Consider the following 57,671-nt stretch of genomic DNA (forward strand, 5'->3'; position numbering starts at 1 on the left):
ACGTACGGTTGGCCATCAAGAGCAGCCGGCCAGCGGCCGGCACTACCGGTCGGTGCGACCGACACCGGGGGCGTAGCGACCAACGGTCGCTACCTACCCGTGGGTTGGCGACCCGCCGTTCGTTGTCACCCCAGCCAGACCTGGCCGTCGCGCACCTGCACGGGGACGGTGCGCAGGCGATCGCCGCGGCACGGGCCGGCCACGCAGTCGCCGTTGTCCAGCGAGAACGAGGCGCCATGCGCCGCGCAGACGAGGTGCCCTTCCCTGCTTTTCAGGAACTGCCCCGGCGCCCAGTCCAACCGACGGCCCGCGTGCGGGCAGATGTTCAGCCAGGCGCGCACCTGGTCACCCTCGCGGTACAGCACCACCGATTCGCTGTCGCCGTCGATACGCACGTCGGTTTCGGCAAATCCCCCGTCCGCCAAGGCGTCCAGGGCGATGAGGGCGGTGGTGGTGGTCTCGGGAACGGACATGGCATCCAGGTAACGGGCAGTGGAGGCACAGTGTCTCACGCACTCATGTCACTGGCTCCCGGATGAATACAAGTCATTGATTTGCAATGAACGCGCGGTACGTTTAACGACTTTTTCACTCAATGACAAAAGCCAGCACGGATACTCATCCACTGCTGACCTCAGCCAAAAAGAGTGCCATGTACAGCCGCTTCTTCCAGTTCAACCAATTCCGCACCCTGTTCGCGCCGCGCAAGCCGCGCCATCCGCTGGTGCGCGTCGCGGTCGGTCTGTTGGGCCTGGCGATTCTGGCCGCGCTGGTGTTCGTCGGTGTGTTCGTGGGCGCGGCGATGATCATCGCCGGCCTCGCATGGAAGCTGCTCGCCCAGCGCAAGAGTGCGCGCACCGCTCCGTCGCAGGTCGTGGACGGTGAATACCGCGTGGTCCGCAAGCAGGCCTTGCCGATGTCGCGTTGATCGACGCGCTTCCCTCCTGATGACGGCCGCGCCCTGCGCGGCCGTTTCTGTTTGTGGGACCGGAAAAACGCTCTAGACTGCGGCGAAACCTCTCCACAGGACGCACGCATGACCGATGTAATCCCCACGCCCGAGCAGCCCCGCATTCCGGTCGCCGGTGGCGGTACGTTTCCGGTGCGTCGCATCTACTGTGTCGGCCGCAACTTCGCCGATCACGCGCGCGAAATGGGTGCAGCGGTGCCGTCTGCCGATGATCGCGGCCGCCCGATGTTCTTCAGCAAGCCGGCCGATGCGATCGTGGTCGGCCATGACGATGTGATCCCCTACCCGCTCGCCACCCAGGACCTGCACCACGAGGTGGAGCTGGTGGTGGCGATCGGCAAGGACGCGCCCGCCGGCGAACTGCCGGTCGACCAGGCCGAGGCGCTGGTGTTCGGTTATGGCGTCGGCCTGGACCTGACCCGCCGCGACCTGCAGGCGCAGGCCAAAGCCAAGGGTCATCCGTGGGATCCGGCCAAGGGCTTCGATCAGTCCGCCCCGGTCAGCGAGCTGGTGCCGGCCGGCGAAGTCGGTGATCTGGCCGCGCTGAACCTGTCGCTGGAGATCAATGGCGAAGTGCGCCAACAGTCACTGCTGGACCAGATGATCTGGAACGTGCCGGAGATCCTGCACGAACTGTCGAAGCTGTGGGCGCTGCGCGCGGGCGATCTGGTGTTCATGGGCACGCCGTCGGGCGTGGCCGCGTTGAAGCCGGGCGACCGTTTCAGCGCGCGCCTGGAAAACGTGGCCGAGCGCCACGGCGTCATCGCCGGATGACAATGGCTGCGTTACGCTGCGGCGTCATTTGATTCCCCACTACGACAGGAGAGCCCGATGGGTGTACTGACTGAGTTCAAAGAATTCGCCATGCGTGGCAACGTCATCGACCTGGCGGTCGGTGTGGTCATCGGTGCGGCGTTCGGCAAGATCGTCACCGCGCTGGTGGACAAGATCATCATGCCGCCGCTGGGCTGGATGATCGGCCGCGTGGACTTCTCCGAGCTGGCCTGGACCCTGGCCCCGGCCCGGATCGCCGCAGATGGCAAGGAGATTCCGGCGGTGGTGATCGGCTACGGCGACTTCCTCAACACCGTGGTGCAGTTCGTGATCGTGGCCTTCGCGATCTTCATGGTCGTGAAGTTCATCAACCGCCTGGCCCGCAAGAAGCAGGCCGAGCCGGCCGCCCCGGCGGCGCCGAGCGAAGAAGTGCTGCTGCTGCGCGAGATCCGCGACAACCTGAAGCACTGAGGCAGCAACACCGGTAGTGCCGGCCGCTGGCCGGCAGCACGGAGACGGTAGTGCCGGCCGCTGGCCGGCTCCACGGATATCCTGCATCGCGCGGAGCCGGCCAGCGGCCGGCACTCCCCATCGAAAGCCCCGCTCCGGCGGGGTTTTCGCTTTTGGAAAACAGCATTCGCCGGTGCATGACCTACCGCCCATGTGCGCGCCGGACAGGCTGGTAAGCTCGGACGCTTCCGCCCCGTTTCCGGAGTTCGTCCATGCGTCGCCGCGTCCTTGCCATCGCATCTTCCCTCGCCCTGCTGGCCGCGCCCGCGTTCGCGGCGACCGGTATCACCACGCTGCCGCCGACGTCGCTGGCCACCGCCGCCGAGCTGCGTGAGCAGGCCCTCAAGGACGACACCGGCTGGAAGGTGGTCGAGTCGCTGACCACCGAAATCGGCCCGCGCATCGCCGGCAGCGAGGCCGACGCGCGCGCGGTGGCCTGGGCGGTCGCCAAGTTCAGATCGCTCGGCTTCGATAAGGTCTGGACCGAGCCGGTCACCTTCCCCAAATGGGAGCGCCGCAGTGAGCATGCCGCGGTGATTGGCAAGCATGCCCAGCCGCTGGCCATCACCGCCCTCGGCGGCAGCCCGGGCGGCACGGTCGAGGCCGAGGTGGTGCGTTTCGCCGATCTGGCTGCGCTGCAGGCCGCGCCGGAAGGTTCGCTGAAGGGCAAGATCGCCTTCGTCGATTACCAGATGACCGCCTACCGCGATGGCCGCGACTATGGCAACGGCGGCGCGGTGCGCAGCAAGGGCCCGTCCGAGGCGATCCGCAAGGGTGCGATCGGCTTCGTGATGCGCTCGGCCGGTACCGACTCACATCGCGTGCCGCACACCGGCATCACCCGCTTCGATGACGGCCTGACCCCCGTGCCGGCCGCCGCGCTGTCGGTGCCGGACGCCAACCAGCTGGCGCGCCTGGTCGCGCTGGGCAGCACCACACTCAAGCTCAGCCTGGATTGCGGCTGGGACGGCAAGGCGACCTCGTACAACGTGATCGGCGAGATCACCGGGCGCAGCCTGCCCAAGGAAGTGGTGGTGATCGGCGGCCATCTCGATTCCTGGGACCTGGGCACCGGCGCGGTCGATGACGGCGCCGGCGTGGGCATCACCATGGCCGCCGGCCATCTGATCGGCCAGCTCAAGCAGGCGCCGAAGCGCACCATCCGCGTGATCGCCTTCGCCAACGAGGAGCAGGGGCTGTATGGCGGCAAGGCGTACGCCGAAGCGCACGCCAAGGATGTGGTGCTGCACCAGCTCGCGGCCGAGAGCGATTTCGGCGCGGGCCGCATCTACGCCTTCAACACCGGCTCACCGAACCCGGCCAACTCGCGCGAAGCCACCCGCCAGATCGCCGAGGTGCTCAAGCCGCTTGGCATCGCGTACGCCGCCGACAAGGGTGGCCCGGGCCCGGACGTGGGTCCGCTGGCGGCCAAGGGTGGCGCGTGGGCGTGGCTGGCACAGGACGGCAGCGACTACTTCCACCTGCACCACACCGCCGACGACACGCTCGACAAGATCGACCCGGCCGCGCTGGCGCAGAACGTAGCGGCGTATACCGTGTTCGCCTATCTCGCCGCCGAGGCCGAGGGCAGTTTCGGCAGCGAAGCCAAGCCGACCACGCCGCCCAACGAATAATGAAAAAAAAGCCCGGTCGCACTGCGACCGGGCTACCGGGATAACGTCACACCCCACGCGGTGAGCGCCGCTAGACCTTCGCGGTCCGGACAAGCGGATCGCCGCGCTGCGGGGGTGTCTCTCCTCACCCACGCAGCACAGCGTCCACCCGGCACTGTGCGCAGTTTTCACTGCGTGCACTATGCGATTAATCCGAAAGCGATGTAGTCACGACGATTTCGGTGAAACCGATCACACCGTGGGTGGCGCGAATGACGCCGCGCTCTCCCCGAAAACGCACGCACGGGTCAGACGCGACTGCGTCCGAACCACTGCGCCAGCAACACTGCCGTCGCCGAGGCGACGTTGAGGCTTTCCACCGCACCTGTGCCCGGGATGGACACCTGGTGGTCGCACGCCTGCGCCAGCTCGCGATCCATGCCTTCGCCTTCGGCGCCCATCACGTAGACCAGACGCGCCGGCAGCGTGCTGGCAAACAGATCATCACCGCCCTCCACCAGCGTGGCGGCCAGGCTCAAGCCGGCGGCACGCAGCTGTTCCATCGCTTCGGGCAGTGCCGGCAGCCGTACCAGCGGTACCGATTCGGCGCCCCCTTCGGCCACGCGCGCGGCGGCACCGGACAACGCCAACGTCGCGCCCGGCGGCAGCAGCAGCCCGGCCACACCGAAATGCGCGGCCGAGCGCAGGATCGCGCCGAAGTTGTGCGGATTGCCCACGCCATCCAGCCACAGCGCCAGCACCGGCGCGTCGGCGGGCAGCGTGGCCAACCACTCCTCCAGCTCCAGCATCGGCGCACGCAGCACGTCGGCGACCAGGCCTTCGTGATGCGTGGTCGCGGCAAGCTTGTTCAGATCGCCGTCTTCCACCACGCGGTAACCGACGCGGTTGGCCACGCACCACTTCAGCACCGGCTGCATGCGCGGGATCAGCGCCTCGGTCAGGTACAGCTTGCGCAGCGCCTGCGGGCGATGCTCGAACAGGGCCTGCACGGCATTCCAGCCGTACAGGCGCAGCTCGTCGTTGCCACGGCCGGGCGGCGGCGGCGTGCCACCTTCGCGGGGCGGCAGCGGCGTGGCGCGCGGCGGCCGCGAGGACGGACGGCGCGCATTCTTCCAGGGATCATTCACTACGGGACAGCTCCAGCTTGCGGGTACGCCAGAAATCGGCGTTCTTGATGCCCAGGGCATCGGGGTCGAAGATCGGATCCAGGCCGAGCTTCTTTTGACGCTCATAGTCGCGCAGCGCCAGCAACGCCGGCTTCTGCACGATCAGGATCGCGATGATGTTCAACCAGGCCATCAGGCCCACGCCGATGTCGCCCAGCGCCCACGCCATGCCGGCATTGTGGAACGCACCGAAGATCACCATGCCGATGATGCCCAGGCGCAGCAGCAGCACGGTCAGCGGACGCTTGGCGTTGTTGTTGACGTAGGTCAGGTTGGTCTCGGCCATGTAGTAATAGGCCATGATCGTGGTGAAGGCGAAGAAGAAGATCGCGATCGCCACGAAGGCCGCGCCGAAGCCCGGAATGACGGTTTCCACCGCGGCCTGCGCATAGCCCGCGCCTTCGGCCACACCGGCCAGGCCGGCGAATACGGGCGCGCCGCCCGGCACCGGCGAATACACGTTGTAGGTGCCTGCGGCCAGGATCAGGAAGGCGGTGGAGGTGCACACCATCATGGTGTCGAAGTAGATCGCGAAAGCCTGCACGTAACCCTGCTTGGCCGGATGCGAGACCTCCGAAGCGGCCGCCGCGTGCGGGCCGGTACCCTGGCCGGCCTCGTTGGCGTAGATGCCGCGCTTGACGCCCCACTCCACCGCCAGGCCCATCATCGCGCCGAACGCAGCGTGCGCACCGAAGGCGCTGCTGAACACCGTGCGGAACATGTCCGGCACGCGGTCGTAGTTGATGATCATGATGGTGATGGCCATCAGGATGAAGGCCGCCGCCATGAACGGCACCACCACCTCGGCGAAGTTGGCGATGCGCTTGACGCCGCCGAAGATCACCACCGACAGCAGCAGCGCGACCACGATGCCGATGCCCAGCTTGAGCGCCTGCACCGATTCCAGGCCCATGAACTGGCCGTCCAGCGGCCCGCACAGGCTGCCGCCGCGGCAGGCGTTGATGATGCTGTCGGCGATGGCATTGGCCTGCACGCCCGGCATCAGGAAGCCGGCAGCGATGATGGTCGCCACGGCGAAGGCCAGCGCGTACCACTTCAGGCCCATGGCCTTTTCGATGTAATACGCCGGGCCACCGCGGTAGCGGCCTTCGGCATCCTTGGTCTTGTAGATCTGCGCCAGGGTGCATTCCACGTACGACGTGGAAGCACCGAGGAAGCCCATCACCCACATCCAGAAGATCGCACCGGGGCCGCCAAAGGCGATCGCGGTGGCCACGCCGGCGATGTTGCCGATGCCCATGCGCCCGGCCATGGACATGGCCAGCGCCTGGAACGAGGACACGCCCGCGTCGGATTTCTCACCCTGCACGGTCAGCCGGCACATCTCCACGAAACCGCGGATCTGCATGAAACGGGTGCGGGCGCTGAAGTACAGGCCTGCGGCAAGACACAGGAAGATCAGAGCTTTGCTCCAGATGATCCCATTGATGAAACTGACTACTTCTTCCACGCGCTCTCTCCAGTCGGCGGAAACAAAAGGAACGTCCCCGTCGGCTGGGACCCGGTCGATTCTCCACGATCCGCGCCGGGCTGCGTAGTGGCAATTCGATGAATGGGCGACAATGCCGCCCATTCCGCTCAGGCATGGCCGCCCACGGAGGGGGTTTCAGCTTCCTGGCGGGCCAGTTCGCGCGCCACCGCTTCCGGCGAACGCGTATACGGTGCCAGCAGCGAGTAGAACGCCGGCACCACGAACAGCGACAGGAAGGTGGACACGGTCACGCCGAAGATCACCACCACGCCGATCGTGCCGCGGCTGGCCGAGCCGGGGCCACCGGCCACCACCAGCGGGATCGCGCCGACCACGGTGGCGATGGAGGTCATCAGGATCGGGCGCAGGCGCACCATCGCCGATTCGACGATGGCCTGGTGCACGTTGCGGCCCTCGTCGCGCAGCTGGTTGGCGAACTCCACGATCAGGATGCCGTTCTTGGCCGCCAGGCCGACCAGCATTACGATGCCGATCTGGCTGAACAGGTTGATCGTACCGCCGCTGACATACAGCCCCAGCAGCGCCCCGAGCACGCCCAGCGGCACGGTGAGCATGATCACCAGCGGATGGATGAAGCTCTCGAACTGTGCGGCCAGCACCAGGAACACCACCAGCAGGGCCATCGCGAAGGTCAGCAGCACGGCGCTGCCGGCGTTCTGGTACTCGCGCGATTCGCCCTTCCAGCTGACCTGCGCATGCTGCGGCAGCTCCTCGCTGGCCACCTGCTGGGCCCAGGCGATCGCCTCGCCCAGCGGATAGCCCGGGGCCAGGCCGGCGTTGATGGTGATCGAGCGCAGGCGGTTGAACCGGTTGAGGCTGCCGGCTTCGGCAACTTCGCTGAGCGTGACCAGGTTGGACAGCGGCACCAGTTCGCCACCACTGGCGCGTACCCGGATCGCGGCCAGATCGGCCGGCGAGGCGCGTCCTTCGCGGCCGGCCTGGACCAGCACGTCGTACTCTTCGCCGTTGTCGACGAAGGTAGTGACGCGGCGCGAGCCCATCATGGTTTCCAGCGCGCTGCCGATCGCGGTGACCGACACGCCCAGATCGGCCGCACGCTGGCGGTCGATGTTCACGCGCATCTGCGGGCGGGTTTCCTTGTAATCCGAGTCCGCGCCGACCAGGCCGGGGTTGTCGGCCATGCGCAGCAGCATGCGGTCACGCCATTGCGCGATTTCCGCGTATTCCGGGCCACCGAGCACGATCTGGAAGGGCTGGCCCTGGCTGCGGACCAGGCCGCCACCGACCTGGGTGCGCACGCGCACGCCGCGGATGCCATCCAGATGTTTCTGCAGGTCGGCCGCCACCTGCGGTGTATCCACCTCGCGCTGCCGCCACGGCTGCAGGAACACGCTCATGCGGCCGGTGTGCATTTCCTCGCTGGCGCCGAAGCCACCCGGCACGCGCGGGTTGGCGCGCACGATCGGCTTGTCCTCGCCGACGAACGCCGACACGATCTGCTCGACCTGCTGGACCTGCCCGACGGTGTAATCGTAGCCTGCACCTTCAGGGCCATCGATCATGATCTGGAAGGAACCGCGGTCCTCGGCCGGTGCCAGCTCGGACGGCAGTACCTTCAGCAGCAGCGCGCTGGCCAGCAGCGACAGGATCATCACCACGATGTAGATCCAGGTGCGGGTCACGTGTGCTTCCAGGAAGCGCCCGTAGGCCGCCGACAGGCGATCCAGATTGCGGTTGATCACCCCGTGCAGGCCCTTGGGCGCCTGCCCGGTGTGCGGCTTGAGCAGCTTGGAGGCCATCATCGGGGTCAGCGTCAGCGACACGAACGCTGACAGCGCCACCGCTGCGGCCAGCGCCACGGCCAGCTCGCGGAACAGACGCCCGGTATTGCCTTCCAGGAAGCCGACCGGCAGGAACACCGCGACCAGCACCGCCGTGGTGGCGATCACCGCGAACGCCACCTGCGCGGTGCCGCGCTTGGAGGCGACCAGCGGCGGCTCGCCCAGATCGATGCGGCGCTGCACGTTCTCGACCACGACGATGGCGTCATCCACCACCAGGCCGATACACAGCACCAGCGCGAGCAGGGTCAGCAGGTTGATCGAGAAGCCGAACGCATACAGCGCGATGAAGGCGGCGATCAGACACACCGGCACCGTCACCGCGGGAATCAAGGCCGCGCGGAAACTGCCCAGGAACAGCCAGATCACCGCCAGCACCAGCAGCATCGCCTCCACCAGCGTGGCATAGACGCGATCGACGGCGGCTTCGATGAAGGTGGTGTTGTCGAAGGCCACAAAGATATGCGTGCCTTCCGGCAAGGTCTGCCCTATCCGCTCAGCCTCGGCGCGCGCGTTGCGGGTCACATCCAGCGCGTTGGCCGTGGAGGTTTTTACGATGCCCAGGCCGATGCCGGGCTCCCCGTTGCTGCGGTAATAGGCGCGGCGCTCCGAGGAGGCCAGCTCGATCTTCGCCACGTCGCCCATGCGCACCACGTAGCCGTCGCTGCCCTTGCCCAGCGGGATGGTCGCGAAGTCTTCGGGCTTCACGTAGTTGCGCTCAACGCGCAGGGTGAAATCGCGGTCGGCGGACTCGATGCGACCGGCCGGCAGTTCGACGTTCTCGTTGCGCAGCGCGCCTTCCACATCGCCGACGGTCAGGCCACGCGCGGCGAGCTGGTCACGGTCCAGCCAGATCCGCATGGCATAGCGCTGGCGCCCGCCGATGCGCACCTGGGCCACGCCGTCCAGGCTGGAAAAACGGTCCACTACGTAGCGGTCGGCGTAGTCGCTCAGCGCCAGCGTGTCCATGCTGGAGGAGGTCATGTTGAACCAGATGATGGCGTCCGCGTCGCTCTCGACCTTGGCGATTTCCGGCGGCCGCGCCTCTTCGGGCATGCGGTCGGCGACGCGGCTGACCGCATCGCGCACATCGTTGGCGGCCGCTTCGATATCGCGGTTGGAGGTGAACTCGATGCTGACCTGCGAGCGCCCGTTGGAGCTGCGCGCGTTGATGGTGTCGATGCCTTCGATGCCGGCCAGGGCATCCTCCAGCACCTGGGTGATGCGGCTCTCGATGACCGCCGCGGAGGCACCGGTGTAATCCACCGAGACCGACACGATCGGTGGATCGATGGCAGGCAGCTCACGCAGGGTCAGGCGGGTGAACGACATGAAGCCCAGCACGACCAGCAGCAGGCTCATCACCACGGCGAACACCGGCCGCTGGATGGAAACGTCGGAGAGTTTCATCCGGCGGTGTCCGGTTCGGCGGTCGTCGGCGCGGCCGGCCTGACCGGTGCAGCCGCCTCGGCCTGGATCTTGAGGCCCGGGCGCAGCTTGCCGGTGCCGTCCACCACGATGCGGTCACCGGCAGTGAGCCCGTCGCGGATTTCGACCACGCCACTGCGACGCGCGCCGGCGGTGATGTCCACGCGCTCCACGATGTCGTCCTTGGCAACCCGGAATACATAGGAATCGCGCCCGACCTGGACCACCGCGATCTCGGGGATCACCAGCGCCTGGCGCTCGGGGCGGAACATCCGCACATCCAGCAGCATGCCCGGGCGCAGGGCGTGATCGGCGTTGATGAAATCGGCGCGCACGGTGACCGCGCGCGTGCCCGGATCGACCCGGGTATCGATGGTGGCGACCTCGCCTTCGAAGTTGCGGCCCGGGTAGGCCACGCTGGTCGCGTTGACCTTGTCGCCGGTGCTCAGCGAGGCCAGCTCGGCTTCGGGCACCTGGAAGTCCACGTGCATGCGCTCGATGTCGTCCAGCGTGGTGATCGCGGTGCTCGGGGTGACCAGCGAACCGGCACTGACCTGGCGGATGCCGAGCACGCCGGCGAACGGCGCGCGCACACGGCGATCGCCGATATCCGACTGCATTTCACGCACGCGTGCATCGGCGGCATCGCGGATGGCGCGCTGCGTATCCAGGGTGGAGCTGGCCACCAGTTGCTGGGCGGCGAGTTCGCGCTGGCGCTTGTACAGCTGGTCCGCTTCCAGGAACGTCGCCTGGGCCTGCAGCAGGGCCGCTTCCTGGGCCTGGCCGCGCAGGGTCACCAGCGGCGTGCCGGCGCTGACCTGCTGGCCACTCTCGAAGTGGACCGTCTCGATGATTTCGCTGACCTTGGCGGTGACCGTCACCGACTCGCGCGCCTTGGCCGTGCCCAACGCCTGCAGGGTGTCGCTCCATGCCGAGGTCTGCACCACCTGGGTGGTGACCGGTACGGCGTCTGCCTGCCGGCGAGCGGCCTCGTCTTTACTGCCACACCCAGCCAATGCGACCAAGGCGATGCCAGCGGCGAAGCGCGCTGCGATGCGTCCCAACATGTAATGCAATCCCGGTTGTTTCTCGACCGCCGAGTGTATAGAGGCCCCGGGTGAAGGCATATGTGCCAAGCGTTTACCGGCCTCTTCACATCTGCCGGTGACGGGCGAAAGCCCTTTTGTGCTGGGCGGCAGCGGACGTGTATCGCCATGTATCGGCGCATGTCGAAATGCCCGCCACCGTGCTGCCCTGTCGTGGCTGGCGCAGCAGGCGCCGGGCGAGGCGTGAACGCCCCGCCCGGCCGTCTTGCTCAGTAACGATAGTTCACTTTGAGCCAGGCGGTGCGGCCGGGCTCGTTGATCCGCACCGGATCGGCCGGGAAGCCGAAATCGGCGCTGCCCGCCAGGTTCAGGTGCTCGCTGTAGGCGCGGTCGAACACATTGTCGACCCCTGCACTGAGCAGCAGCGCCTGGTTGACCCGATAGCTCGTGTTCAAGGCCACGGTGGCGAAGCCGGCGCTGGGCCCCAGATCGCGGGCGACCACGTTGCCCTGCCCCGCCGCGACCCGCCCCTGGCGGGAGACCGCACGCGCCAGCGCACCGACGGACCAGCGTTCGCCTTCCCACGCCGTGCTGAGCCGGGCTTCCAGCGGCGGCATCTGCGGCAGCGCGCGGCCGTCGCTGCGGTTCTCACCCCAGGCATAGGCCAGCGTGCCGCCGAGTTTCCACTGCTGCGCCAACTGCCACTCCGCGCCCGCCTCGGCGCCGGCAATGCGCGCATCGACATTGCTGGCCTGGCTGGTGCTGCCCATCATGCCGCCGTCGCGGTAGGTGAACAGGATGTAGTCCTGGATGCGCCCGGCATAGGCCGAGACCCAGGCATTGAGGCGATCGGTGCGGTACTGCAGGCCCAGATCGAGCTGGGTGGTCTGCTCCGGCTGCACGCCGGTGAACGCATTCACCGCGCCGGCCGGGCCGAGGTCCGGCGAGAACAACTCCCAGTAGTCGGGCATGCGCTCGCTGTGGCCGACACCCGCGTACCAGGTCAGGGCGGGCGCGATGTCACGCTCGAAGCGGGCGAAGCCGCTGCCCAGGTTCTCGCGGCGGGTCTGCCCGGCGGTGGGATTCGGCATCGCCATCATGCCGCTGGTGGCGCGCTCGTCCTTCACCTCGGCACGGTCCATGCGCAGGCCACCTACCCAGCGCTGTGCGGTGCCCTCGCTCAGGGTGATCTCGGTGAACGCGCCGAGGTTCTCGAAGCGCGCATCCGTGCGCCACGGCTGCTGCCGGTACACATCGCGCCCCATTCCATTGCGGCTGCGGTGACGGCTGTCCTGCGCGTCCACGCCGGCCACGATGGCAATGTCCTGCCAGCGCCATTCCGAGGCGATACGGCCACCGGTGGTGCGGCGATCGACGTTGGACGCCATCGGCATCGGCATGCTGCTGGCCGGGTTCGGCGTGCGCAGCGTGTAATTGTCCATCACGTGGTCGGCGTCGTTGTAGTACAGGTTCGCCTGCAGCTTGTCCCACGCACCCGGCAGGTTGTCCTTTTCGAAGCGAGCGGCGTAGCTGGTGCGTTTGAACGACGCGCCGTCCATGCCGCGACCGGCATAGCGCGCGATCGCATCGCCGGTGCCGGCCGAGAGTTCCAGCACGGTGTCTGCATCGGGCGTCCAGCCGACGGCCACGTCGCTGTTCCACTTTCGCCACTTGGAGGGGACCACGTCGCCGTTGCCGTCCTTGTAGTCATCCGATTCGGAGCGGTTGCCGTTGACGCGTACATAGCCCGGCGAGGCGCCGGCGGTGAGGTCGAGCACCTGGTCGTTGCGGTTGCGCGAGCCGACCAGCGCGCTGGCGTTGATGTCCATGCCCGGCTGGTCGAAGCGCGGCGTATCGCGCTCGAAGCGCACCGTGCCCGCGGAAGCACCGGCACCCCAGCGCACGCTCTGCGGCCCCTTGATGATGGTCAGCCGATCGAAGGTTTCCGGCGCGATGTAGGACAGCGGGTTGTCCATCCGCGAGGGGCACGCACCGATCAGATTGCCTTCGTTGCTGACGATGTTCAGGCGCGAGCCGAACATGCCGCGCAGCACCGGATCGCCGTTGGTGCCGCCATTGCGGATCGCGGAAAAGCCGGGAACCGTCTTCAGATAGTCCGCGCCATCGCTGGCCGGGACCGGCTGCCGCGGCAGGCGCGGATCGGTGACCCAGTGCAGTGGCGAGGACGGCGCGGTGGCGGTGACGACCAGCGTATCGAGGGTGCGGGCATCGTCGGCGGCGGCCTGCAGCGGCAACGCGACCAGGGCCAGCGACAGGGAAACAGACAGGCGCGTCAGTGCGCCCGCGCTGCGGGAAGAAACGTTCATGGTGGAACTCCAGAAAAGCACGCAGGCACGCGTCGCCATCACGGCGACACGGGCAGGAAGGGCGGTGGTCTCAGGAGATCGCGGGCGGGCCGCGGGCGGCGTGGGCCGGCCAGCGCAGGCTGCGGGGCGTGGGCACGGCGCGCGGGACGCGCGGTGCGATGACCGGCATCGCCGGCAACAACAGGATCAGGACCGCCAGCCACGGCATCAGGCGCGAGGCCATCATGCAGTATTCGCAGGCGTCACCATGCCCGGCGTGCTCGCTCATCGGTGTGTGCTGCATGTCGCCGTGCTGCATGACGTGATGTTGACCGTCGTGCTGCGGCATGCCGTGCCCGGCGTGGGCGTCCGGCGGCGCCGGCAGCGCCGGCAGCGCGTGGGTCATGCCGGCCGGCATCAGCATCACCGGCGCCTCGGCATGCGCCTGCTGCCAGCGGCTGACCAGCGGCGCCAGCGCCATCAGCAGCGTCGCCACGAAGGCAAGCTGCAGAAAGACGGCATACGGGCGACGGCGGACGTTCACTCCGTCATGGTAGCGCCCGACCGTTGGCAGGGCAGCCCGACGCCCTGCGACCAACCGTCGCAGCGGCTTCAACCGGCGCCATCGACGCGTCTGGGGGACTAGCCCCCTGAGTCAGGGGGCGGCCGCAAAGCGGCCGGGGTGTGGGTGCTGGTGAAGAGGGGCCCGCGGTTTGCGCAGCAAAGCGTGGGAGCGACAGCGCGAATGCGTTGACGCGTCCCGTTAGACGGTGATGGTCTGCGTCAGTGATTCCCAGGTCGGCGGCAGCGGCCAGTTGGCCTCCTGGTTGCCGTCGATCACGCGGCGCAGGTCGCGGGTGTCGATCTGCGGGGCCAGCACGTGCACCAGCTCAAGCGCGTAATCGCGCAGTACGCGGTCACGGGGCAGCACCGCCCAGGCGATGCACTCGTCGATCGGCGCCGGGGCCGGCCACGCGCGCAGGTCTTCATCACTGGCGTTGACCGCCATTTCCGCGAGCAGGCCGACGCCCAGGCCGGTGCGCACATAGGTCTTGATCAGGTCCGCATCGAGGGCGGTCAAGGCGATGTCCGGGCTCAGTCCGGCACTGGCGAAGGCGCGCTGCAGCGAAGAACTGCCGCGGGTGGAGGATTCGTAGCTGATCAGCGGATGGCTGGCCAGCGCCTGCAGGTCCGGCGCCGCACCCGGGCGATCCAGCGCGTGACCGCGCGGCACCAGCACCAGCCGGCGCCAGCGGTACAGTGGAATGGCCAGGCCAGCCGTGGGCTCGCCGCCGGCGGTGCTGATGATGGCGATGTCCGCATCGCCCTGGCTGAGCAGGTCCAGCGCATCGCTTTCAGCGGCCTGCTGCAGATGCACGCTGACCTGCGGGTAGGCCTGCTTGATCCGCGCCACCGCGGGCGGCAGCACGAAGCGCGCCTGGGTGTGCGTGGTGGTCAGCACCAGCTGGCCCTGGCTTTCGCGCCGCTGGTTGGCGGCATAGGTGCGGATGTTGTTGGCTTCGCCGAGGACGGCGCGGGCGCGGCCGATCACTTCCACGCCGGCCGGGGTCACCGCTTCCAGGCTGCGGCCCTTGCGCACGAACAGCAGGAAGCCCAGTTCATCCTCCAGCTGCTTGAGCTGCTTGGACAGGCCGGGCTGGGTGGCGTGCACGCGGGACGCCGCCAGCGTGATGTTGAGCTCGGCGTCGGCGATGGCGACCAGATAGCGAAGTTGGGTCAGCGTCATGGGCGGGCGATACGGCGCATGGAGAGGGGGCCATCCGACTGTAGGGCAAATGCCGTCACCAGCTTATAACCAAACGTTGTTTAAGAAGGTAATCAGGTCATTTCGCGCGGTCATATGCCAGCGGTACGGTCTGACCGACCCCGGGCCGGCCGCGACCAGGCGCCTGCCGCCGCCACCCGCCCGACCCTTCCCCGCCGCACGGCCCCCGGGCGGCAACGACTTCTCCGGAGCATCCCCATGGCCCTGTACGACTCCATTCTGGACACCATCGGCAACACCCCGGTGGTGCGCCTGCACCGCCTCGCCCCCGAGCACGTCACCCTCTATGCCAAGGTCGAGTCGTTCAACCCGGGTGGCTCGGTCAAGGACCGCCTGGCGCTGGCGATCATCCTCGACGCCGAAGCCAAGGGCCTGCTCAAGCCGGGCGACACCATCGTGGAGGCGACCTCCGGCAACACCGGCGTGGCCCTGGCGATGGTGGCGGCCGCGCGCGGCTACAAGTTCGTGGCCACGATGGTGGAGACCTTCTCGATCGAGCGCCGCAAGCTGATGCGCGCCTATGGTGCCAAGGTGATCCTGACCCCGGCCGCCGAGCGCGGCTCGGGCATGGTCCGCCGTGCGAAGGAACTGGCCGACGAACACGGCTGGTTCCTGGCCAGCCAGTTCGCCAACCCGGCCAACCCCGCCTATCACCGCAACACCACGGCGCCGGAAATCCTGCGCGACTTCGCCGGCAAGCGGCTGGACTACTTCGTGACCGGCTGGGGCACCGGCGGCACCCTGACCGGCGTCGGCGAAGTGCTCAAGGTTGCCCGGCCCGAGACCCGCATCGTCGCCACCGAGCCGGAAGGCGCCGCCCTGCTCAAGGGCGATGAGTGGAAGCCGCACAAGATCCAGGGCTGGACCCCGGACTTCGTGCCGGAAGTACTCAACCGCGGGGTCTACGATGAGCTGCTGACCATCGACGACGCGCGGGCGATCGAGACCTCGCGCCGGCTCGCTGCCGAGGAAGGCATCTTCGTGGGCATCTCGGCCGGCGCCACCGTCGCCAGCGCGCTGGACATCGCCGCCAAGGCCGCGCCGGGATCGGTGATCCTGGCGATGCTGCCCGACACCGGCGAGCGCTACTTCTCGACCCCGCTGTTCGCCGACATCAACGAAGGCTCCGACGACGACTGGCTGGCCGGTCTGCCCTGATCCCCGCGTTGGTCCGTATGAGCGGAACGCCCGCCCTGACCGGCGGGCGTTCTGCTTCCTGGCGCTTCATCTGCGGTGAAGCGATCCGGCGGCATCGTGTGAAGGTCAGCCAGCGCTCGCCGGGTCGCACTGCCTGAGACGACGATGACGCAGCCTAGATGTCCTGCAGGTTACGGTGCAGGTCAGGCACGTCATTTCGTTGTATGGACCCGGTATCAGTACGTAAGGAGCGGTACGCATGAAGATCGAAGTGTGGCAGGGCGACATCACGACCCTGGCGGTGGATGCGATCGTCAATGCGGCCAACGAATCCCTGCTGGGCGGCGGCGGCGTGGACGGCGCGATCCATCGCGCGGCCGGTCCGCAGCTGCTCGAAGCCTGCCGCGCCCTGCCGGAGATCCGCCCCGGCATGCGCTGCCCGACCGGTGAGGTGCGCGAGACGCCCGCGTTCGAGCTGCCGGCCAGACATGTGTTCCATACGGTCGGCCCGGTCTGGCAGGACGGCCTGCGCGACGAGCCGGCGCTGCTGGCCAACTGTTACTGGAAATCGCTGCAGCTGGCGGAGAAACTCGACCTGGAATCGATCGCGTTCCCGGCGATCAGCTGCGGGGTGTTCGGGTATCCGCTGCACCAGGCCGCCCACATCGCCGCCACCGAAACACTGACCTGGCAGCGCTCGCACCGCCAACCGCGCCGGATCATCCTGGTGGCCTACAACGCGGCGACGTACAAGGCCTACCAGTCGGCGCTGGCCGCGCTGGGTCAGCCGGTCGAACCGTCGACCTCGGCGATCTTCGCGCCCCTGGCGTTGGGATTGCCGCCGGCCGCCGCGCACTGACGCGTCAGCCCACGCCATAGACCCACTGCGCGAAGAACGGCTGCAATGAGCGGCCGGCCGCTGCTTCCATCGCACGCTGGAAATCGACGGTCACCACCGAGCGCCCATCGTTGGCCCGCGTGTAATCACGGAGGCCGCGCCAGAACGCGGCTTCGCCCATTTCGACGCGCAGCAGGTGCAGCACGTAGGCGCCCTTCTGGTACACCACCGCGCGGTCATCGCCGGTCGGCGCGTCCCAGTCCGCATACACCAGCGCGTGATCCGCCCCCTTGGCACGCAGCGCGTCCAGCCGCGTGCGCCAGATCGTCACCTGTGCCTGGTAGGCCGCCTCTCCCTGCGCCTGCTGGAGGTAGGCGGCGGTCATGAAGTTGGCCATGCCTTCGTTGAGCCAGAAGTGCTCCCAGCCGGCGCAGGTCACCCGGTTTCCCCACCACTGATGTGCGGCCTCGTGCGCCATCAACGCGGTCTGGCCGGGATCCTCCAGCAGTTGCTGGCCGTAGCGCTCGGACATCAGCGACAGCCCGGCCATTTCCTGCCCGATCGTGCGGGCCACCAGCGCCTGCTGATAGTCGCCGCGATATGGCAGGCCCGCGCGGTCGGCGAAGAAATCGAGCATCCCGCCGGTGGCGGTGAACACGCGCTGCAGCTGCGCGGGCGACCGCTCCCTGGACAGGAACCGCAGGCCGATGGCGCCATGCTGCTGCGTCGCTTCCTGATAGCGCCCCGCCGTGAAGCCATAGACATACCCCGGCATCGGCGTCTCCAGCTGCCAGCGATGTTCGATGCGTCCATCGGGAAGCGTGCGCAGCGGCAGCGCGCGACCGGTGCCCGCAGCCAGCAGGCCCGCCGGCAAGGTCACGGACAGGTCCAGCGTGGCGCGCTCGTCGGGGGCATCCACCGAGGGCATCCACTGACTGGTCGAGAAGATCGTGTAGACCTCGTCGCGCTCGGGGGCGAACTCCAGGCCGTACGGCGGTTCGCCGTGATAGCGGATCGTCACGCTGGCGGTGTCTCCCGTCGGAAGCGGTTCGGCCAGCGTGATCTGCACCTTCGCATCGTGCTGCGCGAAGGCCAGCGCGCGATCCCCCTGCATCACGGCCGTCACGGTGAGCGCGCCGCTGTCCAGCGTCACTGCGCGCAGCTCCCGCTCGGCCCGGAACCGCAGCGTCTGCTGGCCGGTGACGCGCTTGTGGGCGATGTCCGGCACCAGCGCGACATCGTAGTGCAGCACATCGAAGCCACGCGGCGTCGATGCGTGCGCCGCTGCGCTTCCCAGCAGCAATGACACCCCACACAGCGAGATACAGAGACGAACGAACATGGGATCCATCCACGCGAAGGTGGTTCGCATCGTGCCAGAGCACGCGTGCGTCTGCGCACCGCTGTCTCCCGCAAACAAAAACGCCGGCACGAGGCCGGCGTTTTCGTTGACTGCGGTCAGGCGTGAATCAGCCGTTCCACTTGCCCAGGGCGGCCTGGCCGTTTTCCTTGGCGCGATCGAAGATCGTCTGCTGCGCCTTGGCAACGTTGGCCTTGGTGTCCTTGGCCCACAGCTTCAGCGCGGCCTGCTGCATGGCGCGGCCGTAGGAGAAGCTCAGCGGCCACGGCAGGTTGCCCATCTGGTTCATGGCGTTCAGATGCGCGGTGGACTGCTCATCGCTCTGGCCACCGGACAGGAACACCACGCCCGGCAGGATCGCCGGCACGGTGCTCTTGAGGCACATCACGGTCGACTCGGCCACTTCCTCGACGTCGGCCTGCTCTTCGCAGCCCTTGCCGGAGATGACCATCGAGGCCTTCAGGATGGTGCCTTCCAGCAGCACGTTCTGCTGGTACAGCGCATCGAACAGCGAACGCAGGGTGGCTTCGGTGACTTCGTAGCAGGTCTCGATGTCGTGGTCGCCGTCCATGATCACTTCCGGCTCGACCATCGGCACCAGGCCGCATTCCTGGCACAGCGCCGCGTAACGGGCCAGCGCGTGGGCGTTGGACTCGATGCAGGTGCCCGACGGGATGCTTTCACCGATGTTGATGACCGCACGCCACTTGGCGAAGCGCGCACCCAGCTTGTAGTACTCCTGCAGGCGCTCGCGCAGGCCGTCCAGGCCTTCGGTGACCAGCTCGCCCGGGCAGCCGGCCAGGGCATGCGCGCCCTTGTCGACCTTGATGCCCGGAATGATGCCCTGGGCCGCCATGTACTTGGCGAACGGGACGCCGTCCTTGGTGGACTGGCGGATGGTCTCGTCGTACAGGATCGCGCCGGAGATGTGCTCGTTCAGCTTGGGCGTGGTGAGCAGCAGTTCGCGGTAGGCGCGACGGTTCTCCTCGGTGTTCTCCAGGCCGACGCTGGCGAAGCGCTTGCCGATGGTGCCGGTGGATTCGTCGATCGCGATGATGCCCTTGCCCGGGGCGACCATGGCCTGTGCGGTTTCAGCCAGCTGTTCGATGCTCATGTACTTCCTGTGGCGGGTGCGGGAAAACGCCAATTATAGACCCCGCCTCCCGTGAACTGGCCGTCCACGGAATCTGGAAACGATTCCATCTGAAACGACGAACCCGCGCGGCCGTGAAGCCACGCGGGTCCGGGTGTTGCGGGGCGGGTCGGTTAGAGTTCGCCCAGGCCGCTGGCACGGCCGTCTTCGCCCACTTCCAGCAGGCGCAGCGTGTTGGTGGCGCCATGGGTTTCCATGTGCTCACCGCTGGTGAAGACGACGCGGTCGCCGCTCTGCAGCTGGTTTGCTTCGAACAGCAGGCGGATGCTGCCGCGCGCGGCTTCGCGCGGGGTCAGGCCGCGGCTGTCGAAGTTGATCGGGAACACATCGCGCATCAGCGCCATCTGGCGGCGGGCGCCGTCATGGCGGGTCACCGCGAACACCGGGGCCGAGGCACGGAAGCGCGACAGGTAACGCGCGGTGCCACCGGATTCGGTCATCGCCACGATCGCGCGTACGCCCACGTGCTGGGACAGGAACATGGTGGCCATGGCGATCGCCTGGTCGGCACGCTCCAGGTTGCGCGGCGAGGCACCGAAATCGGTCTCGGTCTGGAACTGGCGTTCGGCACCGAGGCAGATGCGTGCCATCGCTTCGACCGCCTTGACCGGGTACATGCCGGCGGCGGTTTCGGCCGACAGCATCACTGCGTCGGTACCGTCGATGACCGAGTTGGCCACGTCCAGCACTTCGGCGCGGGTCGGGATCGGGCTTTCGACCATCGACTGCAGCATCTGGGTGGCGGTGATCACCACTTTGTTCTGCGCCAGCGAGGCCTTGATGATCTTCTTCTGCAGGCCCGGCAGTTCGGCATCGCCGATTTCCACGCCCAGGTCGCCACGCGCGACCATGACCACGTCACTGGCGTCGACGATCTCTTCGAGGTTGTCGATCGCTTCGGTGCGCTCGATCTTGGAGACCAGCGCGGCGTAGCAGCCGTGCGACTCGGCGATTTCGCGCGCGTCGTTCATGTCCTGCGCATTGCGGCAGAACGAGACGGCGATGAAGTCCACGCCGATCTTGGCCACGATGCCGATCAGTTCTTTGTCGCGCTCGGTCAGCGCGCCCAGCGACAGGCCACCGCCCTGCTTGTTCAGGCCCTTGCGGTCGGACAGCACGCCGTCGTTGAGCACGGTGTTGATGATGCGCTCGCCCTGCACTTCGGTGACCTGCAGCTGCATCAGGCCGTCGTCGAGCAGCAGGATGTCACCAGCCACCACGTCCTGCGGCAGGCCGAGGTAGCTCACGCCCACCTGGGTGGTGTCGCCAGCCGGTGCGTTCGGCGAGGCGACCAGGTCGAAGCGGTCACCCGCCTTGAGCTTGATCTTACCTTCGGCGAAACGCTCGATGCGGATCTTCGGGCCCGGCAGATCGGCCAGGATGCCCACTTCCACGCCCACGCGGGCAGCGGCGGCACGCACATCGGCGGCGCGCTTGGCCTGGCCGGACGGGTCACCGTGGCTGAAGTTGAGGCGAACCACGTTCACGCCGGCGCGGAAGAGATCCTCCAGCACGCCCGGCGGGTCGGTCGCCGGTCCGAGGGTGGCAAGGATCTTGGTGCGACGCTGACGCTCAATCATGGTTAATGGGCTCCCGTTAAAGGAGTGAAATTAGCACACCCATCACGTCCCATGAATACGATTACACCGCTGGCACGCTTGGGTTTCGCTGTTGTCCTGCAGACAGCCCGAGACGACCGGGCGGACAGTCGTTTGACCGCCCGGCGGCCAGCGCCAATCGCGGCGGGCCTTTGCGCGGGACATGCGGCGGCGTACGGATCGCCGCCGCGGCCCGCAATCGCTCAGCGGGAGCAGGTCGTGCCGGGGCCGCGCGGGGGGGGGGTCCCGCGCCCCCCCGCGGCCCTCAAGCTAGCTGCGTGCGTTGGGCGGCGGGGGCCGGCGGGTGGGGCGCGGCCCCGGCCGCCGTGAGCTCTTCGGCACCGCCGAAGCCCCACAACACGCCGATATTGCGCAGCCCGTGATGACGGGCGCCTTCGATATCCATGCGCCGGTCGCCGATCATCCAGCACTGCCCCGGGGTCAACGACAGCCGGTGCAGCGCCTCGGCGACCAGCTGCGGCTTCTCGCTGCGGCTGCCATCCGGGGTGGCCCCGATCACGTCCTCGAAGCAGTCGCCGAACGGCAGGTGCTCGACGATGCGTCGCGCGTGCGGCTCGTTCTTGGCGGTGACGATCGCCAGCCGATGGCCGCGATCCTTGAAGGCCTGCACGACCTGGCCGATCCGCGGGTAGACCTCATGCTCGCGCCAGCCGACCACGTCGAAGCGCTCGCGGTAATACGTCACCGCCTGCTCGACCTGGGCCGGATCGTTGAACAACGGCGCGAAGCTGGTGCGCAGCGACGGGCCGATCCAGCGCCGCAGTTCGGCCTGCGGCGGGACCGGCTGGCCCATCTGCGTGAGCGCATGCGCCACGCACTGGGTGATCCCGACGGCCGAATCGATCAGCGTGCCGTCAAGATCGAAGAACAGGACATCGCGGCTCACGCGCCGCGGGCCTCCAGCGCGGCGACGGCCGGCAGGGTCTTGCCTTCCAGGAACTCCAGGAATGCGCCGCCACCGGTGGAGATGTAGCTCACCTCGCCCGCGATGTCGTACTTGTCGACCGCGGCCAGGGTATCGCCGCCGCCGGCGATCGAGAACGCCGGCGAGGCGGCGATGGCACGGGCCAGGGCTTCGGTGCCATGGCTGAAGGCCTCGAATTCGAACACGCCGACCGGGCCGTTCCAGACCATGGTGCCGGCCTTGGCGATCAGGCCGGCGTAGTGCTGCGCGGTGTCCGGGCCGATGTCCAGGATCAGGTCATCCTCGGCCACGTCGGCGACGGCCTTCACCGTGGCTTCGGCGTCCGGCAGGAACTGCTTGGCCACGACCACGTCGGTCGGCAGCGGGATGTCGGCGCCGCGTGCCTTGGCATCGGCGACGATCTTCTTCGCGGTGTCCAGCAGGTCCGGCTCGTACAGCGACTTGCCGACCGAGTAACCGGCGGCCGCGATGAAGGTGTTGGCGATGCCACCGCCGACGATCAGCTGGTCGACCTTGCCGACCAGGCTGGAGAGCAGTTCGAGCTTGGTGCTGACCTTGCTGCCGGCCACGATCGCCAGCAGCGGCTGGGCGGGGGCGAGCAGCGCCTTGGCCAGCGCGTCCAGCTCGGCCATCAGCAGCGGGCCACCGGCAGCCACCGGGGCGAAGCGGATCACGCCGTGGGTGGAGGCCTGTGCACGGTGCGCGGTGCCGAAGGCATCCATCACGAACACATCGCAGAGCGCGGCGTACTTCTTCGCCAGCGCTTCATCGTCCTTGCCTTCGCCGACATTCATGCGGCAGTTTTCCAGCAGCACGATCGAACCCGGCGCGACGTCCACGCCGTCGACCCAATCGCGCACCAGCGGCACCTCGACACCCAGCAGCTGCGACAGACGCAGCGCCACCGGCGCCAGCGATTCCGCCTCGCTCCACACGCCTTCCTTCGGACGCCCGAGATGCGAGGTCACCATCACGGCGGCGCCCTTCTCCAGCGCCAGCTTCAGCGTCGGCAGCGACGCGGTGATGCGCTGCTCGGAGGTGATCTGGCCGTTGTCGATCGGCACGTTCAGATCCTGGCGGATCAGCACGCGCTTGCCGGAGAGATCGAGGTCGGTCATGCGAACGATGGACATAAGCAACTCTTTGGCTCTGAAGAAGGAAGGGCGCCGCACGGCGCAGACCGTCATTGTCCCGGCTGGCGCGGTGCATCGCAAATTCATGACAGGAACGGAGGTAGGCGGCGACCGTTGGTCGTCGCGCTTCTTAACGGGGACGGAGGTAGTTAAGCGCGCTTAACTACCTCCGTCCCTATTTGGTTGGCGCAGCAGGCTGACTGCGAAGCCGCCGACGATCAGCACGCCGATCACCAGCAGCGCCCACAGCAGCCATTGTTTCCAGTCGCGCTGCGGCGCTACCGCGGCATCGCCAGCGAGTACCTGCGGTTCGCCCTGCATGCTCGCCTGCGCGGGCTGCCACTGCGCGCCGTGCTGTTCGCGCAGCTGCGCGATCACCGTGGCAACCGGGGCATCCTGGCGCTCCGCGCGTACGCTGCCGGCGGCTACCGTGTAGGGCGGCTCGCCCTGGCTGAGGAACACCAGCGCTTCGGGCTGGTAACCGAGCTTCAGCGTCGGGGCCGGCATCGACTGCGGCTGGCCGGCCACCAGCTTCCAGTAGCGGTCGCGCGTGCTGCGCGCCAGCGGCTGGGTCTGCGATTGGCGGCGGTCGGCGGCGTCCTGCAGCTGATAGGCCACCCACGGGCCGGCCCGCACCTGCCACGGCTGGTCGGCATCGTCGCGGCTCAGCAGCGTCCACTGCACCACGCTGTTGTCGGCCGTCGCGATATCGGCCTGCGCGATCGGGAAGCGCCCATCAAGCTGATACTCGAACTCGCCGGGCTTGCCGGCGGTGCCGGTCAGCGACTGCCAGCGCCAGGCGATCGCCTGCGCGGTCGGCGCCAGCTCGGCCTGCACCGTGGACAGCGCCGGCAAGGCATCGGCACCGATCGGCAGGATGCGGAAATACCGGGCCTGGCGCGCGATCTCGATGCGGCGCTGCTGCAGGCGGCGGCCTTCGTGCTGCAGGTCGACCAGTGGCACGTCATCGGCAATGCGCAACCAGTCGCGCAGGTCGTTGCTCATCTCCACGCGCACGCGCGCCTGCAGGGGCGCCTGCGTCTGCCAGTCGAGGCGCAGCGCCTGCACGCCGGTCTCCAGCGCGCTGGCGTCGATCAGCCAGCCTGCGGGTTGTCCGGCCGCCCCGCCCCGCCCCAGCCGCGCCTCGACCCGGCGCACGCTGCCGTCGGTATTGCGCTCGGTGAGCAGCTGCAGGTCGTCGCCAGAGGTGCCGGCCATCGGCGGCAGCGGGAACCAGGACAGCGTCTGCCACTGCGGTGCCTGCGCCAACGGCTGGTCGGCGGCCAACAACGCCGACGGCAGTGCCTGGCCCTGCGCGTTGAACACCTGCACATCGGCCAGACGTGGCGACACCGCGGTGCGGTACACGCCCTCGTCGAGGGTCAACCGGTACGCACCCGCCTGCGGCTGCGCGAGCTGCAGCGGCCATTGCTGGCGATAGGCTTGGCGGCCATCGGCGCCCTGGGCCTGGGCCTGGGCCAGCGCCGGAAGCGCCAGCGCGGCAAGGAGGATCAGCGGGCGAAAGGTCTTCAAGACTGCGGCTCCACGGCGGGGTCCGGCGCGCGCGGCGGCGCCGGTGCCAGGTAGCCCACGACCGTGCACAGCAGGCCGTAGGCGATGAAAGAAGAAATCCCGAGCAGGTTGCCCAGATGCTGGCGATCGATCAGTACCAGCTTGGCCAGCACCACGCCCATCAGCACCGCACCCACGAGCCACAGGACGCGTTGCCCGCGGCGCGAGCCCCACACCCAGCTGATCACGCCGAGCACGCTCCACACCACGGTCAGGCTGGTCTGGGCGAGGGTCGAGGACCACAGGCGCTCGTTCCACGGCACCCCGCCCCAGTGATGCACGGCATGCAGGGTGATGCTGGTCAGCGCGACGAAACCGGCAATCGCCAGCACCGGGATACGGATCGCACGCAGGCCCTCCGGCGCCTGCCCGGACCACAGCCAGCGCGCGGCGAGCACCAGCACTGCCAGCTGCACCAGTTCCACCGGGTTGAGCAGCGGCAACCACGGCAGCGGCGCAGCGCCGGCCGGCACCAGCAGCAGGCCCGCCCAGCTCACGCCGAGCACGGCGAACAGCGTGCATTGCAACGCGCCGCGCATGCGATCGAAGCGTTCGCCCAGCGGCACCGTCAGCCACGGCCAGCGCAGCAGCGCCACTGCAGTAACCAGCAGCCACGGCAGCAGCATCAACGCCGGGCCCCAGCCCTGTGCCAGCGCGAAGCGGTCGGCCAGCCACAGGCAGGCCAGCGACACCACGGACGGCCACAGCAGCCACCACAGGAACTGCGCCGCCAGCGACGTGCGGTCATCACCCGCACGCAGGCACCACAGGCTGCGCACACCCAGCAGCGCGAACACCGCCCAGGCCAGTGCGCCATAGCCGGCGAACGGTTGATCGTGCACATCGGCCTGCCACAGCGCCAACGGGAACGCGGCCAGCACCATCGCCAGCGTGGTCAGCACCAGCGCGCGCGCCGGCCAGCGGCGATGCATCTCGGCGGCCAGCCAACCGGTCACCGCTCCGGCGATCAGCAGCGCATCGGGTTCGTTGCGGTGGGTGACGAAGCGCAGGATCTCGTGGCTGACGCTGCCCAGCCACCACAGCAGGCCCCAGAGGTAGTAGACGATGGCCGGCGCATCCTGCTGCGCACGGCGATAGCTGAAGGCCGCGGCGAAGCCGGCCAACGCCAGCAGCAGGCCGCTCATGAAGGTGGGGTTGGCGATCGCCGTGGCATCGAGATGCCAGTAATCCGCGCCGACCACGAAGCCGAACGCGGCGCCCAGGGTCAGCAGCGCACCGGCGATCTGCGGCAGCCAGCGCTGCTGGCGCAGGCCCAGCCAGGCCAGCGCCGCCCCTTCCAGCGCGAACACGCTGGCGGTGGCGCGTGCGGACAGCGCCAGCGGTACCGCCAACGTGGCGAAGCCCACCGCGAGTACCGCATGCGACTGGCCCAGCGCAGCATAGCGCTCGCGCTTGATCAGCACCCACGCCAGACCCGCATACAACGCAGCCAGTGCCAGCGAGCACAACGCCAGCAGCAGGCGGTCGTCATGCAGCAGGCCAGCCTGCAGCGAGAACGCGATCAGCGGCGTGCCGAACACCAGGCTGCCATCGATCAGGTCGCGCTTCTCCGCGCTCTGCCGACGCGCATAAAGGATCGGAATCAGCAGGTAGAAGGCGAAGAACAGCAGCAGGAACGGCTCAGTGCTGGCGAACTTGTCCGCGCTGTACTGGAGCACGCCCCAGGCGGTGCCGATGCCGAAGGTGAAGGCGAAACCGAGCAGGTTCAGCGCGCGCCACGGACGCCACCAGGCAATCGCCAGGATCGCCGCATTGAGCACGGCGTAATACGAGAACAGCGCGACATGGTTGCCGCTGCCGGTGGACAGCCAGATCGGCGCCATGAAGCCGGCCAGGATGCCGAGCACGGCCAGCGTGCGCGAGTTCTGCACCACCGCCAGCACGCCCATGCCGGCAATCAGCAGCACGCTGAGCGCGAAAGCCGGCACGGCGGGAATTAGGTCGTAGCGCTTGAACGCGGCGAAGATGGTCAGCAGCAGGACGCCGATCGCCCCGCCCTGCAGCGCCAGCGCGAACAGGCGCCGGGTATCGCGCTGCACCCAGCCGAACACCAGCCCGGCCAGCGCCGCCACCGCGATGGCGGCCAGGCGCAGCTCGATCGGGGCGTTCAACCAGCCCTGGTCGCTGGCGTACTTGAGCAGCGCGGCCACACCGGCCAGCAATACCAGCATGCCGATCTTGACCGGCACGTTGCCCTCGGTGAACCACTGCTTGATGGTGCCGACGATGCGTTCGCCGATGCCTGGGCCCTGCGGTTCAACCGGCAGCACCGGCGGTGCGGGCCTGGGTGGCATCGACGCCGAGGACGGCAGCGGTGGCGGCATGGCGGCCGCCGCTGCGGGTGCCGCCGCGGTATCCGCGGTCTCGACGGGCGTTTCGATCCCGGGCTGCATGGCGACGTCCAGCGGCGCGGCCACGGTGTCGACGGATTCGATATCCGTCCAGCGCAGCGGCCGTTCGGGTTCGGCTGGCGCCTGCGCGGCGTCCCAGGCAGACCCGGCCGCGCGGTGTTCCAGCGCGGCCACACGGCGGCGCAGGCCCGCGATCATCACCAGGGCCACGATCAGCAGCAGCGGGATCGCCAGCAGTACCAGCACCAGCAGGACAATCAGAGCTTCCATTCCAGGCCATCCTCAAGAGGGTTGCCACGGCTGCACCGGGCAGGCGCAGTGCCGGCGGCACGCGGGCCATGCTAATGGATCGGCGGTACGCGCGGGATCACGGGCGTGAATGGTCCGCCTGAAACGACAGACCCCGGCACGGGGCCGGGGTCTGTGGAATGACGCAGGGGCAGCGCTGGCTTACGCCGCGACGACCTTGACCATTTCCAGGCACTTGTTGGAGTAGCCCCATTCGTTGTCGTACCAGGACACCAGCTTGACGAAGGTGCTGTCCAACGCGATGCCGGCGTCGGCGTCGAATACCGAGGTGTGGGTTTCGCCACGGAAGTCGGTCGCCACGACCTTGTCTTCGGTGTAGCCCAGGATGCCCTTCAGCGCGCCTTCGCTCTGTGCCTTCACTTCAGCGCAGATCTCGGCGTAGGTGGCTTCCTTCTCCAGCTCGACGGTCAGATCGACCACCGACACGTCCGAGGTCGGCACGCGGAAGCTCATGCCGGTCAGCTTCTTGTTCAATTCCGGGATCACCACGCCGACGGCCTTGGCCGCACCGGTCGAGGACGGAATGATGTTTTCCAGGATGCCACGGCCACCGCGCCAGTCCTTGTTGGACGGGCCATCGACGGTCTTCTGGGTCGCGGTCGCCGCGTGCACGGTGGTCATCAGGCCTCGCTTGATGCCCCACTTGTCGTTGATGACCTTGGCCAGCGGGGCCAGGCAGTTGGTGGTGCACGAGGCGTTCGAGACGATCGCCTGGCCGGCGTAGGTCTTGTCGTTCACGCCGAACACGAACATCGGGGTGTCGTCCTTCGACGGCGCCGACAGGATCACCTTCTTGGCGCCCGCGTCGATGTGCTTCTGCGCGGTTTCCTTGGTCAGGAACAGGCCGGTGGATTCGATGACGACGTCCACGCCGACTTCGTCCCACTTCAGGTTGGCCGGATCGCGTTCCTGGGTCAGGCGGATCTTCTTGCCGTTGACCAGCAGGTCGTTGCCGGAGACTTCCACGTCGGCCTTGAAGCGGCCATGCACGGAGTCGTACTTCAGCATGTACGCCAGGTAGTCCGGCTCCAGCAGATCGTTGATGGCGACGATTTCGATGTCATTGCCGAAGTTCAGCACGGCCGAACGCAGCACGTTGCGCCCGATGCGACCGAAACCGTTGATGCCAACCTTGATTGCCATGTTCACAAGCTCCTGCAGCCGCGACGGTGCGGCGCCGATGGAAAGGGGTGTTCATTCTAGCAGGGCCGGAACCGGCCCGGCCCGGGGAAGACGAATGGGAACCGGTTACAACGGTAAATACCCGGATTGATCCGGATCAAGGCGCACTGCGGCGCGGGCGGGAAAACTGGCGCCATTCCAACCCGCCACGAGACCGTCTCATGCGCAAGACCTCCCCCCTCCTGCTCTCCAGCCTGGCCGCCGCCCTGGCGCTGGCCGCCGCCCCCGCCATGGCCCAGTCCAAGGGCGACTGGACGATCGGTGCCGGCGTGCACCAGGTCGCCCCGAAGTCCAACAACGGCTCGCTGGCCGGCGGCACGCTGAAGGTCGACGTCGACAACGACATCAAGCCGACCATCACCGGTGAGTACTTCATCGCCGACAACCTGGGCATCGAGCTCCTGGCCGCGTTGCCGTTCAAGCACGACATCAACATCGCCGGCCTCGGCAACGTGGGCAGCACCAAGCACCTGCCGCCGGTGGTGTCGCTGCAGTACCACTTCAACAGCAAGGGCAAGGTGTCCCCGTTCCTGGGCGCCGGCATCAACTACACCACCTTCTTCAGCGAGAAGACCGGCGGCGCGCTGGCCGGCAGCACGCTGAAGATGGAAGACTCCTGGGGCCTGGCCGCCCATGCCGGCGTGGACTTCGCGATCAACGACAAGGGCTCGTTGCGCGTGGACGTGCGCTGGATGGACATCGACAGCAAGGTCAAGCTCGACGGCGAAAAGATCGGCACCGTCAACATCGACCCGCTCGCCTACGGCGTGTCGTACGTGTTCAAGTTCTGATCGGCGGATCAGAACCCAACAAGGCAACACCCTCGCAGCAAGACAGTTTCCCCGGCTTCGGCCGGGGGTTTTTTTGGCTCATTCGGCCAACAGGTGCCGTGCTGCGGACCGCGCATGCAGCGTCGTCGTATCGAACACCGGCACCGTCGCATCCTGCGCGCCGACCAGCAGCATGATCTCCGTGCAGCCCAGGATGATGCCCTGCGCGCCACGCTCCACCAGCCGCTGCATCACCGCGCGGAACGCCTCGCGCGACGCCGGCAGCACCTGCCCCTGCACCAGCTCGTCATAGATGATCCGGTGCACCGCCGCGCGATCATCGGCCTCGGGAACCAGCACCTCCAGGCCATGCGCCTGGGTGAGCCGCCCCTTGTAGAAATCGTGCTCCATGGTGAACGCGGTGCCCAGCAAGCCGATCCGCTGCAGCCCGGCGGACTTGATCGCCTCGGCGGTCGGGTCGGCGATGTGCAGCAGGGGAATCGCGATCGCCGCCTGCACCGCGTCGGCCATGCGATGCATCGTGTTGGTGCAGATCACGATGGCCGTCGCACCCGCGCCCTGCAGGCGCTGGGCGGCATCGATCATGCGCTGCGTGGCGGTGTCCCAGTCGCCGGCACGCTGCAGTGCCTCGATCTCGGCGAAATCGAACGACCACAACAGGATCCGGCCCGAATGCAGGCCGCCCAGCGTGTCGCGCACCTGCTCGTTGATCAGCCGGTAATAGTGGGCCGAGCTTTCCCAGCTCATGCCGCCGATCAGGCCAACGATGTGGGCCATGGGTACCTCCGGTGTCCGCCCGATGCCAGGCACCCGACGAGCCTAGCCCAAGCTGACCGGCGCTGCAGCCGGCCAGATCCTGGCAAGCCGGCACGGCGGCCGGCCCGCTAGAATGCCGCGGATGAAAATGCCTTCCCTGCTTCCGGCCACCGCCCTCGCGCTGGCCCTCACCCTTGTCTCCACCGATGCCCTGGCCTGGGGCGCGCAAGGCCACCGGCTGGTGGCGCGGATCGCCGAAACCCGGCTGACCCCGCAGGCCCAGGCCGAGATCGACCGCCTGCTCGCCGCCGAACCGGACCCGACCCTGCACGCCATCGCCCCGTGGGCCGATCAGCTGCGGGCCAAGGACCCGGGGCTGGGCAAGCGCTCGGCCGGCTGGCACTACGTCAACATCGGCGAAGACGATTGCCACTATGAGGTGCAGAAGCACTGCAGGAACGGCAACTGCGTGGTCGAGGCGCTGAAGGCGCAGACCGCGATCCTCGGCGACCGCGGCAGGTCCGACGCCGAGCGCGCGCAGGCGCTGAAGTTCGTGGTGCATTTCGCCGGCGACATCCACCAGCCGATGCATGCCGGCTACGGCCACGACAAGGGCGGCAACGATTTCCAGGTGCAGTTCAACAACCGCGGTACCAACCTGCACTCGCTGTGGGACAGCGGCATGCTGAACGAGCAGCAGCTGGATGACGACCAGTACCTCAAGCGCCTGCTCGCCCTGCCCAAGCCCACGCTCGGCAAGCGTTCGAACATCGATGTCGATGCCGTGCAGTGGGCCGAAGCCAGCTGCCGGATCGCCATTGCACCTGGCGTTTACCCGGACAAGCGTACGCTGGCTCCGAGCTATGCGGCGACCTATCGCCCGGTCGCCGAGCGCGAGCTGCGCCTGGCCGGTGAACGCCTGGCGGTGCTGCTCAACGACACCCTGGGCAAGCGCTGAGGTCAGTACCATGTCATTGCACGTCGCCAGTTTCTTCCACCCGGACAGCCACACCTTCAGCTACGTGGTGCATGACCCGGCGACGTTGCAGGCGGCGGTGATCGACCCCGTGCTGGACTACGACCCGGACACCGATGCACTTGGCGCTGGGCCGCTGCAGCCGTTGCTTGCGCATGTACGCGGGCACGGCCTGCAGGTGCACTGGCTGCTGGACACCCATGCCCACGCCGACCATGTCAGTGCCGGGCGCTGGCTGAAATCCCAGTGGCCGGACGCGACGCTGGCGATGGGCCAGGGCATCGTGCAGGTCCAGCGCACCTTCGCACCGCGTTACGCGCTCGATGTTCCGACCGACGGCTCGCAGTTCGATCATCTGTTCGCCGATGGCGAGCGCTTCACGCTCGGAGGAATCGAGGCCGAGGTGATCGCGGTGCCGGGACACACGAGTGACAGCGTCGCGTATCGGATCGGCGACGCGCTGTTCACCGGCGACTCGTTGTTCATGCCGGACGGCGGCACCGCCCGCTGCGACTTCCCGGGCGGTGACGCGGCGCAGCTGTACCGCTCGATCCAGCGATTACTGGCATTGCCGGACGCGACGCGGGTGTTCATCTGCCACGACTACGGCCCGGGCGGCCGCGAAGTCGCCAACCAGACCACCATCGGCGCGCAGCGCACGCACAACATCCACCTGCATGGCGGCATCAGCGAGGCCGAGTTCGTTGCCACCCGCCAGGCGCGTGATGCCACCCTGCCCGAGCCGAAACTGATGGAGCCCTCGGTGAAGGCGAACATACAGGGCGGCCCGCCGAGGTAGTGCCGGCCGCTGGCGGGCTCCCCTGCAACGTGCGACCCGTCCGTCGTTTTCCTCAGCGCCCCTGCCGGCGCACCACGTGCTGCCCTTTCACGATCTCGAACGTGAAGCCATACAGCAGACTCACCGGCACCGGTTCAATGCGCTCGGCGCCCTCGCAGTTACCCCGATCCGTCGGCACGCGCTGCGGAGGGAAATGACAGACGGCCGCAGGAACAAAGCGCCACATCGCCACCGCCTCCTGGGCAGCCTGCATGAGGGGCGCGTTCTCAGGCGCATTGCCGGCGGCACAGTCGCTGCGATCGCTCACTGGCAGACTGCGTTCGACCTTGCCTTCCGCATCGATCACCAGCTGCAGGCACACCGTCGTCGGTGCCAGCGCGCGGCGCGGATCGCGATCACCGACAACCGGATCAGGTCCTGCATTGAGTTGCGGCATCCGGTAGCCCTCGGTCGGCCCCAGCTGATATGTCTCCACCTTCCCGCTCCCCTGAGCGCCGACGTCCGGATCCAGACGCTGGTGGCCCACGTTCTCGGCGCGGGTGTCAACCGTGGTGATCTGGTCGTGGCCGGCACAGCCTGCCAGGAGGGCCACCGACAGCACGGTCGCTGCCGCGCGCGTCACGCGCATCACGGCGCGGACTCCTCGTCATCCATCGCGAAGGTGACCGGAATCTTCAGCGCCGAGGCCACCGCCTTGCCGTTTCTGATCGCCGGTTCGAAGGTCCACTGCTTCGCGGCAGCGACCGTCGCGTCATCGAACACGCCCGCCGGAGTTGCGTCGAGGACGCGGACGTCGGTCGCCTTGCCGTCCGCATCGACGTCCACCCGGACGACGACCTTGCCGACGATACGCTGCTCGACGGCGATCTTCGGGTAGGACGGTGGCGGCATTCTGTGGGCAATGGCCGTGCGATCGGCCACCACGGCGCCCCCACCGATCCCGCTCGCGGCCGCGACCGCACTGCCCTGGCCAGCCCAGGCCACGGTCCCCATCCCAACGCACAGCCCGATCACCATCATCTGCCCCGTCAACCACGGCACCGTCCTGCGCTTGTGTTCCTTCAACATCGCAATACGCTCCTTCAACATCGGTTGGCTGCGCCAGTGGCAGGCCATCGGTGCAACCGGGTGGACCAACTGCGCCTTGAGCAGCGCGTTGGCATAGAGCCGGCGCAGGGCCGGATGCGGGTCGACCGTGCGGGCATCGCAGGCCAATTCCTGGTCACGCAGGAACCGGCGCGCGGCCCACGGCAGCAACGGGTGGAACCAGAACACGCAGCGCAGCAGGGCCAGCGCGGCGTTTGCCCAGGGATCGCCATGACGGCGATGGCTGTGTTCATGACGCAGGATCAGGTCCTGCTCGGCCGGGCTGAAATGCTGCTCGAAGTCGGGGCCGACCACGATCCGCGGGCGCCACAGGCCGACCAGCGCCGGCAGGCCCGGGTCGCCACTGGCCTGCCAACTGCCATCCATGCGCGGCTGGAGCTCGCCCAGTGCATGCTCGAAGCGGCGCTGCGCGCGCCAGCTGAAGCAGGCCACCGCTACCGCACCCAGCAACCACACCGTCAACAGCAGCAGCGGCCACTGCGAGGCGTCGGTGGGCACGGCCGGCGCGCGCAGGGCCGAGACCATGACCATGACCGGGTCCGTTTCAGTCATCGGCAGCCGCGGCAGTGGCAGGTACGGCGCGACCAGCATCAACGGCAGCAACCACCAGCTGCGGTACGCCAGCGCTGCGCCCCCCAGGCGCAGCAGCAGCGGCCTGGCCGCGGCCAGCACCAGCGTCGCCACCGACAGCCACACGCTGGCCTGCAGCAGTCCATCAAGCAGGTCAGTCATGGTCCAGCTCCCGGATCAGCTGCTTCAGCTCGGCGATGTCCTGCGCGCTGAGCTCCCCGCGCTGGCTGAAATGCGCCACCAGCGGCGCGACGCGGCCGGCGAAGACCCGGTCCAGGAAGCCCTCGCTCTGCTCGGCCACCCAGGCCTGGCGCTGCAGCACCGGCGAGTACAGATAGCGACGCCCGTCGCGGCTGGCGCTGATCGCGCCCTTGGTCAGCAGCCGGTTGAGCAGGGTCTTGATGGTGGGCTCGGCCCAGTCGCGGCTGGCCAGCGCGGTCACCACCTCGTCAGCGCCCAGCGGATGGTTGCGCCACAGCACCTCCATCACCACGGCTTCGGCCTCACTGATCTGGCTCATCATTTACATCCGTAATCGACAACTCGATTACGCCCGTAATCAACCCGGGTGTCAACCCTTCGACAGCCGGTTCATGCAGCCGCTGCCAGCATCGGCGCATGCCCCACGGAGCCCTTGATGAGACGCTACCGAACATTCGATGAAGTCTCGCGTCGCCGTCTGTTCAAACCGGAAATGCTGTAATGACCCGCATGATTTCGCAGGATAGCGCCGCATGACCGAACACCTGACCGACCTGGACGCCGCCGTCGACTGGCTGCTGCAGCGGGTCGATGGCCCCCTGCGCATAGGCGCGCCGCTCGCCTTGGGCAAGCCGCACCGGCTGCTCAACGCGCTGTATGCCCGTGTTGAAAACGATGCCTCGCGGCCGCTGCAGTTGTATACCGCACTGTCGCTGAATCCGCCGGGCGGCGGTGCGGGGCTGGAAGCACGCTTCATGAAGCCGTTCGCCGAGCGTCACTTCGGGGAGGATTTCCCGCGGCTGGCCTACGCCGATGCGATGGTGCGCGACCAGCTGCCGGCGCATGTGCAGGTGGAAGAGTTCTACATGCAGTCGGGCGCGCTGCTCGGCTCATCGCAGGCACAGCGCAGCTACACCAGCCTGAACTACACGCACGCCGCCGATGCGGTAGCACAGCGCGCGCCGCACGCGATCGTGCAGAAAGTGGCGATGCGCGCGAATGATCGGCGCCTGTCGCTGTCATGCAACAACGACATCACCCAGGACACGCTGGATGCGATGGTTGCGCGCGGGTTGCCCCGCCCGTTGATGATCGCCGAGATCGATCCGCAACTGCCCTACCTGGCGGGCTCGGCCACGGTCGACGTGTCGTTCTTCGATCTGGTGATCACGCCACCGGGGCCGTACCCGGCGCTGTTCGGCCTGCCGCGCCAACCGGTCAGCGATGCCGACTACGCGATCGGCCTGTACGCCAGCACGCTGGTGCGCGATGGCGGCACGCTGCAGATCGGCATCGGTACGCTGGCCGATGCGCTCAGCCATGCACTGGTACTGCGGCATACCGACAACGCCCGCTACCGGCAGATCCTGCAGGCGCTGGATCCCGGCCTGGCCAGCCACCCGACCGTGCTGGAATGCGGTGGCCTGGAGCCGTTCGAGATCGGCCTGTACGGCTGCAGCGAAATGCTCAACGAGGGCTTCCGCCGGCTGGTCCAGACCGGTGTGATCCGGCGCAAGGTGCACGACGATCTGGCGCTGCTGCAGCGGATCGAGAACGGCACCGCGTGGACCACCGATTACGCCACGCTCGAGGCCGAGGGCGAGTACCTGCACGGCGCGTTCTACCTGGGCTCGCCGGAGTTCTACCAGTGGCTGCGCGACCTGCCCGATGACGAGCGCAGCGCGATCGGCATGCGCCGGATCAGCGAAATCAACCAGCTCTACGGCGGCGATGAAACGTTGGAGCGGATGCAGCGCCGCGATGCGCGTTTCTTCAACTCCTGCATGATGGCCACCGCGCTTGGCGCCGCCGTCTCCGATGCGCTCGAAGACGGCCGCGTGGTCTCCGGCGTGGGCGGCCAGTACAACTTCGTGGCGATGGCGCATGCCCTGCCCGGCGCGCGCAGTGCGCTGATCTTCCGCGCCACCCGCGAGGACAAGGGCACGCTGCAGTCCAACGTGCGCTGGAACTACGGACACACCACGATCCCCCGGCACCTGCGCGATCTCTACATCAACGAGTACGGCATCGCCGACCTGCGCAACATGACCGACGAGGACTGCGTGATCGCGATGGCCGCGATCACCGATGCGCAGTTCCAGGCCGCGTTGCTGGACAAGGCGAAAGCCTCGAAGAAGCTGGCAACCGGTTTCACTCCGTCCGCCGATGGACAGCGCAACACGGCCGCGGCGGTCAGTGCGTCGCTGGCGCCGTTCCGCCAGTCCGGGCTGCTGCCGGACTATCCGCTGGGCAGCGACTTCACCGAGGTCGAGCAGCACCTGGTCAAGGCGCTGGGCTGGCTGAAGCAGAACACGCAGACGCCGATGGCGAAGCTGCGCACGGTGCTGGCCGCGGTGGCCCAACCTGCCGGCGATGGCGATCAGGCCTATCTGCAGCGGATGGGACTGGAAGCGCCGAAGACGTTCGGCGAACGCATCGAGGCGCGGTTGGTGCGGTTGGGATTGGCGCGCACGGCGGCAGTGTGATGTAGATCCACGCCATGCGTGGATCCACCCCTCAACAAACGAAAAGGCCGGGGATATCCCCGGCCTTTCGTGTTGCAGCGGCCGGGCTGAGCCCGGCGCCGCGATCAGTTCGCCAGCTGCGCCTTGGCCGCGGCCACGACGTGCTCGGCGGTGATGCCGAAGTGCTTGTACAGCGCCTCCGCCGGTGCCGAGGCACCGAAGGTGTCGATACCCACCACCGCACCGTCCAGGCCCACGTACTGGCGCCAGAAACCGGTGACGCCGGCTTCCACGGCCACGCGGTTGCGCACGGCGTTGGGCAGCACGGACTCGCGGTACGCCGCATCCTGGCGCTCGAACACGTCGGTCGACGGCATCGACACCACGCGGGTCTTGATGCCGGCGGCATCCAGTTCCGCCTTGGCGGTCACGGCCAGGCCCACTTCCGAACCGGTGCCGATCAGGATCACGTCCGGCACGCCGCCTTCGGCGTCGGCCAGCACGTAGCCACCGCGCGCGATCTGGGCGACCTGCTCGGTGCTGCGCGGCTGGTGCGGCAGGTTCTGGCGGCTGAACACCAGGCAGCTCGGACCGTCCTTGCGGGTGAGCGCCGACTTCCAGCTGACCGCCGATTCGACCGCATCGCACGGACGCCACACATCGTTGTTCGGGATGTAGCGCAGCGAGGCCAGGTGCTCCACCGGCTGGTGGGTCGGGCCGTCTTCACCGAGGCCGATCGAATCGTGGGTGTACACGTGGATCGCGTGGGCCGGGATCAGCGCGCTCATGCGCACGCCGTTGCGGGCGTAATCGCTGAACACCAGGAAGGTGGCATCGAACGGAATGAAGCCGCCATGCAGGGCCAGGCCATTGGCGATCGCGGTCATGCCGAACTCGCGCACGCCGTAATAGACGTAATTGGCGTTCGGGTCATCGGTGGCGACCGACTTGCTGGCCTTCCACAAGGTCAGGTTGGAGTGCGCCAGATCGGCCGAACCACCCACCAGTTCCGGCAGCAGCGTCGCGAACGCTTCGATCGCCAGCTGCGAGGCCTTGCGCGAGGCGATGGTCTGGCCGTCGGCCTGGACCTGGGCGATGTAGGCATCGGCCTTGGCGACGAAGTCGGCCGGCAGCTCGCCATGCGAACGACGGATCAGCTCATCGGCTTCGGCCGGATACTGCGCGGCGTACTTGTCGAACTGCTGCTCCCACTCGGCCTGGCGCAGGGTGCCGGTACCGCCGGCACGCCAGCCAGCGTAGATCTCTTCCGGAATCTCGAACGGGCCGTACGGCCAGCCCAGCTGCTTGCGGGTGGCTTCCAGCTCATCCTTGCCCAGCGGGGCGCCGTGGCTGGATTCCTTGCCGGACTTGTTCGGCGAACCGAAGCCGATCGTGGTGCGGCAGCAGATCAGGGTCGGCTTGTCGAACTGCGACAGCGCGCTGTCGATGGCGGACTTGATGCTCTCCGGATCGTGGCCATCGACGCCGCGCACCACGTTCCAGCCATAGGCCTCGAAACGCTCGGGGGTGTTGTCGGTGAACCAGCCATCGGTGTTGCCGTCGATGGAAATGTGGTTGTCGTCCCAGAAGCAGACCAGCTTGGACAGGCCCCAGGTGCCGGCCAGCGAGGCGGCTTCATGCGAGATGCCTTCCATCAGGCAGCCATCGCCCAGGAACACCCAGGTGCGGTGGTCGACGATCTCGTGTTCCGGGCGGTTGTAGCGCTGTGCCAGCAGCTTCTCGGCCAGGGCGAAGCCCACGGCGTTGGCCAGACCCTGACCCAGCGGACCGGTGGTCGTCTCCACGCCGGGGGTTTCATGGTGTTCCGGATGGCCGGCGGTCTTGCTGCCCAGCTGGCGGAACTGCTTGAGCTGCTCGATCGGCAGGTCGTAGCCGCTCAGGTGCAGCAGCGCGTACTGCAGCATCGAGCCGTGGCCGTTGGACAGCACGAAGCGGTCGCGGTTGAACCACTTGGGATTCTTCGGGTTGTGACGGAGGTAGTCGTTCCAGAGCACTTCGGCGATGTCGGCCATGCCCATCGGCATGCCGGGATGACCGGACTTGGCGGTTTCGACCGCATCAGCGGCGAGGAAGCGGATGGCATTGGCCAACTGGCGGCGGGTAGGCTGCGTCATGGTTCTGTCGGAGTCGGGAGGCTCCCGCGGAGCTGCGGGCAGCCCATTGTCCCACAGGTGATCGGCGGGGTCAGGCCGGAGACAGGCCAGGCCCTTAACGACAACGCCCCGCACAAGGCGGGGCGTCGGGAAACCGCAGACCTGCGCAGCCTTAGTCGCGCGGGGCGGGTGCGGGTGCGGGTGCGGGTGCTGGGGCCACCGCGGCCACGACCGGGCCTTCGTCCACCTCGCCCTTGGCCACCAGGGTGGTCAGGGCCAGATCGCCGGTCACGTTCAGCGCGGTGCGGCACATGTCCAGGAAGTGGTTGACGCCCAGGATCAGGCCGATGCCCAGCGGGTTCACGCCGACCATGGCGCAGATCATCGCCACCACCGGCAGCGAGCCGGAGGGCACGCCGGCGGTGCCGATGCCGCCCAGGATGCAGACCGCCATCACCATGATCTGCTGGCCGATGCTCAGGTCCACCCCGAAGAACTGCGCCAGGAAGATCACGGTCACGCCCTCGAACAGCGCGGTGCCGTTCTGGTTGGCGGTGGCACCCACGGTCAGCACGAAGCGCGACACCTTCTGCGGCAGGCCCATCTGGTCGGCCACGCGCAGCGCGGTCGGCAGGGTGGCGTTGCTGGAGGCGGTCGAGAAGGCCATCACGGTGGCCTCCTGGGTGTCACGGAAGAACACCAGCGGCGAACGACCGGACAGCCATACGGCCACGCCGTAGGTCACTACCATGTGCAGCCCGAGCGCCAGCACCACCACGCCCACGTAGGCGCCCAGGCGGATGATCAGCTCGAAGCCGAACAGGGCCGCCAGGTTGAACATGAAGCAGGCCACCGCGTACGGGGCGAGCCGGATGACCAGGTTGATCAGGGTCATCGAGATTTCGAAGATGCCCTCGATGGCGCGACGCAGCGGGGCGACCTTCGCCTCATCGGTCAGCACCATGCCGACGCCGAACATCAGCGCGAAGAACATCAGCGAGAGGATCGCGCCATTGCTGGACGCCGCCTCGACCACGTTGCTCGGCACGATCGACAGCAGCATGTCCATGCCCTTCGGCACGCCATGGATGCCGGCGACGATTTCCTTGCTGCGCTCGGCATTCTCGGTGAGCATCTGCGCGGCCACGACCGGGTCCACGCCCACGCCCGGCTTGAGCACGTTGACCAGCACCAGGCCGATGCCCACGGCGATGCCGGAGAGCAGGATCGTGTACGCCAGCGTCTTCCAGCCGATGCGGCCGAGGGCGCGGATGTCGCCCATCTCCGACACGCCCATGATCAGCGCCGAGAAGATCAGCGGCACGATCAGCATGAAGATCAGATTGAGGAACAGGCCCGAGGCCGGGGTGGTGATGTAATCCATCACCCACTTGGCACCGGTATGCAGGCCGTCGACGCTGCCACCGAGGGCATGGACGGTCAGCCCGAGGACCAGGCCGATGATGAAGCCGATGCCCATTTTCCAGTGCAAAGGCAGTTTCTGCCGGGTCGTTGCGGCCTCAGTCATGGAGCGGCGTTCCTCGAAAAAATGAAATCAGCTTAGCAAAGCCGGCCGCCCTGACCGACACGCCTTTTTATGAATGCGCAGACGGGTATAACGGCGCCAGCCCATTGTCCTTTGCGGCCGCAGACGCCCGCCAGTGCGGTCCGTCATGGAAGGCCCGCCGCAGCGCCTGCCGCGCCTCGCCGACATCGCCGCCCTGCCCGCCCCAGCGGACCTGCTGCATCCGGATCAGCGTGTCGCGCTGCTGAGCGTCGTCGAGGCGCTCCAGCACCTGCTCCAGGGTCTTTACGCCGCCCATCCCGGCCAGCACGACGATGATCTCGTCGAACCCACCGGCTTCCATGGCCCGGCGCAGGTCAGCGCGGGTGTACGTGCCCGCTGATGGGGCAGAGGGCGCAGTGCCCTCGCCACCCCGCACGACCCGCGGACGAGCGCGTCGGCGCCAGCCCCAGGCGAGGGTCAGCAGCCACAGCACCGCCAGGCCGGCCGACAGCGCGATCCAGCCCCACGGGCGCGATGCGGCCTGCATCGGCGCCAACTGCAGGTCGGGGGAGGCGGCCGCCGGTTCGCCCGGCAGGGCCGACGTGGTGTCCACCGGCAGGGTCGGCGTGGCGCCGCCAGCGACACCGGCGGTGATCGCCAGTTGCAGGTCCGGCAGGCGGGCCGTGCGCGCCTGGCCGGCCGCCACGTCCCACCACGCCATGCGCAGGCCCGGGACGGTCAGCGCCCCGGCCTGGCGCGGCACGATCGCGAAGCGACGGGTCAGCGTGAGCTGCGGCGTGCTGCCGTTGAAGGTTTCATCGAACTGCGGCGGCTCGGCGAAGACCTGGGCGCCCGGGCCCACGTCGGGCACCGGCAGCTCCGGGAACTGCGCCTTGGTCGCACCCTCGGCCACGGCCTCCACCACCACGGTGGCTGCCTCGCCGGCCCGGCCGGTGGTGGGCGCAGCGGTATAGCGCAGGCGCAGCCCATGCAGCGGCAGCCACGGTTGCGGTGCCGAGGCCGGTTGCGCCTGGACCTGCAGAGTGCGCGGGGCGGAGGCCGCGCGCAGGCGGCCATCGCCACCGAACATGTCATTGAAGAAACCGCCCGCGCTGCGCCCGTTGAACTGGGCCGCCGGCAGCGCCAGCGGACCGCTCCGCTCGGGGATCAGCAGGAAGCGCCGCTCCACCACGTTGTAGCGGCGGCCGTTGACCTCGCGCACCTCGGTGCGGTCTTCGCCGACGCGCTGCAGCGATGCACCGGCAGGCGTATCGAGCACCAGTTCACCACTGAGCAGCTGTGCGGCGTAGAACAGGCGCACCACCACGCCGACGCTCTGCTGCACATACGGCGAGGCATCGTCGACCTCGGTTTCCAGGAACACGGCGGCATTGCCCGTGGCCGCCGCCGGCGCGGACGCGGTGCTGGCGCCGACCTGCAGGGTCAGCGGCTGGGTACGGCTGCTGCCGACCTGCAGCGCCGGAATCTGCAGGGTGCCGGCGCGCTTCGGGGTGAGTGCGACGGCGTACAGCGCGCGCGAGGTGGTCGCGCCATTGCTCCACTGCATCTGGCGGCTGGTGGTCTGGCTGCTGAGGTCGAAATCGGCCCGCAGCGGCGCGTAGTCCGGTGCACCGCCGCCGGCATCGGATTCGATGTTGAGGGTGACCGTGTCGCCGTCGGTGATCTGCTCGCGGTCGAGCCACGCGCGGGTCTGCGCGTGCGCGGCCATGCTTGCGCACAGCAGCAGGGCGAGTCCGGCGCGCAACCAGCGCTGTATCGTGGAATGTGTCATCGCCCTTCCCGTTTCCTGCGTTCGTTTTCCAGCTGGAACTTGGCCCGCAGCAGACTGCCCGGGTCATCCGGCACGCGGCGCATCCAGGCTTCGACCGCCTGCTGCTGCTCGCGCTGCTGCGGCGTGCCGCTGACCTGGCCCTGCGCCTTGTCGTTGCCGTCTTCCTGCCCCTGGCGCTGCATGGCCTGCTGCATGCGTTCGCGCTGGGCCGCGTCGGCCTCGGCCTGCGCCTGGCTGTCGGCGGCCTGCGGCGGCGACTTCTCGCCCTTGGATTGGCCGTCCTTCGGCTCACCGGACGTGGGCGGCGGTGACTGGCCCTGCTGGCCCTTGTCCTGCGGTGGCGCAGCATCACCGTTCTGGCCCTGCCCCGGGTTCTTGCCGGGATCGGGCTTGTCGGAGGGCGGCTTCTTTCCGTCCTTCTGATCGTTTTTCCGGTCGTTGCTCTGCGGTGGCCTGCGCTTGCGGGCGGCATCGACTGCCGCGCGATTGGCGACCGCATCGGCCATGCCCGGATGCTTCTTCAGCGCGCGCTCGTAAGCCTCGATGGCGGCATCGTACTGTCCCTGGCGCGCCAGCGCGTTGCCGAGGTTGTACCAGCCGGCATCGGTATCGATGCCCTCGAACTGCTGCTGCGCGGCCTTGAAATCGCCCTTGCGGTACGCATCCACTCCGGTGGACAGGCGTTGCTGGTCGAGCTGGTCGGCGCGTTGCCACCACGTGCCTTCGGCGGCGTGCGCGGGCATCGGCATCGCCATCGGCAGTGCCGCGACCATCACCAGCACCGCCAGCGCGCCGCGTCGGCGGAACGCGAACAGCGCCAGCAGCATCAGCGGCGGCAGCAGCCAGAAGCCTTCATCGCGCCAGGTGCGGCCCTGCCCTTCACGGCTGTCATCGGCACTGACGCGCGGGGTCAACACGTCGAGCGCGGCCAGGTCCTTGTCATCGCTGGCCACGCGCGCATAGCGACCGCCACCGCGGCTGGCGACGCTGCGCAGCGAGCCCTCCTCCAGACGCGCCGGCACGATCTGCCCCTCGCCGTTGCGATAGGCCGCGCCCTGCGGCGTACCCAGCCCGAGCACGGAGACCACGAAGCCCTGCGCGCGTGCTGCGGCTGCCGCCTGTTCGGCATCGGCATCGGCGCGGTCGGTGAGCAGCAGGATGTCGCCGCCGCGTGCGCCGGACTGCTGCAGCAACTTGACCGCTGTTTCCAGCGCGCGGTCGGCACGCTGGCCATCGCGGGGCATCACATCGGGTGCCAGCGCATCCAGGTACAGCGCGACATTGGCCATGTCGTCGGTCAACGGCGCCACAGCATAGGCATCGTCGGCGTACACCAGCAGGGCGACTTCGCCGCCCTGGCGCTCGCGCAGCAGCGTGGCGAGCTTCGCGCGTGCCTGCAGCAGGCGCGACGGCGGCAGATCGGTCGCGGTCACCCGCGAGGACAGGTCCAGCGCGACCACCAGCGGCGACGGCGTCTGCCACAACGGCTGTGCGACCTGTCGCCATGAGGGGCCGGCCAGCGCCACGATCGCGATGGCCGTGCCCAGCAACAACAGGATCAGCCCACCCCAGGCGCGACGGTCGCGGCCTACCAGCAGATGGCGCAGCAGATGCGCATCCACGGTCTGGCGCCACACATTGGCGCGACGCCGGCGCAGCCACCAGATCGCCACCAGCAGCGGCAGCACGAGCAGCCCCCACAACGCATCGGGGCGGATGAAATGCAGGGCGTTCCAGCTTGCGGTCATGTCCAGCGCCTCGGCAACAGCCACGCCAGGCCGGCCAGCAGCAGTGCCAACGCCAGCGGCAGGGCGTAACGCTCGATCCGCGGCCGCACTGCCGGGCCGGCCGATTTTACCGGCTCCAGACGTTCCAGCTCGGCGTAGATGCCGGCCAGCTCATCGGTATTGCGCGCCCGGAAAGAGCGGCCGCCGGTGAGCTCGGCGATCTTGTTCAACGTGGCTTCGTCGACCGGATCTTCGCCGGGCGCGATCTGCACGCCGAACAGGCTGATGCCGCCGTCGCCGCCAAAGGCCACGGTGTAGACGCGGACCCCTTCGGCCTGGGCCAGTTCGGCCGCACGCAGCGGTTCGAGCACGCCGGCGTTGCTGACGCCATCGGTCAGCAGGATCAGCACGCGCTGGCCTTCGGGTTGTTCGCGCAGGCGCTTGACCGCCAGCGCGATCGCGTCGCCGATCGCGGTCTCGCGCCCGGCCAGGCCGACCACGCTGTCGCGCAGCTGATCGCGCACGCTGGTGAGGTCGGCGGTCAACGGGGTCAACGTGTAGGCGCGCTCGCCGAAGATCAGCAGGCCGACGCGATCACCGACGCGGCGATCCAGGAAGTCGGCAAGCACGGCCTTGGCCGCGGTCAGTCGCTCGACCACCTGGTTGCCGAGCATCATGTCCGCCTCGCTCATGCTGCCGGAGACGTCCACCGCGAGCATCATCTGGCGGCCCTGCTGCGGCGGTGTCACCGCGTCACCGAGCTGCTGCGGTCGCGCAGCCGCCACGCACAGGCAGGCCCACGCCAGCCACAGCAGCGCGCGGCCCAGGCGTGGGCCCGCACCGCCCGCGGCAGCGCCCAGCGACTGCAGTTGATCGGCCGCGTAGGGCACGCGCAGTGCGGCGCCCGCGCCGGGCCGTGACGGCCACCAGCGCATCAGGATCGGCAAGGGCAGCGCCAGCAGCATCCACGGCCAGGCCAGGCTGTCGAGCCAGCTCAACCACGTCGGCAGGGTGATCGCGATCATCGGCGCCGCTCCGTGAGCAGCGACAGATAACGGCGGCGCGCAAGGACGCGTAGACGCTGCACCGCTTCGGCGTCGGCACGTGGGCGGTAGCTGCCGTCGAGCAGCAGCGCGCCATCGCCATCGGAGAAAGCCCGGCTGTTCTTCTCATCCAGAAAGGCCAGCCATTCACTGCCCTGCAGCCGTTCGGCGCCGGGCTGATGCTGGCGCGCCGCGCGGCGCAGCAGGTCGGCGATCGCCGCGATCTCGGCGACCGGCGAGCCGGCCTGGGCCACCTGGGCATCGAACAGCGCCAGCCAGCGCTGGCGCGTACGCCGCCGACGCCACTGCCAGGCCCAGATCGCGGCCACCACCAGCGCCAGGGCCGCAAACACCAGCCACCAGCCGGGCGCCGGCGGCCACCACGGCGGTGAGGGCGGCAACTGCACATCGCGCAGCGGCAGCGAGGCGGCGGCGCTCATGCCACCACCGCGGTCGGCAGCGGACTCAACCAGCTGTCGCTGGCGTCGTCGGTGGCCACCACATGCACCTGGATGCGGCGCGCGGCCAGGCTGTTCTGCAGCGTTTCCAGCGGCGCCACGAACCGCTCGCGCCAATGCTCGCGCACCGCAGTGCTGCCCAGATCGAGCAGCACGCGACGGCCCTGCGAGAGAAACGGCAGCGCGTCGGCCGGGGGCGCCAGTTCAAGCGGATCGACCAGCAGCATCACCACCACTTCGTGGTGCATGGCCAGCGCGGCCCAGCGCGCACTGCCGATCGTGGCCGCACGCGCCGGGTCGGCCAGCACCACCACGCGCGCACCGGGGCGCAGCAGACGTGCGGCCTGCTCCAGCGCGCGGTCCAGCCCGGCATCCTCGGCGGGCGGTTCGGCGTACCAGCGGGTCAGCGCATCGAGCACGCGCAACACGCCGCGGGTGCCACCGGCCGGTGCGATCGGCGGCTCCTGGGTGCTGCCGCGCACGGCGGCAAGGCGGTCACCCTGGCGCTGCGCGAGCCACGCCGCGACCGCGCCGACCCGCGCGGCCTGTACGGATTTGAAGCGGACCCGGGTGCCGAAATACAGCACCGGGTCGGTATCGGCGACCAGCAGCGTCAACCGCTCGCGTTCGGCCTGGAACAGTTTGGTATGCGCGCGTCCGGTGCGGGCGGTCACACGCCAGTCGATATGCCGCGCGTCATCGCCGGGCACGTAGTCGCGGGACTCGGCGTACTCCATGCCGCGTCCGCGTGCGGGCGACGGCGCACTGCCGGCATGACCCAGCCGGCCACGCCGCGCCGGCGGCGCGCGGTGCGCACTGCGGCGCAACGCCACCAGCTCGGCCAGACTCGGCCGCAGGCCATCGCCCTCCAGCGGCGTGGCGCTCTGCGCGGGGGTGTCCATCGCGCTCAGGGCGCCGGCACGCGGGCCAGCAGCTCGGCGACCAGGCGTTCGCCATCCCAGCCTTCGGCGGTGGCTTCATAGCTGGGCAGCACGCGATGGCGCAGCACATCCGGCGCGACGTTGCGCACATCCTCCGGGGTGACGAAGTCGCGCCCGGCCAGCCAGGCGCGCGCCCGCGCACAGCGCTCCAGCGCGATCGAGCCACGCGGGCTGGCGCCCCAGGCGATGCGCCGCGCCAGCGCCGGGTCGTAGCGCGCGGCATCGCGCGAGGCCAGCACGATTTCGATGAGGTAGCGTTCCAGCGCCGGGGCGACATGCAGCGACAGGACCGCCTTGCGGGCGGCGAACACATCGCTCAGCGGCATGCGCACCGGCGCGGCGGCCGGGGTGGACAGCGCTTCACGGGCGCGCTCGCGGGCCAGTCGCAGGATTTCGGTTTCGGCTTCCGAATCGGGGTAGCCGATCCGCACATGCATCAGGAAACGGTCCAGCTGCGCTTCCGGCAGCGGGAAAGTGCCTTCCTGCTCGATCGGATTCTGCGTGGCCATCACCAGGAACAGCGAGGGCAGCGGATAGGTATGGCGGCCAACCGTCACCTGGCGCTCGCCCATCGCTTCGAGCAGGGCCGACTGCACCTTGGCCGGCGCACGATTGATTTCGTCGGCGAGCAGGATCGGATGGAAGATCGGACCGGGCACGAATTCGAACCGCCCTTCCTGCGGGCGCCAGATCTCGGTGCCGGTCAGGTCGGCCGGCAGCAGGTCCGGGGTGAACTGCACGCGCGAGAAATCCGCATCCAGCCGGGCGGCCAGCGCGCGGATCGCGGTGGTCTTGGCCAGGCCGGGGGCGCCCTCGACCAGCAGGTGGCCATCGGCCAGCAGCGCGGTCAGCAGGCGCTCGACGAGCGCACTCTGGCCGACGATCTCGGATGACAGGCCGTCGCGCAGCGCGCGGAAGGCATCGTGCAGGCGGTCGTGCTCCACCGGAGCGGGCGTCGGGGTATCGGGCATGGGGGGCGGCAGATTCATGGCATCCATGTGACCTCCACGGTGGGCAGAGGTTCCATCACCATGATGGCAGGACAGTGGCGGTTACGACATCAAGATTGGCTGAACGCAGAAAGGGCCGCACAGGGCGGCCCTTTCCTCATTGCAGCAGCGGTGCGGCTCAGTTGACGGCCGGATTGGCCTTGGCCACGCGCAGCACCTTCGGCGTCACGAACACCAGCAGTTCGGCCTTGTCCTTGTTGCGGCTGCGCTTCTTGAACAGATTGCCCAGGAACGGCACGTCGCCCAGGAACGGCACCTTGTTGATGCTGGTGCGGTCGGTGAATTCGTACACGCCACCGATCACCACGGTCTGGCCATCGTCCACCAGCACCGCGGTATTCACTTCGCGGCGGTTGATGGTCGGCACCTGGCCGTAGCCTTCCAGCAGGATGTACTGCTCCACTTCATCCTTCTTGACCGACATGTTGAGGAACACACGGTTGTCGTTGGTGATGGTCGGGGTGACCTTCAGCTCCAGCACCACCTCCTTGAACTGGACGTTGGGCTGGGCAGCGGCACCGGCCGCACCACCACCGCTGATGGTGACGTAGCCGATTTCCTTACCCTGCTTGATCACCGCTTCGCGCTGGTTGGTGGTCACCACGCGCGGGTTGGAGATCACTTCGCCGCGCGATTCGGCCTGCATGGCCGACAGTTCCACGTCCAGCAGGTAACCGGCATTGAGGATCGACAGCGCCAGCGAACCGGGGTTGTTGATCGCGGCCACCGGCAGGTTCCAGTTCAGGCCTTCGGCGAACTTGGTCCCACCGCGGACCGGGATCGCACCGGTGCGGCCACCGGCCACCCACTCATTGATCGCTTTCTGGTACTCGAGGTCCTTGGTGCCGCGATCGGTGATGTTGGCGTGGTTCTGATTGGTGTTGGCGCCGAAGAACACGTCCTGGCGGCTGCCGCTGATGCCGAACTTGGCACCGAGCTCACGCGCGAACGTATCGGTGGCGATCACGATCCGGCTTTCGATCAGCACCTGGTCGACCGGACGGTCGATCACGCTGATCAGCTCACGCATCCGCGCGATCTTCTTCGGGATGTCGCTGATCATCAGCGTATTGGTGCGCTCGTCGGCCACGATGCGACCGCGCGAGGACAGGAACCCGCTGTCTTCCTGCGAGCTGCCGCCGCCACCGCCACCGCTGCTGCCGCCTATGCCCTTGGCTTCGGTCAGCGCTTTGAAGATCGCCGCGGCGTTGTGGTAGTTGATCTGCACGTAATCGGTGACCAGATCCTCGCGGTTCTCGATCGCGATGCGTGCGTCTTCCTTGTCCTGCTCGAACTTGGCCAGCTCCGGCTGCGGCGCCACCCAGATCACGCCGCCATCGCGGCGCTTGTCCAGGCCCTTGGCGCGCAGCACGATGTCCAGCGCCTGGTCCCACGGCACGTTGATCAGGCGCAGGGTCACGTTGCCCTGCACGCTGTCGGAGGCGACCACGTTGAGGTTGGACTCCTCGGCGACCAGCTGCAGCACGGTACGGACCGGCACATCCTGGAAGTTGAAGGTCACCGGCTTGCCGCTGTAGCCGCGCTGGCCGAGTGCCGCCGCCGCCTGGCTCACACTGGTCGCGGTGATCGCACCGGCGGCCGGGGCCGCCTGGCGCGGGCTGATCTCGACCACGTATTCGTTGCCGCTCTGATACGCCAGCGACTCGAAGGCGGTATTGGTGTTGAGCACCAGCTGGGTGCCACCGCCATAGGGCTTGGGATCGATGCGCTGCACCGGCGTGGCGAAGTCGGTCACGTTGATCGACTTCTGCAGGCTTTCCGGCAGGCGCGCGTTGCCCACGTCGATGACGACGCTGTTGCCCTGGCTGCGCAGGTCCGGGCTGGCGCCCTGGCCGTCGAACTGCAGGATGAGCCGGCCGGCGCCATCGTCGCCGCGCTTGAAGTCGATCTTGGACACCGACAGCGAGGCCGGTGCGGTCGCCGGCGCGGTGGTGGCCGCCGGTTTGGGCACGGCGCCGCTGGGCGTGGCCGCCATCAGCGTGCCGTTGGCCACCATGAGCGCGACTCCCAGCGCGCACAGGTGGAACAACTTCTGGCGCCGGACGGAACGCAGCCGCAGGGCGTTGGAAAAGGTCATCGTGCTATCCCCATAATCATTCATTGATCTTCAAGCGCGAGCGTTGCCGGCCGTTCCAGCCAGCCACCCGCGCCATCCGGCACCAGTTCAATCAGCTCAATCCGGTCCTCGAAGACCCCGGTCACCCGCCCGTCGCTCTGCCCCAGATAGACGCCCGGACGCACCCGATAGGTGACCTTGTCCGGCGCCATCACCAGCGCGACGAGCCCGCCCCCACGGCCGATCGAACCCACCATGTCCAGGCTGTCCAGCGGGAAATCTTCCAGCGGCTCCTTGCGGCGGTTCGGATCCGGACGCAGCCCCGATCCCCCTTGCGGATTGGTCCAGGCGTCGGTGAACGGGTCGCGCATCCCCTGCGCGGAATATTCAAACGTCTCGAACTGCTGCATCACCGGCAGCGGTTCGAGCGGCGGTGCCGGGCGTGCACGCACGTCGGCCACCCACTTCTCCAGGTTCGGCGCATCGCCGGGCGTGCTGGTCACGCCGCGGGCGCAACCGGCCAGCAGCAGCACCATCAACAGGCCGCATACCCGTGCGGTCGAGGTCAGGCGGCTCATTTCCGGCCTCCCTTCTTCGCCGCTTTTTCCTTCTCGGCGGCAGCCTTCTCCTGGGCTTCCATCTCCACGTCATCCAGGTAACGGTAGGTCTTGACCGTTCCGGACAACTCCAGCGCACCGCTGCGGGCGGTGATGCCGGTCTTGGGATCCTTCGGCTTCAGGTTGATGTCGTGCATGGTCAGGATGACCACGCGCGGCAGCGAGGCCACGCCGCTGACGAACGCGCCGAACTGGTGGTAACTGCCCACCATGCGCAGGGCGATCGGCTTCTCGGCGTAGAACTCCTTGGGCTGCTCGGCACCGGGCTGGAACAGCTCGTTGGACAGGCCGCTGGACAACGCGGTCTGCGAGATGTCGATGATCAGGTCCGGCATCTCGGTCTTGCTGGGCAGCTGGCGCAGCATCTGCTGCAGCACCTGCTCCATCTGGGTCAGCTGCTGCTTGAGCGGCTCGAGGTTGACCGCGCGGCCCTGTTCCTTCTCGAACTCGGCACGCAACTGGGTCTCGCGGCTTTCCAGCGAGGCCAGCTCATCGCGCTTGCCGCTGATCAGCAGGAACCAGGCCATGATCATGATGAACAGCGCCAGCAGCACGCAGAACACGACCTTGGCCTTCTGCGGCCAGTTGCCGATGTTGTTGAAGTCCAGCTCTTTGAGATTGATCTTCTGGCTCATGCGGCGGCCCCCTTCTGGGCCGGGGCCGGCGCCGCCGGTTGTGCAGGTTGCGCGGAGGGCGTGGACGGCACGATGCGGCTGCTGCCGGTCGGCTTGGCCGGATCGGCGGCATCGGGCGAGACCGGCGCGGCCGGTGCGTCGGCCGGTGCCGGCGACAGCGGGGCGACCGGTGCCACCGGGGTCGCACCCGGCGGGGCGGGATCGGCGGTCGGCTCGATCACGCTGCCATCGGCGGCCAGCTCGGTGACGCTGCTCTGGGCCGGCAGATTGACCTTGACCACGAACATGTACGGCAGCGACTTGATGTCCATCACCGGACCGCTGGCGGCCCCGGCCTTGTCACGCTCCGGCGCCTTGGCCTCGATGATCGACAGCTCCGGGTTGGTCATCCAGCCCGAGCTTTCCAGGTTGCGCATGTAGGCACTGACGCGCGCATTGGACTGGGTACGACCTTCCAGGGTCAGCACGTCGCCCTCCTGCTTGAGCGTGGTCAGCACCACCCCGTCCGGGATGGTCCGCACCAGCGCATCGAACAGATGCACCATCTGCGAGCGCTTGGCCTGCAGTTCCTCGATCACGGCCTTGCGCGCCAGCAGGCGATCCTTCTGGCGGTCCAGGCGCTCGATCTCCTTGTTCTGCTCCTTGACCTTGTCGATCTCGGCCTGCAGGAAGGTATTGCGATCACCCTGTCCGCTGACCTGGCGGTCGTAGTAGAACCAGATCAACAGCGACAGCAGCAGGCCGCCGATGGCGGCCGCACCGAGCATGGCGTAGAAGTCGCGCTGGCGTTGCTTGCGCCGCTCGGCGCGCCAGGGCAATAAATTGATGCGCGCCATCAGTCAAAGCTCCTCAGGGCCAGACCAGTGGCGATCATCAGCGCCGGGGCATCCTGGGCCAGGGCGTGTGCCTGCACCTTCGGGCCCAGCGTCATCTGTGCCAGCGGGTTGGCCACCACGGTAGCCACGCCCAGCTGCTCTTCCACCATGTCCGGCAGGCCGGTCAGGGCCGCGCAACCGCCGGCGAGCACGATGTGGTCGACCCGGTTGAACTCGCTGCCCGCATAGAAGAACTGCAGCAGGCGGCTGATCTGCTGGACCGTGGCCTCCTTGAACGGCTCCAGCACTTCCATCTCGTAGCTTTCCGGCAGTCCGCCCTGGCGCTTGGCCAGGCCGGCCTCTTCGTAGGTCAGCCCGTAACGGCGCATCACTTCGTCGGTCAGCTGCTTGCCGCCGAACACCTGTTCGCGGCTGTACAGGCTGCGCCCGCCGCGCAGGACGTTCAGGGTGGTCATGGTGGCGCCGATGTCCACCAGCGCGACCACGCCATCACTGGCCACCGGCAGCTCGCTGGCCACCAGGGCGAAGGCGTTCTCGACCGCGAAGGCCTCCACGTCCATCACCCGCGCCACCAGCCCGCCCAGCTCCAGCGCCGACTGGCGCAGCTCGACGTTCTCCGAGCGCGAGGCGGCCAACAGCACCTGGACCATTTCCGGATTGTTCGGAATCGCACCCAGCACTTCGAAATCGAGGTTCACTTCCTCGATCGGGTACGGGATGTAATTGACCGCCTCGAGCTCGACCTGGGCTTCCATGTCGTTCTCGTCCAGATCGGCGGGCATCGGGATCAGCTTGGTGATCACGGCCGAGCCGGCCACGGCGGCGGCGGCATGCCGTGCCTTGGTTCCGGAGCGGTTCACGGCGCGTCGAATGGCCTCCCCGACCGCTTCGACCTCCACGATGTTCTTCTCCACCACCGCATTCGGCGGAAGTGGTTCCACGGCGTAATGTTCCACGCGGAAACGATTGCCGCTGCGGGATAGCTGCAACAGCTTTACTGCAGTCGAGCTGATATCGACGCCGATAAGAGGCGACTGGCTTTTTGGGATAAGCCCCACGGTTTCTCCCCTGCCGATGGGCACTTGGACGCAGAACCTGCGACCGCGCATTAATAACGTTTTTTTTGCAAATCGCAACCGTCAAGCTGTAAAACGAGCACCAGTGCTCGTTTCACGCGTCCCCAGACGGTGATCGACTGCTCTCCCCAGGAACAACCCCAGCCGTTCCCTTGCGTAATCTATACTCTGCGACCACGAAATTCGCAATCGGAATCTGTCACTGATGACACGTCTTCGCCGTTGGCTGCGCTGGATGCTGGTCGCGTTCCTGGTCCTGGCATTGATCGGCGCCGCGGTTGCCGGTGGCCTGTATTACGCCGTCTCCTCCAAGCTCCCGGACGTGCAGACCCTGCGCGACGTGGAGATGCAGGAGCCCATGTACGTCTATGCCAGCGATGGCAAGCTGATGGCGGTGTTCGGCGAGACCCGGCGCACCCCCATCACCATGAAGGACGTCCCCGAGCGCCTCAAGCAGGCCTTCCTGGCCACCGAGGACGCGCGCTTCTACGAGCACGGCGGCGTGGACTACAAGGGCATCGGCCGCGCGGTCTGGCTGCTGGCCACCACCAACGACAAGCGCGTGCCCGGTGGTTCGACCATCACCCAGCAGGTCGCCCGCCAGTTCTTCCTGAGCTCGGAGTACAGCTACACCCGCAAGCTGGCCGAGATCCTGCTGGCACGCAAGATCGAGAGCGAGCTGAGCAAGGACGAGATCTTCGAGCTGTACCTCAACAAGAGCTTCTTCGGCAACCGCGCCTATGGCGTGGCCGCCGCGGCCGAGTTCTATTACGGCAAGAAGCTGGGCGAGCTGGACCTGGACGAGATGGCCTCGCTGGCCGGCATCCCCAAGTTCCCGTCCTCCGGCAACCCGATCAGCAACCCCGAGCGTGCCCGCGAGCGCCGCGACTACTATGTGCTGCAGCGCATGGCCAGCCTGGGCTTCGTCTCCCAGGCCGAGGCCGACGCGGCCAAGGCCGTGCCGATGCACGCCACCGCGCATGAGCCGCCGCTGCAGGTGGAAGCCCCCTACGTGGCCGAGCTGGTCCGCCAGGAAATGATCGCCCGCTTCGGCGGCGACGTGGTCAACAAGGGCTACCACGTGACCACCACGATCAACGCCGAGCTGCAGACCGCGGCCAACCTGTCGGTGCGCGATGGCCTGCTGGCCTACGATCACCGCCACGGCTGGCACGGCGTGGAGCAGCACGTGGAGGTCCCGGCCGACGCCGATGCCGCCGCGCTGGCCACCAAGCTGTCCGGCATTCCCGCACAGACCGGCCTGCTGCCGGCGATCGTGGCGGCGACCGCCGCCGATGGCAGCGCGACCGTGGTGCTGGGCAACCGCAGCGAAGTGGTGCTGCCCGCCAGCGCCGCCCGCTGGACCAACAAGACCCCAGCCAAGCTGGTGACCCGCGGCGATATCGTGCGCGTGCGGGCCGGCGAGAAGGACGGTGAGTGGCTGCTCGACCAGATCCCGCGCGGCCAGGCCGCCCTGGTTTCGCTGGACGCGGAAAACGGCGCGTTGAAGGCGCTGGTCGGCGGCTTCAGCTTCTCCGGCAACAAGTTCAATCGCGCCACCCAGGCCCGCCGCCAGCCGGGCTCGAGCTTCAAGCCGTTCATCTATGCGGCCGCCTTCGACAAGGGCTTCAACCCGGCCTCGATCGTGCTCGACGCCCCGGTCGTGTTCCGCGACCGCCGCGGCAAGACCTGGTCGCCGCAGAACGACGGGGGCGGCTTCCGTGGCCCGATGCGCCTGCGTGAAGCGCTGGTGCAGTCGCGCAACCTGGTCTCGGTGCGCCTGCTCGATGGCATGGGCGTGGATTACGCGCGCAAGTACATCAGCGAGTTCGGCTTCGCCGAGGCCGAGCTGCCGCCGAACCTGTCGATGTCGCTGGGCACCGCCTCGCTGACCCCGCTCTCGGTGGCGCGCGGCTATGCCGTGTTCGCCAACGGCGGCTCGCGCGTGGACACCTGGCTGATCGACCGGGTCGTCGACCGCGACGGCGTGGAAGTGTTCAAGGAAAACCCGGCCGTGGCCTGCCGCGACTGCGCCGGCACCAGTGGCGTGCCGGTCAGCCAGGTCGTGGACGGCTTCAACTTCGGCGCCGCGCCCGCAGCCAACGCTGCACCGGCCAAGCCGCAGCAGGCGGCCGCCACGGCTGCCGTGGAAGCCCCGGCCCCGGTCAACCCGGATGCCAAGGTCGCCCCGCGCGCGATCGATGCCCGCACCGCATACCAGCTCAACTCGATGATGCGCGACGTGGTCCAGCGCGGTACCGGTACCGCGGCCAAGGTGCTCGGACGCGAAGACGTGGGCGGCAAGACCGGCTCGACCAACGACCACCGCGATGCCTGGTTCTCCGGTTTCGGTGGCCCGTACGCGACCACCGTGTGGGTGGGCCGCGACGACTTCCGTTCGCTCGGCTACCGCGAGTATGGCGGCCGCGCCGCCCTGCCGATCTGGATCGAGTACATGCGCGCCGCGCTGAAGGACACCCCGATCGCGCAGAACGAGCCGCCGTCGGGCATGGTCCAGGCCACGCTCAACGGCGCGACCGAGTGGGTCAAGGTGGAGGACATGGAGAAGCTGGAGGAGTACGACTTCAACAGCCACACCCCGCAGGCCGACGACGCCGCGTTCGATATCTTCTGACCGCATGCGCCGGGTACGCCCGGCGCCGCGATGGAACACTGGCCGGGCACTGCCCGGCCTTTTTTTGTTCGCTCCCCCTTCGTATCGTCCGCCCCATCGCCCCGGCAGAGCTACCCCATGGGTGGCTGCACGCAATCCCTGATCGCAGGGTAGAGCCACCCCATGGGTGGCTGCACGCATCCCTGATCGCAGGCACAGCCACGCATGGCGAGGCTCTACCCGTCTGTCACATCGCCGGTGTACATTGCCGTGCAGGTCGCCAAGGAGTTCCGGTCATGCATCGAGCCCGCCAGCATGCAGCCACGCAGACCCGGGAGCGCCGCCACCAGCTGGCGCACGAGGCCGCCCGCCTGATGGCCGAGGGCGGCATCCGCGACTACCACCAGGCCAAGCTCAAGGCGGCCACCCGGCTCGGCATCCACGACGATGCCTCCCTGCCCCGCAACACCGAGATCGAAGACGCGCTGCGCGAGTACCAGCGGCTGTTTGCCGGTGCCGACCATGGCGCGCAGCTGCGCCTGCGCCGTGAAGCGGCCCTGCGTGCGATGGACTTCCTGCAGGCCTTCTCGCCGCGGCTGTGCGGCCCGGTGCTCGATGGCACCGCCGACGCCAACAGCCCCGTGCAGCTGCAGGTGCACAGCGACGACGCCGATGCGGTGCAGCGCCATCTCGACGAACACGGCATTCCGGCCGAATCGCGCACGCGGCGGCTGCGGCTGGACCGCGAGCGCACCCTGGACGCCCCGGTGTGGGTGTTCAGCGCCGAGGAGCTGACCTTCGACATCGCCGTGCTGCCTTACGACGGCCTGCGCCAGCCACCGCTGTCGGCCATCGATGAGAAGCCGATGCGGCGCGCGTCGGCCGCGCAGGTGCGTGAGCTGCTGGCCGAGAGCGAGATCGAAGGCTATCTGGGCAGCCGCTGAGTCCACCGCGCGTTTGACGCCGCTCAGCGATCACCGAACGGCGCGAGGAACGCCTCGATGGCGGCCACCAGTGCCAGCGGCGTTTCGTTCATGGGGTAGTGCCCTGCGTTGCCGATCACCTCCACGGACGCGTGCGCGTAGCGGCGCAGGTAGGTCCGTTCCATCAGCGCGCGATGGAAGACCGGATCGTGCTCGCCGACCAGCACCTTCACCGGGTGCCGGCCGACGATCTCCGTGCTGAAGTCGGTGTCGGCCCATGCCGTGAAATAGGCTGCGAAGGCCTCCGGGGAGGCGTGCGCCATCGAGTACCGCGTCTTCCAGTCCAGCCACGTGTCGGGAAGTCGTCCGCCGGTGCTGCGATCAATGATTCCGCGCCGGATGCCGGCGCTCCCGGCGGCCGCTTCCAGCAGTTGCCGCGTTGCTGAATCGTAGGCGATGCCGCCACAAGGCACGGGCGCGACGGCGACCAGCGCGCGCACGCGATCCGGGGCGAGGACCGCGATCCGCTCGATGGCCATGCCGCCCATCGAATGCCCGACCAGGCTGAAGGTCTCGATGCCCAGCGAGTCGGCCAGGGTCAGCGCGTCGTTGGCGATCTCGTCGATCGTGTAATCACCGCGTGCGTCGCGCATGCCGCCGTAGCCGCGGCAGTCCATGAAGACGTAGCTGAACACCTCATCGGACAGCCACGGCTCGATCGGTTCGAACGCATGCGCGTCGCCGAACCAGCCGTGCAGGACCAGGACGGGATGGGCGCCGGTGCCGACGCGGTGAAAGGTAGTGGCCATGGCTGCACCGTGCGGGTGTGGGGTTGGGCCGCGATGTTAGGGCGGCGGCGCGTGGCCCGCCGTCGATAGCAGGCCGATGGCGATAGAATCCGGGCCATGCGCAATACCCTGCTCGATCCCTTTGAAGACCTGCCGCGCGCCGTGGTGGTCACCGCCAACGACTACGCCGCCGGATCCGTCTTCCCCGACCACGCGCATCGGCGCGGTCAGTTCGCGTTTGCCTCGCGCGGCACGATCAGCCTCACCACGCCCGAGGGACACTGGCTGGTGCCACCGCAGCGTGCGTGCTGGGTGCCCGCAGGCGTCGCCCACGCCATGGCGATGCGTGGCCCGGTCACGATGCTCAATGTGTTCGTGGCGGCGGAAGAAGTGGCGGCCGCCCGGTTGCCAGCGCGCTGCGGCGTACATGCCGTATCGGCGTTGCTGCGGCACCTGATGGACGATGCGGTCGACCTGCCGGCGTTGTACGACCTGGACGGTCGTGCCGGCCGGCTGATGCAGTTGCTGGTCGCAGAGATCGCGGTGATGCCACGCCTGTCACTGCATGCGCCGCTGCCCCGCGACCCACGCCTTGCGCGTGCCTGCCAGCAGGTGTCCGATGCGCCCTCGATCGCCTCCACACTCGATGCGGTCGCCGCCGAGGCGGGCATGAGCCGACGCACGTTCACCCGCCAGTTCCGCGCGGACACCGGGGTGGGGTTTGCCGAATGGCGCCAGCAGGTCTGCCTGCTCGCCGCGATCGAACGCCTGGGTGCCGGGCAGCCGGTCACCCGGGTGGCTCTGGACCTCGGATACACCAGCCCGAGCGCGTTTTCGTCGGCGTTCCGGCGTGCACTGGGGGAATCGCCCAGCCGCTATGTTGAAGCACGCTGAGAGCCGCCGGACGACGTAGAAACCGCACGGCCAAGCGGTAAGGCCGGTTGCCCGCGCAGGGAGGGACAGGCAAAAAAACGCCCCGCGATGCGGGGCGTTTTCATCACGAACTGCCGGAGCGATCAGCCCTGGTAGTCGCGCACGTCGCTGCCGGTGTAGACCTGGCGCGGACGGCCGATCTTCATTTCCGGATCGACCTGCTGTTCCAGCCAATGTGCCACCCAGCCGGAGGTGCGGCCCAGGGCGAACATGACGGTGAACATTTCGGTCGGGATCTGCAGCGCCTTGTAGATGATGCCGCTGTAGAAATCGACGTTCGGGTACAGCTTGCGGGCGACGAAGTAGTCGTCCTGCAGCGCGGCCTGCTCCAGCTTGACGGCGACGTCCAGCAGCGGATCCTGCACGCCCAGCTGCTTGAG

48 protein-coding genes (1 of these 48 running past the window's edge) are annotated in these 57,671 nt (G+C 68.1%); 13 read left to right on the plus strand and 35 right to left on the minus strand.

The genetic code is table 11. From position 1 onward, the window contains the following. Positions 1-125: 125 nt before the first annotated feature. Complete coding sequence (locus ABE473_RS10095) at positions 126-473, minus strand: Rieske (2Fe-2S) protein (protein WP_346489374.1); 348 nt, start codon at positions 471-473, stop codon at positions 126-128. A 179-nt stretch (positions 474-652) separates the two neighbouring features. On the opposite strand from ABE473_RS10095, the gene ABE473_RS10100 reads away from it, so the two are divergent. The 4 genes from ABE473_RS10100 to ABE473_RS10115 all read left to right on the plus strand — a co-directional run bounded on the left by ABE473_RS10100 (position 653) and on the right by ABE473_RS10115 (position 3,888). Continuing rightward, positions 653-928: a hypothetical protein gene (locus tag ABE473_RS10100; RefSeq protein WP_176988368.1), complete on the plus strand. Its 276-nt coding sequence runs from the start codon at positions 653-655 to the stop codon at positions 926-928. 108 nt (positions 929-1,036) lie between these two features. Further along, positions 1,037-1,744 carry a fumarylacetoacetate hydrolase family protein gene (locus ABE473_RS10105; protein ID WP_176988367.1) on the plus strand — a complete coding sequence of 236 codons (708 nt, stop codon included), beginning with the start codon at positions 1,037-1,039 and terminating at the stop codon, positions 1,742-1,744. Positions 1,745-1,801: 57 nt separating this feature from the next. Beyond that, entirely contained in the window at positions 1,802-2,215 is a 414-nt protein-coding gene (gene mscL, locus ABE473_RS10110; protein ID WP_121039325.1) for a large-conductance mechanosensitive channel protein MscL, read from the plus strand. A 251-nt stretch (positions 2,216-2,466) separates the two neighbouring features. Beyond that, positions 2,467-3,888, plus strand: coding sequence for a M28 family peptidase (locus ABE473_RS10115; RefSeq protein WP_346489375.1), 1,422 nt, complete (start codon positions 2,467-2,469; stop codon positions 3,886-3,888). Positions 3,889-4,175: 287 nt separating this feature from the next. On the opposite strand, the gene ABE473_RS10120 is transcribed toward ABE473_RS10115, so the two are convergent. The 7 genes from ABE473_RS10120 to ABE473_RS10150 all read right to left on the minus strand — a co-directional run bounded on the left by ABE473_RS10120 (position 4,176) and on the right by ABE473_RS10150 (position 14,896). Next, entirely contained in the window at positions 4,176-4,955 is a 780-nt protein-coding gene (locus ABE473_RS10120) for a TrmH family RNA methyltransferase (RefSeq protein ID WP_346479265.1), read from the minus strand. A 52-nt stretch (positions 4,956-5,007) separates the two neighbouring features. After that, positions 5,008-6,525, minus strand: a complete 1,518-nt coding sequence (locus tag ABE473_RS10125) for an alanine/glycine:cation symporter family protein (RefSeq protein WP_346489376.1) — start codon at positions 6,523-6,525, stop codon at positions 5,008-5,010. Positions 6,526-6,653: 128 nt separating this feature from the next. Beyond that, the gene (locus ABE473_RS10130) at positions 6,654-9,779 is read right to left on the minus strand and encodes an efflux RND transporter permease subunit (protein WP_346489377.1); all 3,126 of its coding nucleotides are present in this window, start codon (positions 9,777-9,779) and stop codon (positions 6,654-6,656) included. Continuing rightward, entirely contained in the window at positions 9,776-10,864 is a 1,089-nt protein-coding gene (locus tag ABE473_RS10135) for an efflux RND transporter periplasmic adaptor subunit (protein WP_346489378.1), read from the minus strand. Before ABE473_RS10135 ends, ABE473_RS10130 begins: the two co-directional genes overlap by 4 nt. Positions 10,865-11,112: 248 nt before the next feature. Then, positions 11,113-13,170, minus strand: a complete 2,058-nt coding sequence (locus tag ABE473_RS10140; protein WP_346489379.1) for a TonB-dependent copper receptor — start codon at positions 13,168-13,170, stop codon at positions 11,113-11,115. Positions 13,171-13,240: 70 nt separating this feature from the next. Beyond that, positions 13,241-13,693, minus strand: coding sequence for a DUF2946 family protein (locus tag ABE473_RS10145; RefSeq protein ID WP_346489380.1), 453 nt, complete (start codon positions 13,691-13,693; stop codon positions 13,241-13,243). A gap of 219 nt (positions 13,694-13,912) precedes the next feature. Beyond that, entirely contained in the window at positions 13,913-14,896 is a 984-nt protein-coding gene (locus tag ABE473_RS10150; protein ID WP_176988360.1) for a LysR family transcriptional regulator, read from the minus strand. 237 nt (positions 14,897-15,133) lie between these two features. Here ABE473_RS10150 and cysK point away from each other — a divergent pair, with 237 nt between their 5' ends. Both cysK and ABE473_RS10160 read left to right on the plus strand, forming a co-directional pair. Beyond that, the gene (gene cysK / locus ABE473_RS10155) at positions 15,134-16,093 is read left to right on the plus strand and encodes a cysteine synthase A (RefSeq protein ID WP_176988359.1); all 960 of its coding nucleotides are present in this window, start codon (positions 15,134-15,136) and stop codon (positions 16,091-16,093) included. A 238-nt stretch (positions 16,094-16,331) separates the two neighbouring features. Continuing rightward, positions 16,332-16,931 (plus strand): O-acetyl-ADP-ribose deacetylase, encoded by a 600-nt coding sequence (locus ABE473_RS10160; protein WP_346489381.1) that lies wholly within the window; start codon positions 16,332-16,334, stop codon positions 16,929-16,931. Between the two features lie 4 nt (positions 16,932-16,935). Here the strand turns inward: ABE473_RS10160 and ABE473_RS10165 are convergent, their stop codons facing one another. From ABE473_RS10165 to gap, 8 genes are all read right to left on the minus strand, one after another. After that, positions 16,936-18,252, minus strand: coding sequence for a M1 family metallopeptidase (locus tag ABE473_RS10165; protein ID WP_346489382.1), 1,317 nt, complete (start codon positions 18,250-18,252; stop codon positions 16,936-16,938). A gap of 127 nt (positions 18,253-18,379) precedes the next feature. Then, positions 18,380-19,384 (minus strand): class I fructose-bisphosphate aldolase, encoded by a 1,005-nt coding sequence (locus tag ABE473_RS10170; RefSeq protein WP_121039354.1) that lies wholly within the window; start codon positions 19,382-19,384, stop codon positions 18,380-18,382. Positions 19,385-19,536: 152 nt separating this feature from the next. Beyond that, on the minus strand, positions 19,537-21,003 hold the full coding sequence (pyk, locus tag ABE473_RS10175) for a pyruvate kinase (RefSeq protein ID WP_121039358.1): 1,467 nt from the start codon (positions 21,001-21,003) through the stop codon (positions 19,537-19,539). 283 nt (positions 21,004-21,286) lie between these two features. Continuing rightward, complete coding sequence (locus tag ABE473_RS10180; RefSeq protein WP_346489383.1) at positions 21,287-21,928, minus strand: HAD hydrolase-like protein; 642 nt, start codon at positions 21,926-21,928, stop codon at positions 21,287-21,289. Then, positions 21,925-23,100 carry a phosphoglycerate kinase gene (locus ABE473_RS10185; RefSeq protein WP_346489384.1) on the minus strand — a complete coding sequence of 392 codons (1,176 nt, stop codon included), beginning with the start codon at positions 23,098-23,100 and terminating at the stop codon, positions 21,925-21,927. Before ABE473_RS10185 ends, ABE473_RS10180 begins: the two co-directional genes overlap by 4 nt. Before the next feature lie 159 nt (positions 23,101-23,259). Beyond that, on the minus strand, positions 23,260-24,633 hold the full coding sequence (locus ABE473_RS10190) for a DUF3999 domain-containing protein (protein ID WP_346489385.1): 1,374 nt from the start codon (positions 24,631-24,633) through the stop codon (positions 23,260-23,262). After that, a complete protein-coding gene (locus tag ABE473_RS10195; RefSeq protein ID WP_346489386.1) occupies positions 24,630-27,314 on the minus strand; it encodes a DUF2339 domain-containing protein in 2,685 nt (894 codons plus the stop codon). The genes ABE473_RS10190 and ABE473_RS10195 overlap by 4 nt, the downstream gene beginning before the upstream one ends. 180 nt (positions 27,315-27,494) lie before the next feature. Continuing rightward, on the minus strand, positions 27,495-28,496 hold the full coding sequence (gene gap, locus ABE473_RS10200) for a type I glyceraldehyde-3-phosphate dehydrogenase (RefSeq protein WP_121039371.1): 1,002 nt from the start codon (positions 28,494-28,496) through the stop codon (positions 27,495-27,497). A 200-nt stretch (positions 28,497-28,696) separates the two neighbouring features. Here gap and ABE473_RS10205 point away from each other — a divergent pair, with 200 nt between their 5' ends. Then, positions 28,697-29,326, plus strand: a complete 630-nt coding sequence (locus ABE473_RS10205) for an OmpW family outer membrane protein (RefSeq protein ID WP_346489387.1) — start codon at positions 28,697-28,699, stop codon at positions 29,324-29,326. A gap of 78 nt (positions 29,327-29,404) precedes the next feature. Here ABE473_RS10205 and ABE473_RS10210 read toward each other — a convergent pair whose 3' ends face one another. Next, on the minus strand, positions 29,405-30,103 hold the full coding sequence (locus tag ABE473_RS10210; protein WP_346489388.1) for an aspartate/glutamate racemase family protein: 699 nt from the start codon (positions 30,101-30,103) through the stop codon (positions 29,405-29,407). Positions 30,104-30,224: 121 nt separating this feature from the next. Between ABE473_RS10210 and ABE473_RS10215 the strand changes: the two genes are divergently transcribed. Together ABE473_RS10215 and ABE473_RS10220 are read left to right on the plus strand one after the other, a co-directional pair. Next, positions 30,225-31,040 carry a S1/P1 nuclease gene (locus ABE473_RS10215; protein WP_346489389.1) on the plus strand — a complete coding sequence of 272 codons (816 nt, stop codon included), beginning with the start codon at positions 30,225-30,227 and terminating at the stop codon, positions 31,038-31,040. A 10-nt stretch (positions 31,041-31,050) separates the two neighbouring features. Then, entirely contained in the window at positions 31,051-31,857 is an 807-nt protein-coding gene (locus ABE473_RS10220) for an MBL fold metallo-hydrolase (RefSeq protein ID WP_346489390.1), read from the plus strand. A 52-nt stretch (positions 31,858-31,909) separates the two neighbouring features. Here the strand turns inward: ABE473_RS10220 and ABE473_RS10225 are convergent, their stop codons facing one another. Genes ABE473_RS10225 through ABE473_RS10235 form a run of 3 tightly spaced genes read right to left on the minus strand, consistent with a single transcriptional unit; the run spans position 31,910 to position 34,054 of the window. After that, positions 31,910-32,485 carry a hypothetical protein gene (locus ABE473_RS10225; RefSeq protein WP_176988349.1) on the minus strand — a complete coding sequence of 192 codons (576 nt, stop codon included), beginning with the start codon at positions 32,483-32,485 and terminating at the stop codon, positions 31,910-31,912. Further along, entirely contained in the window at positions 32,485-33,696 is a 1,212-nt protein-coding gene (locus ABE473_RS10230) for a TonB family protein (protein WP_346489391.1), read from the minus strand. Before ABE473_RS10230 ends, ABE473_RS10225 begins: the two co-directional genes overlap by 1 nt. Further along, on the minus strand, positions 33,689-34,054 hold the full coding sequence (locus ABE473_RS10235; RefSeq protein ID WP_346489392.1) for a BlaI/MecI/CopY family transcriptional regulator: 366 nt from the start codon (positions 34,052-34,054) through the stop codon (positions 33,689-33,691). Before ABE473_RS10235 ends, ABE473_RS10230 begins: the two co-directional genes overlap by 8 nt. 214 nt (positions 34,055-34,268) lie before the next feature. On the opposite strand from ABE473_RS10235, the gene ABE473_RS10240 reads away from it, so the two are divergent. Beyond that, complete coding sequence (locus tag ABE473_RS10240) at positions 34,269-36,221, plus strand: acetyl-CoA hydrolase/transferase C-terminal domain-containing protein (RefSeq protein WP_346489393.1); 1,953 nt, start codon at positions 34,269-34,271, stop codon at positions 36,219-36,221. A gap of 104 nt (positions 36,222-36,325) precedes the next feature. Here ABE473_RS10240 and tkt read toward each other — a convergent pair whose 3' ends face one another. From tkt to ABE473_RS10305, 13 genes are all read right to left on the minus strand, one after another. After that, positions 36,326-38,335 carry a transketolase gene (gene tkt / locus ABE473_RS10245; RefSeq protein WP_346489394.1) on the minus strand — a complete coding sequence of 670 codons (2,010 nt, stop codon included), beginning with the start codon at positions 38,333-38,335 and terminating at the stop codon, positions 36,326-36,328. Positions 38,336-38,486: 151 nt separating this feature from the next. Next, positions 38,487-39,842: a dicarboxylate/amino acid:cation symporter gene (locus ABE473_RS10250; RefSeq protein WP_346489395.1), complete on the minus strand. Its 1,356-nt coding sequence runs from the start codon at positions 39,840-39,842 to the stop codon at positions 38,487-38,489. 67 nt (positions 39,843-39,909) lie between these two features. Then, positions 39,910-41,613, minus strand: coding sequence for a BatD family protein (locus ABE473_RS10255; RefSeq protein WP_346489396.1), 1,704 nt, complete (start codon positions 41,611-41,613; stop codon positions 39,910-39,912). Beyond that, a complete protein-coding gene (locus ABE473_RS10260) occupies positions 41,610-43,361 on the minus strand; it encodes a tetratricopeptide repeat protein (protein ID WP_346489397.1) in 1,752 nt (583 codons plus the stop codon). Before ABE473_RS10260 ends, ABE473_RS10255 begins: the two co-directional genes overlap by 4 nt. After that, complete coding sequence (locus tag ABE473_RS10265) at positions 43,358-44,365, minus strand: VWA domain-containing protein (protein ID WP_346489398.1); 1,008 nt, start codon at positions 44,363-44,365, stop codon at positions 43,358-43,360. Before ABE473_RS10265 ends, ABE473_RS10260 begins: the two co-directional genes overlap by 4 nt. Then, entirely contained in the window at positions 44,362-44,823 is a 462-nt protein-coding gene (locus ABE473_RS10270; protein ID WP_346489399.1) for a DUF4381 family protein, read from the minus strand. The genes ABE473_RS10265 and ABE473_RS10270 overlap by 4 nt, the downstream gene beginning before the upstream one ends. Then, the gene (locus ABE473_RS10275; protein WP_176988340.1) at positions 44,820-45,743 is read right to left on the minus strand and encodes a DUF58 domain-containing protein; all 924 of its coding nucleotides are present in this window, start codon (positions 45,741-45,743) and stop codon (positions 44,820-44,822) included. The genes ABE473_RS10270 and ABE473_RS10275 overlap by 4 nt, the downstream gene beginning before the upstream one ends. 5 nt (positions 45,744-45,748) lie before the next feature. Next, positions 45,749-46,771 (minus strand): MoxR family ATPase, encoded by a 1,023-nt coding sequence (locus ABE473_RS10280; RefSeq protein ID WP_346489400.1) that lies wholly within the window; start codon positions 46,769-46,771, stop codon positions 45,749-45,751. 139 nt (positions 46,772-46,910) lie between these two features. Further along, entirely contained in the window at positions 46,911-48,890 is a 1,980-nt protein-coding gene (locus ABE473_RS10285) for a type IV pilus secretin PilQ family protein (RefSeq protein WP_346489401.1), read from the minus strand. Positions 48,891-48,910: 20 nt separating this feature from the next. After that, positions 48,911-49,405, minus strand: a complete 495-nt coding sequence (locus ABE473_RS10290; RefSeq protein WP_257018742.1) for a pilus assembly protein PilP — start codon at positions 49,403-49,405, stop codon at positions 48,911-48,913. Positions 49,406-49,443: 38 nt separating this feature from the next. Further along, positions 49,444-50,121: a type 4a pilus biogenesis protein PilO gene (locus ABE473_RS10295; RefSeq protein WP_179460186.1), complete on the minus strand. Its 678-nt coding sequence runs from the start codon at positions 50,119-50,121 to the stop codon at positions 49,444-49,446. Continuing rightward, a complete protein-coding gene (locus ABE473_RS10300) occupies positions 50,118-50,957 on the minus strand; it encodes a PilN domain-containing protein (protein ID WP_179460185.1) in 840 nt (279 codons plus the stop codon). Before ABE473_RS10300 ends, ABE473_RS10295 begins: the two co-directional genes overlap by 4 nt. Next, positions 50,957-52,015 (minus strand): pilus assembly protein PilM, encoded by a 1,059-nt coding sequence (locus ABE473_RS10305; protein WP_019183880.1) that lies wholly within the window; start codon positions 52,013-52,015, stop codon positions 50,957-50,959. The genes ABE473_RS10300 and ABE473_RS10305 overlap by 1 nt, the downstream gene beginning before the upstream one ends. Positions 52,016-52,238: 223 nt before the next feature. On the opposite strand from ABE473_RS10305, the gene ABE473_RS10310 reads away from it, so the two are divergent. Beyond that, on the plus strand, positions 52,239-54,668 hold the full coding sequence (locus ABE473_RS10310; protein WP_346489402.1) for a penicillin-binding protein 1A: 2,430 nt from the start codon (positions 52,239-52,241) through the stop codon (positions 54,666-54,668). 275 nt (positions 54,669-54,943) lie between these two features. Continuing rightward, positions 54,944-55,591, plus strand: a complete 648-nt coding sequence (locus ABE473_RS10315) for a hypothetical protein (protein ID WP_346489403.1) — start codon at positions 54,944-54,946, stop codon at positions 55,589-55,591. A 23-nt stretch (positions 55,592-55,614) separates the two neighbouring features. Here ABE473_RS10315 and ABE473_RS10320 read toward each other — a convergent pair whose 3' ends face one another. Next, on the minus strand, positions 55,615-56,379 hold the full coding sequence (locus ABE473_RS10320) for an alpha/beta hydrolase (protein ID WP_346489404.1): 765 nt from the start codon (positions 56,377-56,379) through the stop codon (positions 55,615-55,617). Between the two features lie 96 nt (positions 56,380-56,475). Between ABE473_RS10320 and ABE473_RS10325 the strand changes: the two genes are divergently transcribed. After that, a complete protein-coding gene (locus ABE473_RS10325; protein ID WP_346489405.1) occupies positions 56,476-57,252 on the plus strand; it encodes a helix-turn-helix transcriptional regulator in 777 nt (258 codons plus the stop codon). Positions 57,253-57,374: 122 nt separating this feature from the next. Here the strand turns inward: ABE473_RS10325 and ABE473_RS10330 are convergent, their stop codons facing one another. Beyond that, positions 57,375-57,671, minus strand: the 3' end of a protein-coding gene (locus ABE473_RS10330; protein WP_121039442.1) for a citrate synthase. Its footprint extends 981 nt past the window's final position; only the last 297 of its 1,278 coding nucleotides appear in the window; the start codon falls outside the window, past its right edge — the gene reads right to left on this strand; it ends in the stop codon at positions 57,375-57,377.

The organism is Stenotrophomonas sp. TWI700 (assembly GCF_039673645.1).
Lineage (GTDB): Bacteria > Pseudomonadota > Gammaproteobacteria > Xanthomonadales > Xanthomonadaceae > Stenotrophomonas > Stenotrophomonas maltophilia_AA.

Coding starts and splice junctions, on each gene's coding strand:
- ABE473_RS10095 (WP_346489374.1), bottom strand. CDS start 473: ATGTCCGTTCCCGAGACCACCACCACCGCCCTCATCGCCCTGGACGCC.
- ABE473_RS10100 (WP_176988368.1), top strand. CDS start 653: ATGTACAGCCGCTTCTTCCAGTTCAACCAATTCCGCACCCTGTTCGCG.
- ABE473_RS10105 (WP_176988367.1), top strand. CDS start 1,037: ATGACCGATGTAATCCCCACGCCCGAGCAGCCCCGCATTCCGGTCGCC.
- mscL (WP_121039325.1), top strand. CDS start 1,802: ATGGGTGTACTGACTGAGTTCAAAGAATTCGCCATGCGTGGCAACGTC.
- ABE473_RS10115 (WP_346489375.1), top strand. CDS start 2,467: ATGCGTCGCCGCGTCCTTGCCATCGCATCTTCCCTCGCCCTGCTGGCC.
- ABE473_RS10130 (WP_346489377.1), bottom strand. CDS start 9,779: ATGAAACTCTCCGACGTTTCCATCCAGCGGCCGGTGTTCGCCGTGGTG.
- ABE473_RS10135 (WP_346489378.1), bottom strand. CDS start 10,864: ATGTTGGGACGCATCGCAGCGCGCTTCGCCGCTGGCATCGCCTTGGTC.
- ABE473_RS10140 (WP_346489379.1), bottom strand. CDS start 13,170: ATGAACGTTTCTTCCCGCAGCGCGGGCGCACTGACGCGCCTGTCTGTT.
- ABE473_RS10150 (WP_176988360.1), bottom strand. CDS start 14,896: ATGACGCTGACCCAACTTCGCTATCTGGTCGCCATCGCCGACGCCGAG.
- cysK (WP_176988359.1), top strand. CDS start 15,134: ATGGCCCTGTACGACTCCATTCTGGACACCATCGGCAACACCCCGGTG.
- ABE473_RS10160 (WP_346489381.1), top strand. CDS start 16,332: ATGAAGATCGAAGTGTGGCAGGGCGACATCACGACCCTGGCGGTGGAT.
- ABE473_RS10165 (WP_346489382.1), bottom strand. CDS start 18,252: ATGTTCGTTCGTCTCTGTATCTCGCTGTGTGGGGTGTCATTGCTGCTG.
- ABE473_RS10170 (WP_121039354.1), bottom strand. CDS start 19,384: ATGAGCATCGAACAGCTGGCTGAAACCGCACAGGCCATGGTCGCCCCG.
- pyk (WP_121039358.1), bottom strand. CDS start 21,003: ATGATTGAGCGTCAGCGTCGCACCAAGATCCTTGCCACCCTCGGACCG.
- ABE473_RS10185 (WP_346489384.1), bottom strand. CDS start 23,100: ATGTCCATCGTTCGCATGACCGACCTCGATCTCTCCGGCAAGCGCGTG.
- ABE473_RS10195 (WP_346489386.1), bottom strand. CDS start 27,314: ATGGAAGCTCTGATTGTCCTGCTGGTGCTGGTACTGCTGGCGATCCCG.
- gap (WP_121039371.1), bottom strand. CDS start 28,496: ATGGCAATCAAGGTTGGCATCAACGGTTTCGGTCGCATCGGGCGCAAC.
- ABE473_RS10205 (WP_346489387.1), top strand. CDS start 28,697: ATGCGCAAGACCTCCCCCCTCCTGCTCTCCAGCCTGGCCGCCGCCCTG.
- ABE473_RS10210 (WP_346489388.1), bottom strand. CDS start 30,103: ATGGCCCACATCGTTGGCCTGATCGGCGGCATGAGCTGGGAAAGCTCG.
- ABE473_RS10215 (WP_346489389.1), top strand. CDS start 30,225: ATGAAAATGCCTTCCCTGCTTCCGGCCACCGCCCTCGCGCTGGCCCTC.
- ABE473_RS10220 (WP_346489390.1), top strand. CDS start 31,051: ATGTCATTGCACGTCGCCAGTTTCTTCCACCCGGACAGCCACACCTTC.
- ABE473_RS10225 (WP_176988349.1), bottom strand. CDS start 32,485: ATGCGCGTGACGCGCGCGGCAGCGACCGTGCTGTCGGTGGCCCTCCTG.
- ABE473_RS10230 (WP_346489391.1), bottom strand. CDS start 33,696: ATGACTGACCTGCTTGATGGACTGCTGCAGGCCAGCGTGTGGCTGTCG.
- ABE473_RS10235 (WP_346489392.1), bottom strand. CDS start 34,054: ATGAGCCAGATCAGTGAGGCCGAAGCCGTGGTGATGGAGGTGCTGTGG.
- ABE473_RS10240 (WP_346489393.1), top strand. CDS start 34,269: ATGACCGAACACCTGACCGACCTGGACGCCGCCGTCGACTGGCTGCTG.
- tkt (WP_346489394.1), bottom strand. CDS start 38,335: ATGACGCAGCCTACCCGCCGCCAGTTGGCCAATGCCATCCGCTTCCTC.
- ABE473_RS10250 (WP_346489395.1), bottom strand. CDS start 39,842: ATGACTGAGGCCGCAACGACCCGGCAGAAACTGCCTTTGCACTGGAAA.
- ABE473_RS10255 (WP_346489396.1), bottom strand. CDS start 41,613: ATGACACATTCCACGATACAGCGCTGGTTGCGCGCCGGACTCGCCCTG.
- ABE473_RS10260 (WP_346489397.1), bottom strand. CDS start 43,361: ATGACCGCAAGCTGGAACGCCCTGCATTTCATCCGCCCCGATGCGTTG.
- ABE473_RS10265 (WP_346489398.1), bottom strand. CDS start 44,365: ATGATCGCGATCACCCTGCCGACGTGGTTGAGCTGGCTCGACAGCCTG.
- ABE473_RS10270 (WP_346489399.1), bottom strand. CDS start 44,823: ATGAGCGCCGCCGCCTCGCTGCCGCTGCGCGATGTGCAGTTGCCGCCC.
- ABE473_RS10275 (WP_176988340.1), bottom strand. CDS start 45,743: ATGGACACCCCCGCGCAGAGCGCCACGCCGCTGGAGGGCGATGGCCTG.
- ABE473_RS10280 (WP_346489400.1), bottom strand. CDS start 46,771: ATGAATCTGCCGCCCCCCATGCCCGATACCCCGACGCCCGCTCCGGTG.
- ABE473_RS10285 (WP_346489401.1), bottom strand. CDS start 48,890: ATGACCTTTTCCAACGCCCTGCGGCTGCGTTCCGTCCGGCGCCAGAAG.
- ABE473_RS10290 (WP_257018742.1), bottom strand. CDS start 49,405: ATGGTGCTGCTGCTGGCCGGTTGCGCCCGCGGCGTGACCAGCACGCCC.
- ABE473_RS10295 (WP_179460186.1), bottom strand. CDS start 50,121: ATGAGCCAGAAGATCAATCTCAAAGAGCTGGACTTCAACAACATCGGC.
- ABE473_RS10300 (WP_179460185.1), bottom strand. CDS start 50,957: ATGGCGCGCATCAATTTATTGCCCTGGCGCGCCGAGCGGCGCAAGCAA.
- ABE473_RS10310 (WP_346489402.1), top strand. CDS start 52,239: ATGACACGTCTTCGCCGTTGGCTGCGCTGGATGCTGGTCGCGTTCCTG.
- ABE473_RS10315 (WP_346489403.1), top strand. CDS start 54,944: ATGCATCGAGCCCGCCAGCATGCAGCCACGCAGACCCGGGAGCGCCGC.
- ABE473_RS10320 (WP_346489404.1), bottom strand. CDS start 56,379: ATGGCCACTACCTTTCACCGCGTCGGCACCGGCGCCCATCCCGTCCTG.
- ABE473_RS10325 (WP_346489405.1), top strand. CDS start 56,476: ATGCGCAATACCCTGCTCGATCCCTTTGAAGACCTGCCGCGCGCCGTG.